The 54,851-nt window shown below is 68.2% G+C and carries 64 protein-coding genes and 4 pseudogenes (1 of these 68 cut by a window edge); 39 read left to right on the top strand and 29 right to left on the bottom strand.

Annotation, left to right across the window (positions count from 1 at the left end):
• From dnaN to QIY60_RS32580, 18 genes are all read right to left on the bottom strand, one after another.
• Positions 1-772, bottom strand: the 5' portion of a protein-coding gene (gene dnaN, locus QIY60_RS32665) for a DNA polymerase III subunit beta (RefSeq protein WP_283145761.1). 350 nt of this gene lie to the left of the window's left edge; 772 of the gene's 1,122 nt are visible here — the first part of the coding sequence; its start codon is at positions 770-772; its stop codon lies off the left edge, out of view.
• 6 nt (positions 773-778) lie between these two features.
• On the bottom strand, positions 779-1,081 hold the full coding sequence (locus tag QIY60_RS32660; RefSeq protein WP_283145760.1) for a hypothetical protein: 303 nt from the start codon (positions 1,079-1,081) through the stop codon (positions 779-781).
• A complete protein-coding gene (locus QIY60_RS32655; protein WP_283145759.1) occupies positions 1,078-1,551 on the bottom strand; it encodes a hypothetical protein in 474 nt (157 codons plus the stop codon). The genes QIY60_RS32660 and QIY60_RS32655 overlap by 4 nt, the downstream gene beginning before the upstream one ends.
• Positions 1,548-1,835, bottom strand: coding sequence for a hypothetical protein (locus QIY60_RS32650; protein WP_283145758.1), 288 nt, complete (start codon positions 1,833-1,835; stop codon positions 1,548-1,550). The genes QIY60_RS32655 and QIY60_RS32650 overlap by 4 nt, the downstream gene beginning before the upstream one ends.
• Positions 1,832-2,047, bottom strand: a complete 216-nt coding sequence (locus QIY60_RS32645) for a hypothetical protein (RefSeq protein ID WP_283145757.1) — start codon at positions 2,045-2,047, stop codon at positions 1,832-1,834. Before QIY60_RS32645 ends, QIY60_RS32650 begins: the two co-directional genes overlap by 4 nt.
• Positions 2,044-2,493 carry a hypothetical protein gene (locus QIY60_RS32640; protein ID WP_283145756.1) on the bottom strand — a complete coding sequence of 150 codons (450 nt, stop codon included), beginning with the start codon at positions 2,491-2,493 and terminating at the stop codon, positions 2,044-2,046. The genes QIY60_RS32645 and QIY60_RS32640 overlap by 4 nt, the downstream gene beginning before the upstream one ends.
• Before the next feature lie 89 nt (positions 2,494-2,582).
• Positions 2,583-3,311 carry a hypothetical protein gene (locus QIY60_RS32635; RefSeq protein WP_283145755.1) on the bottom strand — a complete coding sequence of 243 codons (729 nt, stop codon included), beginning with the start codon at positions 3,309-3,311 and terminating at the stop codon, positions 2,583-2,585.
• Between the two features lie 44 nt (positions 3,312-3,355).
• Positions 3,356-3,877 carry a hypothetical protein gene (locus QIY60_RS32630; RefSeq protein WP_283145754.1) on the bottom strand — a complete coding sequence of 174 codons (522 nt, stop codon included), beginning with the start codon at positions 3,875-3,877 and terminating at the stop codon, positions 3,356-3,358.
• A gap of 35 nt (positions 3,878-3,912) precedes the next feature.
• On the bottom strand, positions 3,913-4,314 hold the full coding sequence (locus tag QIY60_RS32625; protein ID WP_283145753.1) for a hypothetical protein: 402 nt from the start codon (positions 4,312-4,314) through the stop codon (positions 3,913-3,915).
• Between the two features lies 1 nt (position 4,315).
• Entirely contained in the window at positions 4,316-4,699 is a 384-nt protein-coding gene (locus tag QIY60_RS32620; protein WP_283145752.1) for a hypothetical protein, read from the bottom strand.
• The gene (locus QIY60_RS32615; RefSeq protein WP_283145751.1) at positions 4,696-5,352 is read right to left on the bottom strand and encodes a hypothetical protein; all 657 of its coding nucleotides are present in this window, start codon (positions 5,350-5,352) and stop codon (positions 4,696-4,698) included. Before QIY60_RS32615 ends, QIY60_RS32620 begins: the two co-directional genes overlap by 4 nt.
• A gap of 86 nt (positions 5,353-5,438) precedes the next feature.
• Complete coding sequence (locus tag QIY60_RS32610; RefSeq protein ID WP_283145750.1) at positions 5,439-5,984, bottom strand: hypothetical protein; 546 nt, start codon at positions 5,982-5,984, stop codon at positions 5,439-5,441.
• Between the two features lie 59 nt (positions 5,985-6,043).
• Positions 6,044-6,607, bottom strand: a complete 564-nt coding sequence (locus QIY60_RS32605) for a hypothetical protein (RefSeq protein ID WP_283145749.1) — start codon at positions 6,605-6,607, stop codon at positions 6,044-6,046.
• Positions 6,608-6,643: 36 nt separating this feature from the next.
• Positions 6,644-6,910 (bottom strand): hypothetical protein, encoded by a 267-nt coding sequence (locus QIY60_RS32600; protein WP_283145748.1) that lies wholly within the window; start codon positions 6,908-6,910, stop codon positions 6,644-6,646.
• A complete protein-coding gene (locus QIY60_RS32595) occupies positions 6,907-7,287 on the bottom strand; it encodes a hypothetical protein (protein WP_283145747.1) in 381 nt (126 codons plus the stop codon). Before QIY60_RS32595 ends, QIY60_RS32600 begins: the two co-directional genes overlap by 4 nt.
• Before the next feature lie 68 nt (positions 7,288-7,355).
• Positions 7,356-7,547: a hypothetical protein gene (locus tag QIY60_RS32590; protein ID WP_283145746.1), complete on the bottom strand. Its 192-nt coding sequence runs from the start codon at positions 7,545-7,547 to the stop codon at positions 7,356-7,358.
• 28 nt (positions 7,548-7,575) lie between these two features.
• The gene (locus tag QIY60_RS32585; RefSeq protein ID WP_283145745.1) at positions 7,576-9,768 is read right to left on the bottom strand and encodes a hypothetical protein; all 2,193 of its coding nucleotides are present in this window, start codon (positions 9,766-9,768) and stop codon (positions 7,576-7,578) included.
• Between the two features lie 226 nt (positions 9,769-9,994).
• Entirely contained in the window at positions 9,995-10,942 is a 948-nt protein-coding gene (locus tag QIY60_RS32580; RefSeq protein ID WP_283145744.1) for a DUF2637 domain-containing protein, read from the bottom strand.
• 363 nt (positions 10,943-11,305) lie between these two features.
• On the opposite strand from QIY60_RS32580, the gene QIY60_RS32575 reads away from it, so the two are divergent.
• The 6 genes from QIY60_RS32575 to QIY60_RS32555 all read left to right on the top strand — a co-directional run bounded on the left by QIY60_RS32575 (position 11,306) and on the right by QIY60_RS32555 (position 16,917).
• A complete protein-coding gene (locus QIY60_RS32575; protein WP_283145743.1) occupies positions 11,306-12,055 on the top strand; it encodes a GntR family transcriptional regulator in 750 nt (249 codons plus the stop codon).
• A gap of 342 nt (positions 12,056-12,397) precedes the next feature.
• The gene (locus QIY60_RS32570) at positions 12,398-13,834 is read left to right on the top strand and encodes a helix-turn-helix transcriptional regulator (protein WP_349253979.1); all 1,437 of its coding nucleotides are present in this window, start codon (positions 12,398-12,400) and stop codon (positions 13,832-13,834) included.
• The gene (locus tag QIY60_RS32860; protein WP_349253978.1) at positions 13,831-14,562 is read left to right on the top strand and encodes a dihydrofolate reductase family protein; all 732 of its coding nucleotides are present in this window, start codon (positions 13,831-13,833) and stop codon (positions 14,560-14,562) included. The genes QIY60_RS32570 and QIY60_RS32860 overlap by 4 nt, the downstream gene beginning before the upstream one ends.
• On the top strand, positions 14,559-15,029 hold the full coding sequence (locus tag QIY60_RS32855; protein WP_349253977.1) for a deaminase: 471 nt from the start codon (positions 14,559-14,561) through the stop codon (positions 15,027-15,029). The genes QIY60_RS32860 and QIY60_RS32855 overlap by 4 nt, the downstream gene beginning before the upstream one ends.
• Positions 15,030-15,271: 242 nt before the next feature.
• Entirely contained in the window at positions 15,272-16,315 is a 1,044-nt protein-coding gene (locus QIY60_RS32560; RefSeq protein WP_283145742.1) for an AAA family ATPase, read from the top strand.
• Positions 16,312-16,917 (top strand): guanylate kinase, encoded by a 606-nt coding sequence (locus QIY60_RS32555; RefSeq protein WP_283145741.1) that lies wholly within the window; start codon positions 16,312-16,314, stop codon positions 16,915-16,917. The genes QIY60_RS32560 and QIY60_RS32555 overlap by 4 nt, the downstream gene beginning before the upstream one ends.
• Before the next feature lie 22 nt (positions 16,918-16,939).
• Here the strand turns inward: QIY60_RS32555 and QIY60_RS32550 are convergent, their stop codons facing one another.
• From QIY60_RS32550 to QIY60_RS32535, 4 genes are all read right to left on the bottom strand, one after another.
• A complete protein-coding gene (locus QIY60_RS32550) occupies positions 16,940-17,620 on the bottom strand; it encodes a hypothetical protein (protein WP_283145740.1) in 681 nt (226 codons plus the stop codon).
• 557 nt (positions 17,621-18,177) lie between these two features.
• Positions 18,178-19,062, bottom strand: coding sequence for a hypothetical protein (locus tag QIY60_RS32545; protein ID WP_283145739.1), 885 nt, complete (start codon positions 19,060-19,062; stop codon positions 18,178-18,180).
• 193 nt (positions 19,063-19,255) lie between these two features.
• Positions 19,256-20,083 (bottom strand): DUF1932 domain-containing protein, encoded by an 828-nt coding sequence (locus QIY60_RS32540; RefSeq protein ID WP_349253976.1) that lies wholly within the window; start codon positions 20,081-20,083, stop codon positions 19,256-19,258.
• A complete protein-coding gene (locus QIY60_RS32535) occupies positions 20,080-20,727 on the bottom strand; it encodes an HAD family hydrolase (RefSeq protein ID WP_283145738.1) in 648 nt (215 codons plus the stop codon). The genes QIY60_RS32540 and QIY60_RS32535 overlap by 4 nt, the downstream gene beginning before the upstream one ends.
• A gap of 277 nt (positions 20,728-21,004) precedes the next feature.
• Between QIY60_RS32535 and QIY60_RS32530 the strand changes: the two genes are divergently transcribed.
• The 11 genes from QIY60_RS32530 (at position 21,005) to QIY60_RS32480 (ending at position 31,314) form a co-directional block, all read left to right on the top strand.
• Positions 21,005-21,661, top strand: coding sequence for a sigma-70 family RNA polymerase sigma factor (locus tag QIY60_RS32530; protein ID WP_283145737.1), 657 nt, complete (start codon positions 21,005-21,007; stop codon positions 21,659-21,661).
• A gap of 19 nt (positions 21,662-21,680) precedes the next feature.
• Complete coding sequence (locus QIY60_RS32525) at positions 21,681-22,160, top strand: hypothetical protein (RefSeq protein WP_283145736.1); 480 nt, start codon at positions 21,681-21,683, stop codon at positions 22,158-22,160.
• A gap of 1,612 nt (positions 22,161-23,772) precedes the next feature.
• Positions 23,773-24,042 (top strand): hypothetical protein, encoded by a 270-nt coding sequence (locus QIY60_RS32520; RefSeq protein WP_283145735.1) that lies wholly within the window; start codon positions 23,773-23,775, stop codon positions 24,040-24,042.
• A 7-nt stretch (positions 24,043-24,049) separates the two neighbouring features.
• On the top strand, positions 24,050-24,790 hold the full coding sequence (locus QIY60_RS32515) for a helix-turn-helix transcriptional regulator (protein ID WP_283145734.1): 741 nt from the start codon (positions 24,050-24,052) through the stop codon (positions 24,788-24,790).
• 74 nt (positions 24,791-24,864) lie between these two features.
• Positions 24,865-25,476, top strand: a complete 612-nt coding sequence (locus QIY60_RS32510) for an AAA family ATPase (protein WP_283145733.1) — start codon at positions 24,865-24,867, stop codon at positions 25,474-25,476.
• 4 nt (positions 25,477-25,480) lie between these two features.
• Entirely contained in the window at positions 25,481-25,969 is a 489-nt protein-coding gene (locus tag QIY60_RS32505) for a hypothetical protein (RefSeq protein ID WP_283145732.1), read from the top strand.
• A gap of 630 nt (positions 25,970-26,599) precedes the next feature.
• Entirely contained in the window at positions 26,600-26,824 is a 225-nt protein-coding gene (locus QIY60_RS32500) for a hypothetical protein (RefSeq protein ID WP_283145731.1), read from the top strand.
• Positions 26,825-26,833: 9 nt separating this feature from the next.
• On the top strand, positions 26,834-27,607 hold the full coding sequence (locus QIY60_RS32495) for a helix-turn-helix transcriptional regulator (protein ID WP_283145730.1): 774 nt from the start codon (positions 26,834-26,836) through the stop codon (positions 27,605-27,607).
• A 574-nt stretch (positions 27,608-28,181) separates the two neighbouring features.
• Positions 28,182-28,646: a hypothetical protein gene (locus tag QIY60_RS32490; RefSeq protein WP_283145729.1), complete on the top strand. Its 465-nt coding sequence runs from the start codon at positions 28,182-28,184 to the stop codon at positions 28,644-28,646.
• Between the two features lie 72 nt (positions 28,647-28,718).
• On the top strand, positions 28,719-30,683 hold the full coding sequence (locus tag QIY60_RS32485; RefSeq protein WP_283145728.1) for a tetratricopeptide repeat protein: 1,965 nt from the start codon (positions 28,719-28,721) through the stop codon (positions 30,681-30,683).
• A gap of 442 nt (positions 30,684-31,125) precedes the next feature.
• On the top strand, positions 31,126-31,314 hold the full coding sequence (locus tag QIY60_RS32480; protein ID WP_283145727.1) for a hypothetical protein: 189 nt from the start codon (positions 31,126-31,128) through the stop codon (positions 31,312-31,314).
• A 200-nt stretch (positions 31,315-31,514) separates the two neighbouring features.
• Here QIY60_RS32480 and QIY60_RS32475 read toward each other — a convergent pair whose 3' ends face one another.
• Positions 31,515-31,787 (bottom strand): hypothetical protein, encoded by a 273-nt coding sequence (locus tag QIY60_RS32475; RefSeq protein ID WP_283145726.1) that lies wholly within the window; start codon positions 31,785-31,787, stop codon positions 31,515-31,517.
• Positions 31,788-31,928: 141 nt separating this feature from the next.
• On the opposite strand from QIY60_RS32475, the gene QIY60_RS32470 reads away from it, so the two are divergent.
• The 3 genes from QIY60_RS32470 (at position 31,929) to QIY60_RS32460 (ending at position 33,037) form a co-directional block, all read left to right on the top strand.
• Positions 31,929-32,372: a hypothetical protein gene (locus QIY60_RS32470; RefSeq protein WP_283145725.1), complete on the top strand. Its 444-nt coding sequence runs from the start codon at positions 31,929-31,931 to the stop codon at positions 32,370-32,372.
• Positions 32,373-32,534: 162 nt separating this feature from the next.
• Positions 32,535-32,768 carry a hypothetical protein gene (locus tag QIY60_RS32465; RefSeq protein WP_283145724.1) on the top strand — a complete coding sequence of 78 codons (234 nt, stop codon included), beginning with the start codon at positions 32,535-32,537 and terminating at the stop codon, positions 32,766-32,768.
• Positions 32,765-33,037, top strand: a complete 273-nt coding sequence (locus QIY60_RS32460) for a hypothetical protein (RefSeq protein WP_283145723.1) — start codon at positions 32,765-32,767, stop codon at positions 33,035-33,037. Before QIY60_RS32465 ends, QIY60_RS32460 begins: the two co-directional genes overlap by 4 nt.
• Before the next feature lie 33 nt (positions 33,038-33,070).
• On the opposite strand, the gene QIY60_RS32455 is transcribed toward QIY60_RS32460, so the two are convergent.
• The 3 genes from QIY60_RS32455 to QIY60_RS32445 form a co-directional block, all read right to left on the bottom strand.
• Positions 33,071-33,736 carry a helix-turn-helix transcriptional regulator gene (locus QIY60_RS32455; protein ID WP_283145722.1) on the bottom strand — a complete coding sequence of 222 codons (666 nt, stop codon included), beginning with the start codon at positions 33,734-33,736 and terminating at the stop codon, positions 33,071-33,073.
• On the bottom strand, positions 33,727-34,056 hold the full coding sequence (locus tag QIY60_RS32450) for a hypothetical protein (protein WP_283145721.1): 330 nt from the start codon (positions 34,054-34,056) through the stop codon (positions 33,727-33,729). Before QIY60_RS32450 ends, QIY60_RS32455 begins: the two co-directional genes overlap by 10 nt.
• Positions 34,057-34,677: 621 nt before the next feature.
• Entirely contained in the window at positions 34,678-34,857 is a 180-nt protein-coding gene (locus tag QIY60_RS32445; protein ID WP_283145720.1) for a hypothetical protein, read from the bottom strand.
• Positions 34,858-35,310: 453 nt separating this feature from the next.
• On the opposite strand from QIY60_RS32445, the gene QIY60_RS32440 reads away from it, so the two are divergent.
• The 13 genes and pseudogenes from QIY60_RS32440 to QIY60_RS32380 all read left to right on the top strand — a co-directional run bounded on the left by QIY60_RS32440 (position 35,311) and on the right by QIY60_RS32380 (position 44,460).
• Positions 35,311-35,853, top strand: coding sequence for a hypothetical protein (locus tag QIY60_RS32440; protein ID WP_283145719.1), 543 nt, complete (start codon positions 35,311-35,313; stop codon positions 35,851-35,853).
• Positions 35,850-36,827 carry a CopG family transcriptional regulator gene (locus tag QIY60_RS32435; protein WP_283145718.1) on the top strand — a complete coding sequence of 326 codons (978 nt, stop codon included), beginning with the start codon at positions 35,850-35,852 and terminating at the stop codon, positions 36,825-36,827. The genes QIY60_RS32440 and QIY60_RS32435 overlap by 4 nt, the downstream gene beginning before the upstream one ends.
• Positions 36,828-37,038: 211 nt before the next feature.
• On the top strand, positions 37,039-37,500 hold the full coding sequence (locus tag QIY60_RS32430) for a hypothetical protein (RefSeq protein ID WP_283145717.1): 462 nt from the start codon (positions 37,039-37,041) through the stop codon (positions 37,498-37,500).
• A 74-nt stretch (positions 37,501-37,574) separates the two neighbouring features.
• A complete protein-coding gene (locus QIY60_RS32425; RefSeq protein ID WP_283145716.1) occupies positions 37,575-38,216 on the top strand; it encodes a hypothetical protein in 642 nt (213 codons plus the stop codon).
• A 164-nt stretch (positions 38,217-38,380) separates the two neighbouring features.
• Complete coding sequence (locus QIY60_RS32420) at positions 38,381-38,836, top strand: DUF3307 domain-containing protein (protein WP_283145715.1); 456 nt, start codon at positions 38,381-38,383, stop codon at positions 38,834-38,836.
• Positions 38,837-38,864: 28 nt separating this feature from the next.
• Positions 38,865-39,431 carry a hypothetical protein gene (locus QIY60_RS32415; protein ID WP_283145714.1) on the top strand — a complete coding sequence of 189 codons (567 nt, stop codon included), beginning with the start codon at positions 38,865-38,867 and terminating at the stop codon, positions 39,429-39,431.
• Between the two features lie 14 nt (positions 39,432-39,445).
• Positions 39,446-39,724 carry a hypothetical protein gene (locus QIY60_RS32410; protein WP_283145713.1) on the top strand — a complete coding sequence of 93 codons (279 nt, stop codon included), beginning with the start codon at positions 39,446-39,448 and terminating at the stop codon, positions 39,722-39,724.
• 17 nt (positions 39,725-39,741) lie between these two features.
• Positions 39,742-40,050 (top strand): hypothetical protein, encoded by a 309-nt coding sequence (locus QIY60_RS32405; protein ID WP_283145712.1) that lies wholly within the window; start codon positions 39,742-39,744, stop codon positions 40,048-40,050.
• Positions 40,047-40,337 (top strand): hypothetical protein, encoded by a 291-nt coding sequence (locus QIY60_RS32400; protein WP_283145711.1) that lies wholly within the window; start codon positions 40,047-40,049, stop codon positions 40,335-40,337. The genes QIY60_RS32405 and QIY60_RS32400 overlap by 4 nt, the downstream gene beginning before the upstream one ends.
• A 757-nt stretch (positions 40,338-41,094) precedes the next feature.
• A complete protein-coding gene (locus QIY60_RS32395) occupies positions 41,095-41,364 on the top strand; it encodes a ribbon-helix-helix protein, CopG family (RefSeq protein ID WP_283145710.1) in 270 nt (89 codons plus the stop codon).
• Entirely contained in the window at positions 41,361-41,756 is a 396-nt protein-coding gene (locus QIY60_RS32390; protein WP_283145709.1) for a hypothetical protein, read from the top strand. Before QIY60_RS32395 ends, QIY60_RS32390 begins: the two co-directional genes overlap by 4 nt.
• Before the next feature lie 1,452 nt (positions 41,757-43,208).
• On the top strand, positions 43,209-43,601 hold the full coding sequence (locus tag QIY60_RS32385; protein ID WP_283145708.1) for a hypothetical protein: 393 nt from the start codon (positions 43,209-43,211) through the stop codon (positions 43,599-43,601).
• 275 nt (positions 43,602-43,876) lie between these two features.
• A pseudogene (locus QIY60_RS32380) lies at positions 43,877-44,460 on the top strand (TetR/AcrR family transcriptional regulator).
• Between the two features lie 21 nt (positions 44,461-44,481).
• On the opposite strand, the pseudogene QIY60_RS32375 reads toward QIY60_RS32380, so the two are convergent.
• Positions 44,482-44,758 (bottom strand): annotated as a pseudogene (locus tag QIY60_RS32375) (IS5/IS1182 family transposase); the annotation flags it as partial.
• Positions 44,759-45,638: 880 nt separating this feature from the next.
• Between QIY60_RS32375 and QIY60_RS32370 the strand changes: the two are divergent.
• Positions 45,639-46,118 carry a transglycosylase SLT domain-containing protein gene (locus tag QIY60_RS32370; protein WP_283145707.1) on the top strand — a complete coding sequence of 160 codons (480 nt, stop codon included), beginning with the start codon at positions 45,639-45,641 and terminating at the stop codon, positions 46,116-46,118.
• A gap of 83 nt (positions 46,119-46,201) precedes the next feature.
• On the opposite strand, the gene QIY60_RS32365 is transcribed toward QIY60_RS32370, so the two are convergent.
• On the bottom strand, positions 46,202-47,521 hold the full coding sequence (locus QIY60_RS32365) for a PucR family transcriptional regulator (RefSeq protein ID WP_283145706.1): 1,320 nt from the start codon (positions 47,519-47,521) through the stop codon (positions 46,202-46,204).
• 242 nt (positions 47,522-47,763) lie between these two features.
• Between QIY60_RS32365 and QIY60_RS32360 the strand changes: the two genes are divergently transcribed.
• The 5 genes and pseudogenes from QIY60_RS32360 (at position 47,764) to QIY60_RS32340 (ending at position 53,120) form a co-directional block, all read left to right on the top strand.
• A complete protein-coding gene (locus QIY60_RS32360) occupies positions 47,764-49,104 on the top strand; it encodes a lipase family protein (RefSeq protein ID WP_283145705.1) in 1,341 nt (446 codons plus the stop codon).
• A 275-nt stretch (positions 49,105-49,379) separates the two neighbouring features.
• Positions 49,380-49,654 (top strand): annotated as a pseudogene (locus QIY60_RS32355) (polyprenyl synthetase).
• Positions 49,644-50,699: pseudogene (locus QIY60_RS32350) on the top strand (polyprenyl synthetase family protein). The pseudogenes QIY60_RS32355 and QIY60_RS32350 overlap by 11 nt, the downstream one beginning before the upstream one ends.
• Positions 50,700-51,242: 543 nt before the next feature.
• A complete protein-coding gene (locus QIY60_RS32345; RefSeq protein WP_283145704.1) occupies positions 51,243-52,856 on the top strand; it encodes a M48 family metallopeptidase in 1,614 nt (537 codons plus the stop codon).
• A gap of 60 nt (positions 52,857-52,916) precedes the next feature.
• Positions 52,917-53,120, top strand: coding sequence for a hypothetical protein (locus QIY60_RS32340; protein ID WP_283146159.1), 204 nt, complete (start codon positions 52,917-52,919; stop codon positions 53,118-53,120).
• Positions 53,121-53,700: 580 nt separating this feature from the next.
• Here the strand turns inward: QIY60_RS32340 and QIY60_RS32335 are convergent.
• Complete coding sequence (locus tag QIY60_RS32335) at positions 53,701-54,066, bottom strand: PH domain-containing protein (protein ID WP_283145703.1); 366 nt, start codon at positions 54,064-54,066, stop codon at positions 53,701-53,703.
• Positions 54,067-54,851 lie beyond the last annotated feature (785 nt).

Raw genomic sequence — 54,851 nt, 5'->3', positions numbered from 1 at the left:
CGGCCGTGGCCACGGTGGCGAACTCGGTGGGGAACAGGCTCTGGTACTTGGGGAGGTCGCCGTCGATCAGGCCGCCGGTGAGGTGCCGGTCCGAGACGCTGACGGCGAACATGTTCGGGGTGAAGGCGAGGGTGGCCTGCTCGCCCGCTACGAGAACTTTGGCGGCGTCCTTGAGGATTTCGGCCGGCACCAGCACCTTGCCCGGCTTGATTTTCGCCTTCGCGGTCCACGGCAGTTCGGCGACGTTGAACCGGTAGCGGTCCGTGGCCCCCAGGAGCAGGTGTTCGGCGTCGTAGGTGATCTGGACACCGCTCAGGACAGGCACCGCCGGGTCGCGGTCGACCGCAGCGGCGACCCGGGTGGCCAAGTCGGCGAACAGGCCGCCGTCGACGGTGCCGCTCGCGGCGGGCAGCTTCGGCAGGGCCGGGTACTCCTCCAGCGGCAGCGTGGGCAGCGTGAAACGCGCCTTGCCGCAGGTGAGGACCAGGTCCGTGCCGTCCTCGGCCAGCAGGACCGGCCGCTTGGGCAGCGCCTTGACGATGTCGGCGAGCAGCCGTCCGGAGACCAGGACCCGGCCGGGCTCAGCGGTCTCCGCCTGCTCGGCGGCCCGGGTGGAGACGTAGTAGTTGAAGCCGGAGATGCCGAGGGTGTCCTTCTTCTGTGCGTCCAGCAGGATCCCGGCCAGGACCGGGACCGGCGGGTGCGACGGGATCGCACGCAGGGCCCACTGGGTCGCGTCGGCCAGGTCGTCACGTTCGATGGTGAGCTTCATCGGTCCTCAGTTCTCCTCGGTGCAGGTGCACTCGCCGAATGCGGTGAGCAGGTCCGGGTCGCTGTCGTCCGCGAACAGGAGCAGGAACCCGCGGCCGTAGGCGGCCTCCCAGATCGCGGGGTGGGCGCCGCCGACCTCGATGCGGACCTCGGCCCAGCCGGGCAGCCCGTCCAGCTGTGCGCGCAGGTCGTCCACGGTCATCCGGGCGAGGCGGCTGGAGGTGCCGGGGAGCGGGCCGGAGGGCACCGTGGTCTTGGCCGAGGCCGTCGCGGCCGGGGTGGCGGGGAAGTGGATGATGCTCGCGGTCATTGGCTGGGGTCCTTCCGGGTGGTGGGGTACGCGAGCAGCTGCTGGCGAAGGCCGGCGGCTTCGGGCGCCAGGGCGTCGGCGACGCGGGCGCGCAGGTCGTTGGAGGGCACCCAGAGCTTGCGGGCGCCGAGGCAGGCCACCGGGCTGGCCAGCGCGGTGACATCGGTGAGCTTCCAGTGCCACAGGCCCGGCTCAGCCCAGGTGCTGCACGTCCCGTCGCACTGGTGGCAGCCGGTCAGGCAGGCGAGGGCGATGACCGCGCCGCGAATGCCGGGCAGGTCCTTGGGGGCTTCCTTGAGGGCGGCCTGGTCGGCGCGCTGAGCGGAGTGGACGAGCAGGAGACCCGTGTACGGGGTGACCCAGTTCCGGTTCTCGATGTCCTTGCGCAAATGCGCAATTGCGTCTGCCCAGGGCTGGTAGATCGTCAGTGCGCGTACGGCGACCGCCATGGCGGGGGAGGTGTCCATCATCGCCCCTTCCGCTGCGGGCTGGTGCCCTGCGGGGGGATGGAGCGGAGTTCGGCGAGGGCCTGGCCGATGGCGTGGCAGCGGCCGGGGCAGTACCAGCGGGCGGGCTCCGCCGATCCCGGTACGCGGACCTTCACCATGCCCTTGATCGGGGCCGGGCCGGTGGCCTCGGTCCCGCAGACCTCCACCGGGCACCGCTCGATCACGGGCGAGTCGGCGGCGGCTCGCCCCGTCCCGGTCTTGCCCTGGTTCCAGGCCTTGCGGCGACGGCTGGTGGACGCGGTCATGCCGTCACCTCCTGCTGCGCCGACGCGGGGGTGAGGGGGCGGACCACGGTGAACTTGTCGCCGCGCACCACGTAGTGGACGTGGGAGTCGGCGCCGGTCAGGTCGCGGTCGAGCTGGGCGGCGTGGCTGGCGGCGAGGGAGGAGCGGCAGTCGCCGGCGGGGAAGGACTGCACGGGCACGCAGCTGCGCCCGTCGCACTCGGAGCAGGTCATGACCGCTCGCCTCCCGTCGGGGTGGCAAGGGCGGTGCCGGCCGACGCGTCGTCGTCGGACTCGGGCTGGTCGGCCATCCAGTCGAGGAGCCGCTGCTTTCCCCGGGCAACAGCAGCCTCGTCAACGGGGACGACGGACTCCAGCTGCGTGAGGTGGTCGTACGTGAATCCGTCCCAGAGCCGGGCGAGGGCGTCCCGTTCCTCTTCGTCCTTCTCGAAGGCGGCGCGGTCGGCGGTGGTCATCTCGTGCAGCCGCTGGTCGGCGTGCTGCCAGGCGCTGTCCCGTTCCAGCAGGAGGTAGGCGGCGTCGGTCTCCAGTGCGGTGACGTCGGCGACGATCTCGTCCAGCAGGGCGGGGTCGATGACCTGTGCGAGGGCCGCCAGGTGCTGGCGGAGCCGGACGGAGATCGGGGTGCGGGTTGCCGTGACACGGGTGGGTGTGGTCATCTCGGTTCTGCCTCCGTGTGAGGTGTGGGCGCGCGTCCTGGCTTCGCGGTTAAGGGCGCGCGCCCGTTGGGTTGTGTGAGGTGGTTGGGTCAGGCGGTCGTGACGAGGTCGCGGGCGTGCTCGGGGCTCAGGTAGGTGACCTGGATGTCCCGCACCGGCTGGCCGGGCAGCTTCACCACGCCGGCGCCGGGTCCGGTGCGCGGCTGACGGTCCAGGCGCAGCAGCGCGCGTTCGGTGCGGGTGCGCGGGCCGAGCGCGAGCACCGCGCAGGCCTCGCGGGCCGGGGTGAGCTGCGCGAGGGAGTAGCTGCACGTCGCGGCGACCAGGTGATGGCGGACCCCGCGACCGATACGCAGCACCTCGTGCAGGCGCAGCAGCGCGCGGTGCAGGTGCTCGTCCCGGCGGGAGTGCGCGGTCAGCGTCTCTAGGTGCTCGATCAGCAGCAGGGCCCGGTAGGGGAGTTCGGCCCCGTCCTCCTGGTCCTGGTAGAGGACTGTCATGGAGTCGGCGAAGTCGTGCAGGGCCTCGATGGTGGTGCCGGTGTCGCGGTGGATGCGGATGCCGTCCTGGTCTTTCAACGGCTCGTAGCCCGCCAGCTTGGGCACCAGCAGCGTGACCTCCGCGCCGTGCGCGGCGGTGTACGCGGCGATCATCCGCAGGGTGGCGGTGGCGCCCCGGCGGGGTCCGGCCGGGATGATCAGGTGCGGGTGCTGGTCGAGGTCGAGGCGTATCGGGGTGCCGGTCGCGGGGTCGATGCCGAGCGGGATGCTGCCCGCGTTGTCGCCGGGCTGCGGCCGGTAGGTGACGATCTCGCTCACGGTGATCTCCTTCGGGTGGAAGTGAGGTGCGGGTGCGGTCCGGGTCAGAGGCGGGCGAGCAGGCGGTGCTCGATGCGCTGGGCTTCGGCCTCGTCGTGGCGGCGGCGCTGGTGGGCGCGGCGGAGCTGCCAGGCCGACAGGGGGTGGACGCCGTATTCGTGGAGCATGAAGGCGGTCTCGTCGCGGCGGGCGCGGCCGATCTGGAGGGCGTGCACCGGCTCGTGGACCAGGACGCCGTCCAGGACGTCGAGCGCTTCGCGCACCGCGATGAGGATGTCGACGCCGTGCGGGGCGATCACCGTGTACGCGTAGGGCCGGTCGGACGGGCCGTGTTCGCCGTGCAGCGTGTCGTTCTCCCACACGGAGCGGGGCACGCCGACGGCGCGGCCGATCGACTCCGCCCCGACTTCATGGAGGCCGTCCAGGGTGGTCAGCACCCAGCGGGTACGGGGCATCGGGCCGGACTTCGCCTGGCGTACCAGGCGAACGGCCTCCGGCACGGTGTCGCGGATGTAGCGGACCGCATCACGGTGGCCGGACAGCCGGTGGGTGACGATCTCGCGCACGGTGATCTCCTCGGGCCGGTGGGGTGGATGGGTGATCAGGTGGTTGCGAACAGGCCGAGCTGCACGGGGACGGCGCGCTGTTGGGCGTAGAAGGCCTGGAGCAGCGGGCGCCGTTGGTCTCGGCAGCAGGTGCAGTGGTCCCAGATGTCCACCGGCTGGCCGTCCGGGTGGAGGGATCCCCAGTACTCCCACCACTCCTGGCCGGTCAGCGTGATGCCGGTGAGGACGGTGCCTCCCACCGTCGCGACGACCCAGCCGCGGAATCCGGTCCGGGCGAAGCCGGGCAGGTTGCCTGCGTATCCGTGCCGCTGGACGGCGTCGCCGCTCCGGTAGGGGCTGTGCGGCGAGATCGCCCGGCCCCGCGTCGTCGCGAAGGCCTCGGCCAGGTGCCCGGGGATGTGCTCGGGCACGGGATGCCTGGGAGCCTCGGCCCGCATGTCAGCTCACCCCCAGGTCGGCCAGGTCGCGGGTCCAGGCGGTGAGCTCGTACAGGTCGAGGACCTCCAGGAGGAGTTCGTCGATCTCGCCGCCCGGGTCGTCGAGGTCGGAGACCAGGACGCGGGGCGGGGTGGTGAGCCGGGCGTGGACCTGCAACCGCCGGGCGGGGGCGTCGTCGATGTCAACGTCTTCGCGCAGCGTCCAGGTCTGGCCGGGGGCCGCGATCAGCAGCGGGTCGCCGTCCGCGACGCGCTCGCAGGCCAGGCGCAGCGCGGTGCCGGGGGCGAGCTGGTCCTGGTGGGCGAGGTCGTCGGCGCACTGCCGGATGAAGGCGCCGGCGCCTTCGCTGCCGAGGATCTGGTCGATGCGGGGCGGTGTGGTCACCGGACTTCCTCCTTCGCGGGCGTACGGGCGGTGAGCTGCTGGGGCGGGACGGTAGGCGCGAGAGCGGACAGGTCCGGCCAGGGCAGTTGGGCGCGGGTGGTGAGCGCGTCGACCAGGGCGCTGGCCTGGCGGGTGCTCTCCTGGGCCGACTGGAGTTCGAGGTAGCGGGAGTCGACCAGGGCGCGGGCCTGGATGGTGGTGACGGTCTCCACGTGCCGGTGCTGTTCGCGCAGGGTTTCCATGTGGCGGCCGTGCGCGTCCCCGTCGCGGCGGTCTTCGCGCCAGTACCGGAAGGCCAGCACGTATGCGAGGACGGTGGCGACGGCCCACAGCAGGAGCGGCAGGGGGAGTTCGTCGCTGTAGGCGGCGACCCCGGCGACCGCGAGGGTGCCGGCCGCGGTGAACGTGAGTGCCGAGGAGGTCGGGTCGCCGTGGCGGCCGTTGGTGACGACGACCCCGGCCGCGGCGGTGCCCAGTGCCAGGACGCCCATCAAGGTGGCGGCGCTGGCCGAGTGCTCCGCTCCGTTGGCGTTCCACAGCCGGGCCAGGGTCAGCACGGTGGTGGTGGCGATGGCCGGGGCCGCCTTCGGCGCGTACCGCCGGAGCGACGAAGTCGTGGGGGTGGTCTCGAAGTTGGTGACCGGTGGGGTCATGATGGTGCCTCCGGGTCTCTTCAAAAGTCCGGGGTCTCGGGGCGGTCGACGGTTGCGAGCCGGGTTGCGACCGCCCCGAGGCGTATTCAGTGCTCGTTCAGCCGGGCGAGCACGGTGCGGGTGATGCTGTGGCACTCGGATGCGCAGGCCACCGGGCCGGTGTCGGCGGAGCCGACGTACTCGTAGAACGTGGCCAGGAAGTCGGCCTCGTCCTCGATGCCCAGGTCCAGGTAGCCGTTGCCGCAGGCGCACGGGGTGATCAGGGACAGCGCGCCGTACAGGTCGTCGGCGGTGCCGCGGCTGCGGGTCTCGACGTGCAGCCAGACACCCTCGCCCACATGCGCAATTGCGCACGGCCGGTGGTAGCGGCCCTCGTCGTCCTCGAAGCCCGGGTAGCCGGTCCAGTCCGACCAGGTCAGCAGCGGCTTGAGGGTCTCCCAGTACGCGCTGTCGACCAGCTGGTCTGCAGCGTGGACGGCCTGCTCCCGCTGCCGGGCGAGCGCTTCGGCGGCGTCGTAGGCCAGCTCCTGGTGCGCGAGGCCGGCCATGGCACGCAGCCTGCGCACGCGGCCGGCGGGCGTGCCCGGGTCGAGGGGGTCCAGCCGGGCGGGGGTGTGGGTGGTGTGGGTCATGTCGGGTCTTCCCTTCGGATGGGGTGCCGTCGGCCCGGCCGGGCAGGCGGCGCGGGGTGCTACGAGTCGGCGTGGACGGAGCCGCAGTTGTGCGGGCAGTGGTGCTTGAAGATCGAGCGGGGCTCGCTGGTCAGTTCGTGCACGGCCTCCAGGAGGTCGTCCTCGGTGGCGACTCCCCGGGTCCGGTAGCCCTGGCCGCAGGAGCAGGGCGCGATCAGCGTGAGCGTGTGCCGCTCGGAGACCTGCCAGCGGACGCTGCTGCCGTCGTCGAAGCTGCTGGTGGTGACGGCGTGGTGGATCCAGACCCCGTCGCCCAGGTGGGCGACGGCCGAGCCGTTGGCGTCCTCGGCCGCCTCCGGGTCCGGGTAGCCGATCCAGTGCTCGTCCCACAGCAGCGTGCCGAGGGTGGCCGGGAACTCGTTGACCGTGTGGTCGACCGCGACGTACGCGGCCTGCGCCGCCTGCTCCATGGCGCGGTAGTGCGCGGCCACCGTGGTGTGGGCCTGGTGGATGTCGGCCTGCTTGCGGAGGTGGCCGAGCGGGCTGCCGCCCTCGGACAGCAGCACCGTGTCGTATGTGCGGGTGGCGAGTTCAAGGGTCTCGTCGTCCAGGATCTGCTGCATATCGGGCCCTTTCTGGGGAGCCGGTGGCCGGGGAGTTCAGTAGGTGAGGCAGGTCGGGAAGGCGCTGCCACCAACGCAGTGCCGGGCCTGGTCGGCGTCGACGCGCACGATGCGGCGAACACCTTCCGAGGTGCGGACCGTGACGCGGGTGTCGGTCCGGTCGACGACCACACCGCGGGGCAGCGGGGCGCCGGCGCCGTCCGGGAGGCCGATGAACGAGGCGACCAGGATCGGCAGGACGACGAACAACAGCAGGGCGATCCGGGCCCGGCGCGGCAGGGAGAAGAACAGCACCCCCGTCACCACCAGCTGCTTCCGGCCCGCCGGTTGACCTTCGCGGTGGCGGCCTGGGTGGTGTGCTGCTGAAGGAGGCTGCGGGCGGCCTGGAGTTCGGCGCGGAGCCGGTTCTCGGCCTCGCCCCAGATCTGCTCGGCGCGGGAGTCGGCGCGGCCGTGGCTCTTGCCCCGCCCGACCTGTATCGCACCGACCGTGGTGTGGCGCAGGATCGCGCGCCGCTCCGCCCCGGTCAGGTGACCCAGCTCGCGGCGCTGAACGGATGCGAGCTTGTTCTCAGTAGTCCGGATGATCCGGTTGAGCTGTGCCTGCGACGCCATCTTCGATTCCTCCATCGAGTCGTCGATCGGGGCCTGGCCCGGGTGGCCGGGCGCCCTCATCGGCATCCGGGGCGGGTGCCGGTGGGGGCGTCCGGCCGGACACACCGGGGTGTGTCCGGCGGGATGCTCCCGCGCTATTTCTGGCGCTCGTTCACGTTGTTGACGACCTGGTCTCCGCCTCTTTTGGCTTCCTGGCCGAACTGGGTCTGCGCCACGTAGAGGCCGAGGGCGACAGCGACGATGACGATCCATGCCCTGACGGCGCGGAACATGATGCACAGGACAATCACGAGACCGAGAAGAGCCCAGACGGGGAGGTGAATCATGAGGTGCCTTCCCTTGCGTGTGAGAGGGTTAGTTGGCGCCCGCTCGCGGCGCCTGTGCGCGCCATTCGTTGAGAGTCAGTTCCGTCCATGCGGGCTGGATTCCCTTGCGTGTTTCTCCGGGAATCGGGCGACGCTCACGGGCCTTCTTGAAGCCGTCGTAGGTCATTTCCAGGAAGGCCGCGCCCCCCGCCATTCCGACGATCAAGCCCTCTTCGCTGATGTCGCCACCTGCGACACTCCCGGAGGTCTGCTGATCGTTTTCTGCGGATGCCGCAGGAATGATCGACTGAGCGTTTTCGATAATTCGCTGCCCGGCATTTGCGGTCTCACCTGCGGGGTTATTGCCCTTGAGGAAGTAGCCGTTCGGCTCCTCGGGGGCCCCTGTCGCTGTGTCGCGGGACTGTCCCGGGACACTCGAAGCGATCTTGTCAGGTGAAGTGGGTGAGTCGCTGGGTGCGACAGAGCCCGCAGCGCCCTCCGTGAGCGCCTTCAGCCGGTCCGCACGGGCCGCATTTTCGCGCTCTCCTATCGCAATTCCGCCGATCGCGAAGGCGCGTGCCTCCTCGTCCGTGATGCGGGCGAGCTGAATTTCCACGGGGCTGTCGACACCGATTCCGTACATGGCCCGGCCCTTTTTCATCGGAATCGACCTCTTGGAAACTCCGGGGAACAGCATCACCCAGGAGCTGCGGGTCTGCGGACCCGACGCGATACGCGCCATACGCTGGTCGCGGCCGTCCGAGTCGATGAAGACCGGGAGGTTGGCCTGCTGCGCCAGGTCGAGCATGTACATACCGGCGGCACGGGACTGCCACAGGATCTTCTTTTCCTTACGCAGGGTGAGCGGAAGGCCCTTTTCCTCGTCGGCCTTGGCCAGGTCCTTCAGGTCCGAGACGTACGAGCCGCGCTCATCGTTGACCAGGAACCACGGCTCGAAGTAGTCGAGAGGGTTCTCCTTGATTTCCGGGTAGCGCTCGATGAATTCGTAGCGGCGCTCCATCTCCGCCAGAAAAATGTCGTTGGCCTTCTGCCAGCCCCGGGCGGTGGTATGGATGGTGACATTCGGCAGCTGGCCAAAAGCGCTGACGTAGCCGATCCGCTTGGGGTCGTTGATGAAGGCGCGGGCGCCGTTGCCCAGCACGTGCGCCAGGTAGACGTTGGCGAGGGTGGTCTTGCACCAGCCGGTCGTCGCACTCATCACGGTGTGCGGGGTCAGGTCGGCCAGTTTGATGGTGGCCCAGTGCCCGCCGGCCTTCTTGCCGATCGGCACCTCGGTGACCGCGAACTGGCGGCTGGCGTCCTGGTCGTAGACCACGTCGGCCGGGGGCCGCTCGGGGTGCTTGAACTCCAGGACCAGGCCCGCCTCGTGGTGGTGCGCCTTCCAGGGGCCCTCGGGGATCCGGGCGGTGCCCAGACGCCCCAACTCCTGGATCATGGGCTTGTTGATGAGGCCCGCGTCCAGCGAGACCCGGATCCGGGCGTCGTCGTCCTCCAGCGGGATGCGCAGCATCGGGATCGCGAGCCTGCCGAGCTTGTGCTCCAGGCCCTCGGAGACCTTGCGGGCGGCCCGGGTGATCCGCGGGTCCAGGGCGACCGGCAGCCAGGTCAGGCGCACCTTCGGCGCGGCGATCCAGCGGCGCGGGTCGCTGCCGTCGTCGAGCAGCACCGCAGCGCCCTGGGCGAAGACGCCCATCGTGCGGTTGAACACCCGGTCCTGGACCAGGCGCAGCGCCCGGTGCACGGCCACCGACACCACCAGAGCGATGGAGGCCGCAAGCGTCAGCCACGGCGCCGCGTACAGCGCCCAGCCGTACAGGGCCAGGCCCCAGCGGACCGCCATCCGGATGTAGCCGGGGGCCTTCGCCCACCGGGTGCGCGGGACCCGCTCGCCCCGGAACATCGGCTGATTCTCTGGGCGGTGCGGGGCCGGCCGCGACCAGGTCGAGTCCCAGGCGCCCGGTTCGACGAACACCAGGCCGCCGGTGACCAGCCGCCACAGCGGGGCGATCGCCTTGCGGACCCGGGCGTCGAACAAGCAGGCCCCGGCGATCAGCAGGGCGACCGTGAAGCCGAACCCGACCGGGGTGGTGAGCATCCACTGGACGAGGCCGAGGGCCGGGTTGTCGGTGACGCTGCCGTCCGCGAGGGCAGCCGTCGGGTCGGTGCGGGCTTCCAGTGGGGGGATGTGGGCAGGGACTAAGGACAGTGCGAGACTAGGCATGACGAACCTCGCTGTAGTGGGTGAGCGTCGTCTCCTGAGGTGGGCGGGTGGTCAGACCCGCCCATCTCCTTTTGTGCTGGCTGTGCCCTGCGCAGGTGCGCATCTGCGCAACCGGCGGGGGACGTGGCGGGCGGTCAGACCCGCCACTCCCGTACTGCGTTGTGGGTGAGCATTCAGTTCGCCGTCGGGCAGTGGTCAGACCGCCGTGGGCACGTGGGGCCCTAGGTCATCGCGCACCTGCCGCCTTGAGCTCCAGCAGCTTCGGCTCCGGCGCGAAGGTCCGAGCCACTTCGTACCCGTACGATCGATCTACGGTCACGCCGCGGTCTGCGCACCACTCGATGGCGGCAGGGACGTCGGTCTTCCCGAGAGCCTTGAAGGCCATCTCCACCGCGCTCTTCTTCGTGATCCCCTCGGGCAGCCGCTCCAGCTCCTCCAGCTCGCGGATCTCCTCCTCCGCCTCCTTGGCTTCGTAGGTCTCCCAGACCCGTTCCAGCGCCTCGTCCGGCCTGGTCAGGCCGTAGCGGACACTGACGGACCAAGCCGCAAAGGTCTCCCGGGGGTAGCGGATCCAGCGCACCAGGCGGAACTTCGGCAGAGGCCGTTCCACAGCACCGATCGTCTTGAGCATCGAGCGGCGGATCTGGCGCAGCACCACGTCCCACAGGAACCAGGACAGGATCGACATGCCGCCGAAGTAGAGCGCGGCCGCCGTGTGGTCCTCCGTGCCGGGCATGTGCTCGGCCTGGTAGTAGTTCGCCGCTGCGGAGCTCGCCACCAGAAGGAACGTCAGAAAGCGGGGGCCAGCGGCGGAATCGTGGGAGATGACCGACCGCAGGGCCAGGAAGCCGCAGAGCATCGCGGCCACGTCCAGGCTGACCGGGACACCGTACGACCACGGCGCGGCCATGTTCAGCTGCCGCTCGGCAAAGCCCACCAGGCCGTGCCAGGACATCGCTGCGGCAATCGCGACGACGACCACCAAGCCCGCGTACCCCGCGTAGGTCACATTCCTCTGCTGACGCAGCTGCGCCGCCTTCTGCTCCTCGGTCTGCGAGCCAGCCTCGGCTGGCCGCTCGGGTACAGCCGGGGCGACACGGGCCGTGGGCACGTGCCCGTTCACCCCACCCCTCCACGACGAGGAGCCGCCCATGCGCCCACCTGCTGTGCTCATCCGGGTCCGTCCCTTCGAGATCTGGTCCGTCACAACCACATCATCCCCTGTCAGAGGACACGCAGATGCGCATGTGCCCATCTGTGTAAGTGCGTGCTTGCTCATACCCCACGAACAGGGCAGACCGGCAGCCCACACCAACCCCACAGGAGTTGTGGCCCAGCCTTCCGGCCACCCACAACCCTGCCTTACTCCTCTATAGGAGTCAACAACTCCCCTAGGGTTGTAGCCTCCTGAGTCGAATGAGACTGGAGAGCACGCGATACGACCAGCCCCGGAGCACTGCCCTAGGGGTCCTGACTGCTGTCCTAGAGAAGTCGTAGGGTTCGTAAGAGAAGCCGGAACGAAGACAACGAGGTGCCGATGCCGGGCAGAAAGCCCCCCAAGTACATCCAGATCGCCGACGGCCTCCGTGCCTCGATCGACGCGGGCGAGTACGGTCCTGGCGACCAGCTGCCGGGCGAAACCACCCTCGCCAGCGCCTTCAGCGCGTCGCCGATGACCGTTCGCCGCGCGCTGGATGTACTGAAGGCTGACGGCATCATCGAAGCGAAGTGGGGCACTGGCGTCTTCGTCCGCCAGCAGTTCGCCCCCATTCGGCGCCACGGCATTCAACGTCTGGCAAGGGACCGCTGGGGTTCCGGAGCCTCGATCTGGTCGACAGACGAGACTCGCGAGCTTGTCGTCGACCAACTCCGAGTGGAAGAGACCGCCGCTCCCACTCACATCGCGGCCGTGCTTGAGTTGGGAGAAGGACAGACCGCTTGCCTCCGGTCCCGTCGCTTCGTCATTGCTGGCCGCCCGGTGCTGCTCTCGCGCTCGTTCCTGCCGCAGGCCCTGGTACTCGGATCCGCCATCACTCAGCCGGACACGGGTCCCGGCGGTACGTACGCCCGCCTCGCCGAGCTCGATCACGCTCCGGTCCATTTCCGGGAAGAGCTGCGGGTGCGCAAACCCTCCACCAACGAAGTTGAGCTCTTGGAGCTTCCCATCGTTAGTCCGGTCATCCAGCTCGTACGCACCGCGTGGACCGCCGAGCGGCGCGTCATCGAGGTCAACGAGATGGTCCTGGACGCCTCGGTCTACGTGCTGGACTACGAGTTCGACGCCTGACGACATGCTCGCGTTTCCCTCTCCGGATCGGCGGTGATCGGTGGGACAAGCCAACCGGAGGACGGAGTGTGGGTGTATCACGATGCGCATCGGTTCTCGCTCAACGCGGCTTTCACTGGGTGCGTGCTGCTGGTTGAAAACGAGTGAAGGAAGCACTGCTTCGAGCGCCGATGCGATGCCCACCGGAGGCGGGGTCAAGCCGACCGTGGTGGCTGCTGCTGTCGCCATGTCCCGCTCCTTCCGAATCAGTCGTGACCGGCTGCACGACTAGATTTGCCCTTGGGAGACTTGGATTCCAGATCCGCAATGACGCCGTATGACGCCAGCGCTTAGCTCCATTGGATGGAGGGGGGAGGCGGTGTGGGACAGGCTCCGAGCGTCCTGACCCCGTACGAGAGCGACGCCCACTACCTCGGTGCGCAGATGCGTGCGTGGAGGGACAAACATCCTGGGCTTTCGCTTGCAAAGCTCAGCGTGAGAATCAACTACCACGCCAGCTACCTGGGCAGATCCGAGCGCGGGAAGCAGCTGCCGACCCTCGATGTGGTGTTCGCCTACGACCGTGCGGTGGGGGCCGACGGCGCTCTCGTACGGCTGCGCAAGATGATCGACGAGGGCATCGACATCCGGAGCCAGGCTGCCCGTGATGGAGCCAAAACCGGGGCTCATGAAGCCAAAGCCCCGGCGGCTCTGGCAGGCAATCCGGACACGGAGACACCGTGGAGCGGGGAGGAGATTTCTCTCCCCATCCTCCAAGACGGGAAGGTCGTCTTTGTGTCTGTGCCTCGCCGCGCCCTTTTCGGCATCAGCGCCGCGGCTGCTCTTACCGCAGCCGTGCCGACTGCCGCTTTCGCCTCCTCCGACGGCGCCCCGCCCCTACTGCTCCCTGATACAGACCCGATCCAGGACCTCAAGACCATGCGGCGCCTGCTGATCGACATGGACAACCTGATGGGGCCGCGTGCCGTGCTCCAAAAGGCGACCGAGCAGATCCACGTCATCGAGGCCCTGCTTAAGACCCGGAGCGGGGCCGACCAGCGGGAGCTGAAGCAGTTGCGCACCCAGTACGCGGAGTTCTGCGGGTGGGTGCACCAAGACGTAGGGGACTACCGGGCCGCGCAGTACTGGACGGACCGGGCCCTGGAGTGGTCCTACTCCAGCGGCGACCCCGACCTCACCGTGTACGTACTGGCCCGCAAGGCGCAGCTGGCCGGCGACATGGGCGATCCGTTCCTGGCGGTCGACAACGGGGAGGCCGCGCTCGGCATGGCCCGCCCCGACACCAAGCTGCCCGCGGTCGCCGCGGTGTACGCGGCGCACGGGTTCGCGCTGCGCCGGGACGCGGCCGAGATGCACCGCTCGTACGACCAAGCGCTGAATCTGCTGTCGACGCGGGACCTCGATCCGTTGTCGCCGTGGGGGGTGTGGCTGGACGAGCCGTACATCGAGGTGCACCGCGCGCACAGTCTGGCCGCGCTCGGCCAGCACCAAGAGGCCGCGGCCGGGTTCAACCGGGCCATCGCCAACCTGCCCTCCGGCTACACCCGCGACCGGGGCGTCTACCTGGCGCGCGAGGCTACGGCGTACGCGGGGGCCAAGGAGCCGGAGCAGGCCGCCAGGGTCGGCCTCCAGGCCCTCTCGGTCGGCGCGAGCACTCAGTCCGCGCGGATCCTGACCGAGCTGGCCGCGCTCGATGCCAAGCTGGCCAGCTGGCAGACGGTCCAGGGCGTGAAGGACTTCCGCGACACGCTGAGAAGCATGATTCCCCACCAGAAGTGACCCGCCCGGACCCGCTGCCCGCACACCACTACTTGGAGATACCGATGCCCCGCCCGTACGTACTGCTGAGCGTTGCCACCTCAATCGACGGCCACATCGACGACACCAGCCCCAACCGGCTGCTGCTGTCCAACGCCGAAGACTTCGACCGCGTCGACCAAGTCCGCGCCGAATCGGACGCCATCCTGATCGGCGCGGGCACGATGCGCGCCGACAACCCCCGGCTGCTGGTCAACAGCGAAGAGCGCCGCGCCGCACGGGTCGCCGCAGGCAAGCCCGCCTACCCGCTCAAGGTCACCGTGACCGCCTCGGGGGATCTCGATCCCGAGCTGAAGTTCTGGCACCACGGCGAATCAATCGTCGCCTACACCACCGACGCGGGGGAGGAGAAGCTGTACAACCGCCTGGTCGATCTGGCCGAGGTCGTCTCGCTCGGGGAGAGCGTCGACTTCGGCCGGCTCCTGGACGACCTGGGCGAGCGCGGTATCGAGCGGCTGATGGTGGAGGGCGGTGGCTCCATCCACACCGCGTTCCTCTCCCAGGGCCTGGTGGACGAGATCCATCTGGCCATCGCGCCGCTGGTCGTCGGTGAGGCCGACGCGCCCTCGTTCCTCAACCCCGCCACCTACCCGGGCGGCTCCACCCGCCGCATGAAGCTGGCCGAGGCCCGCACGATCGGCGACGTGGTGCTGCTGCGCTACCTCCCCAAGCAGGAGAACGACCAGTGACCCAGACTCCCTGGACGGACACCGACGAGATGTGGATGCGCATGGCGGTCGAGCTCGCGCAGCACTGCCCGCCAGCCGAAGGCGCGTACAGCGTCGGCGCGGTCATCGTTGACTCCGACGGAGACGAGATCGCCCGCGGCTACTCCCGCGAGGGCGGCGACCTCCATGTCCACGCGGAGGCCGCGGCCCTGGCCAAGGTGAGCAACCCCGAGAAGCTGCGCGGCGGCACGATCTACAGCTCGTTGGAACCGTGCAGCCAGCGCCGCCAGCCGGTCGCCACGTGCACTCAACGGATCCTCGACTCGGGCCTGGCCCGGGTCGTGATCGCCTGGCGCGAGCCCTCACTGTTCGTCGACGACTGTCAGGGCTTCGAGATGCTCTCAGGCGCGGGGCTCACCGTCATCGAGATCCCGCACCTTGCGGATGCGGCGCGTGCCGCCAACTCCCACCTGAACCTCGGCTCATAGCCACAGGCAAGAGGCCGCCAGCAGCGCAACCGCTGGCGGCCTCTTGTACAAATGCGCACATGCGCAACCCTGGACAACCTCAATCGGACCCGGACCTTCGGCTTGCCTGCCAAGGCGACGGATTCGGTGGCTATCGTGAACCTCACAGAAGTGCATTCGTGCAGCTCAGAGGGCATTTTCAATTCGCTCTTCAACTCGGCAGTGATACCGGCGTCCCGCGAGGCGGTCCTAGCCTCCGGGACATGGAGACGATCGGCGGGAACGGCGTGGCGGGGAAAGAGCACCCGGGGTGGGAGCCTCGCAAGCTGCGGGCGTGCCGCGAGGCACACGGATTGACCCTGGAGGCCGCAGGCGAGGAGCTTCGGAAGATCGCGGAGACGGTGCGTATCCGTCCTCCGATCCAGGCGAACTTCCAGACTGTCTTCAACCATGAGGCCCGCAAGGCGTATCCGGATCCTCGCTATCAGCGGGCGTACTGCCTGCTGTACAACGCGACACCATGGGAGCTCGGGTTCCGGCACAGGCTGTCACACGAAGAGACTCCGCACCTTCCGAAGATCACCCCGCGGCACGACGCGGTGACAGGCGCGCACGTCCAGGCCGTGGAATCCGCGCTGCTGCAGATCGACGCGGCCGGGGAAGTCGACCAGCACGGCTTGCGGCACCGGATCCTCGATGCCTGGCGACGGCGGCACACTGGCGGTGATCCGCACCGGCCGCACATGGTGCTGGTGGGCGGGTACGCCGGTTCGGGCAAGTCGGAGCTAGCGGAGTTCATCAGCTACCTCACCGGTTGGCCTCGCCTCGACAAGGACTCGCTGACGCGCCCGCTCGTGGAGGCGCTACTGACCGCGCACGGTGGCGATCCGCACGACCGGCATTCGCCGCTCTACCTGGAGAAGGCGCGGGATGCGGAGTACACGTGTCTGATGGAGTCGGCGTACGACAACATCCGGGCCGGCATCTCCACCGTGCTCGATGCGCCGTTCCTCAAAGAGCTCTCGGACCCGGCCTGGATACAGCGGCTGGCCAACAAGTGCCGTTCCTTCGGCGCCGAGCTGGCGGTGATCTGGGTCCGTTGCGACCACGACTCGATGCGGGAGTACATCACCCTGCGCTCGGCCGCCCGGGACGCCTGGAAGCTCGCGAACTGGGATGAGTACATCAAGGGTGTCGACGAGAACTTCGCACCGAAGACCGGCCACTTCGTCGTCGACAACCGTCTCGGCTCCGCTGTCTCCATGACTGACCAGGCCAAGCTCGCTCTCGGAAGGCTGTACGCATGAGCTCGCTGCCGCACGCCGTGGTCCTGTACGGCCCGCCCGCCGCAGGCAAGGACACCGTCACCCAGGCGCTGACCGAACTCGACCCGCGCTACGCGCTCTTCCAGCGGCTCAAGGCAGGCCCGGGACGCACCACGGGCTACCGTCTCACCACGCTTCAGCACATCGAGGATCTCTCTGATGCGGGCGAGTTGCTCTACCGCAATGCGAGGTACAACGCGCACTACGCCATTGACCGTGGCGGGGTATCGGCACTGGTTGAGGCCGACCGCATCCCCGTTCTTCATATGGGACAGGTTGCCGGGGTGAGCGCGGTCTCGGCGTTGCCCCTGGACTGGGTCAAGGTGTTGCTGTGGAGTCCGCGGCACGTCACCGAACAGCGGTCCCGGGACCGCGGGGATCAGGATGTTGAAGCACGGCTCAAGGCCTGGGACGAGACACGCCAGGATCTCTTGTCCCATACCGATGAAGCCTGGTCACTCATCATCGAAACGGATCAAACAACTCCGGCTGAGTCCGCGCTGAGGATCACCGAGGCCGTCTCGGGGGCACTCAAAGAAACGGCGTCTGACATTCGCAGCCTGGTGGCATCAGAACAGCCGTAGCCGTGCGCGTTCCCGCACTTGGCTAACTAGTTTGTGTCAGCCAACCCTGCTCTTGCCCAATCCGAACGAAGTCAACAATGGATTTGTAGTAGTAATCCACGAGAAATTGGTTAGCGCTGTCGCCGTTTGCTTCGAGATAGAGACCTGCCCTCGCCGCGTACGAGCGGGGGGCCAGCAGGTAGGGCTGCACGAAACCGAACGTTCCTGCCGGCGCGTGGTCTTCCGAGTTCCGCGGGACATCAGGAACGGACAGAAAGGCCAGGTAGAAGTGAGGTACCTGACTGCTCAACACCAGCCACCGGTTGCTGTTGGAGGTGCTTGCGTTCCGCAGAAGATGCATACCGGGGCTGTAAGTCACCCCGTCTTCTGGGGCATTGACAACAAGTAGAGGGCGCTGTGAGGCGTACAGTTCCTCGCCATGAAAGACCCAGACGACACTGATGTTTGACCGACTGACCTTGCTGGCGATGGAGCGCAGCTCCGATTCACGCCCTAACCATGTTGCGAAGGCGTGAGGGTCATGCGTGATGAAGTACCACGTGGCGGAGCTTGCCTGGTCGAATCTCTGGCGAAGCCGCTTCCCGTGCTTCCCTGAAAACGTGACAAGGTCAGACCAGCGCTCCTCGACTCCGAACAGTCCGGAATCCTGTTCGCGGAGCCGTTTCCGCGCGTCAGCGAGCAGGACCAGGAGCTGTCTCTTCACGAGCCAGCCTGCCCCTGCGACCAGTGCGGCGGAGGAGAGCGATCCAGCTACGAACGCGAGTATTGAACTGGGTGTCATGGGAGCCCTTCCCAGGTAAGGATGCCCTCCGGCCCGTCCTTCTGTATCCCCCTACGCTCATGTCCGCGTTGCACTGCACTGGCGCACGCCCAGGTGCACACCACCTCTGGGCCCTACAAGATGCCTGCCATGACCACGCGCGTTCCTCGCCTGGGCGGAGAGCAGCGCGGCGGGCCGGGGCACGAGCGAGTTGACGCTGCGGAACCTCAAGGCGATACGGCGGGCCTGATGCCCGGTCCCGCCTCCCTCCCAGATGACGATCGTCATGTCCGTTTCTCTCAGGAAGCTGGGAGGCGGAATCCCTGTTTTCCCAGGTAGAGGCGTTTCGTTGACGTGCTGGGAGCCTGGGAGGTCGGCTATGTGGATGGGCTTCTTCAAGCTCTGCACCGCCCGGTCCGCAGAAGGCGCGCGGGCATGCTCTGCGTGTGGCTGTCAGGGTCTCGGTGCACAGTGGCCACAGCCGGAACTGAAGCGGCAGGTCAGGATTGTGGGATCGGCCTGAGTGCTCGGACGAGAGTCTCAGCGTGGGTTCGGGCCCGGCGCGCTTCAGCAGCGGTGGGGATCTTTCCGGTGTGGGCTGCCGGATTCCTAATCTCGGCGAGTTCCGCTCGGAGTCTGTTCTTGGAGACCTCCAGCTCCGCACCAAGGTTCGTGCACAGACCGTGTAGGGCCACCATGCCGTTAGCGGACTTGATCGCCTCGGTGATGAAGTCCGCTGGCAGCCTCTTCTTACTCAGGTGGTCTGTGATGTAGGCCCCAAGAGCGACCTCGACGGCCGTCCCTGCGTCAATGACCGCCCGGCGTAGGTCGCCGCCTAGTTCTGCGCTCTTCGCGGACAGCAGCATCCGATGCTCAACCGGGAGGTGCTCCTGGCACGAAGCGCGGCGAAGTGCCCCCGCCAGCTGGGATCGATTCAGGGGCTGTGCCCCGATGAAGACAGTTCCCATTAGCGCGCCACTGCCAGTCATGTGCTGATCGCCCGCTGGAATGTGGATGGCCGAGCTGTGGGCGTCGTCGAAGTCCCGGAGAGGCTCTCCGCTCCAGACCGCGGCCCATTCCTGCAAGATCCTGAACCAGCGGGGGAACGCCTCGCTCAGCGCGTTGAAGTCCGCCGCGTCAGACATCTTCTCCTGTGGTTGAAGCAGGCAGACGGCGGACGCCCGGCTCACGTAACAGAGCCGGGACGAACTGCGGTATCCCCACCGTCCCTCGGAGAACGTGGCCATCTGTTGGGGAATCGGCTTGCCATACCCGTCCAGTGCAGCTGTCAGTTCCCCGCCGCTGCCAAGGTCCGGGAACGCCAGGGTGACCTTCTGCCCTCCGATGGTCACATGCTCGACCAGCCCCAGAGCATCGATGCCCACGGGCAGAGCCCAAGGAAATTCCATGACCCCTGAATATCTGCGGCGTCGTTGCATGCGTGGGATTATCCATCCTCCCAGGCTTCCCTGAGCACAGCCCGGAATGTCCGTTCTTCTCAGGAGAGCTGGGAGGTAGGGTCCTCATTTTCCCAGGTAGACGTGTTTCGCGGCGGAGCTGGGAGCCTGGGAGGTCGCTTCAGCCGGCGGGCTTCTTCAGCAGGTCCACGGCCTGGTCCACCGAGAGGTCGCGGTCATCCTTCGTTTCCGTCCAGCGGTCCAGGATGGCGGCCGCCGCGCGCAGCATGTCGTCGGGCAGCCCGGCCTCTTGGAGCATGTCGGCGGCCTCGGTTAGTTCCGGGCTCCATCTCCAGGCCCTTGCCGCCGTCTTCGGGATGTAGCCGGTCTCCGTCAGGTACGAGCCGGGCCGCTTGCCCGCGATGGCGAGCAGCTCCTGGTCGACGCCATGGTCCACCGCAAGGCCATAGGAGACAGCCGCCAGGACGCGGCTGGCCTTCTGGTACGCGCTGTAGGAGAGCTTCAGCGCAGAGGCCTGCCCGATCCTCTCCCCCAGGACGCGGGTCCGTACGTCCGTGTGAGCGAACAGCTCCTCTACCGTCCCGGTCTCTCCCGGGCCGGAGAGGTAGAGGGTGGGCTTCTTGCCGCCGACGGGCGGCGAGCCGACGATGCCGCCGTCGACCACGGTGGACGCGGGGAGGAGGTCGGCGATGCGGCGCACCCGTTCCGGCGTGATCGCGTTCGCTTCGACCCAGGTCCCGGCGTACGCGGTCGCGGTGCGGGCGAGGTCGTCGGCGAAGGCCGACGGGCAGATGCTCAGCACGACGTCGGCTTCGTCCAGGAGCGCCGCGAGGTCGACGACCGGCGTCAGCCCGGCTGCGGCTGCACGGTCCGCGCTCGCCTTCGAGCGGCCGGTGGGGTTCCACAGCACCCGGTACCCGGCGTGGGCCAGCTGGCCGCCGACGGCCGCGCCCATCGCGCCGGGGTGCAGCAGACCGATCGTGGTCACGAGGCGCTCCCTGTCAGCAGCAGGGTGATGGCCTCGGTGGCGGTGTCGACGGTGTGGTGCGGCGCGGGCACGCCGTCGGGCCAGGGCCGTCCGCGCAGCCAGATCGTGCTGAGCCCGGCTTGGTGGGCGCCACCGATGTCCCCGGCCGGGTTGTCGCCGACCATCCAGGCCCGCGCCGACGGGGTGCCGCCGGTCCGGGCGACGGCGACGTGGAACGCGTCGACTTCCGGCTTGCGGATGCCGATCTCCTCCGAGATCACGATGGCGTCGACCGCGTCGGTGAGGCCGGCCGCGGTGATTTTGGCGCGCTGGATGTCGCTGGCGCCGTTGGTGAGGATGCCCAGCCTCCACCCGGCGGTGCGCAGCTGCTCCAGGCCCGCGAGGACGTCCGGGCTGCGGGGTACCCGGGCGGCGATGCCAGCGACGTAGCCGTCCCAGAGCTGCGCGGCCGGCTCTTGGAGGGCGAGCTCCTGGCGCAGCCGTTCGAAGGTCGTCGAGTAGGCCCGTTCTCGAAGAACCTCGGTGATGTGCCGCTGGGCTGCCGTGTCCAGACCATGGTCAGCGCAGAAGGCTCTCGCCCAATCAGCAAGAGCCCACTGCCGGTTGATCAGCGTGTTGTCGAGGTCGAAAAGAGCAAGGCGCACACCGGGGAGCTTACGGCCGGACTTTGCACACAGGCCATCGTCATGCGCATATGCGCACATGTGCGTCCGGTGAGCTTGACTTTGATGGCCCTTCTTGGCCATGGCTCTGACCTGGAGAAGAGCAGTGTGGAAGAAATCTTGGCCGGAGGTGACGGGATTTGGTGGCTGTGCTTCGTCTCCTAGACAGGCCAGGGGTTTCCCATCCTTGGTCCATCGGACTCGGATCCCGCTGGGGAACTGGGGGTCCGAGCCGGTCTTACCGGGAAGGGGGCCGTCGGTGAAGATCGGCGACCACTGGGAAGACCCGCAGGAAGGCGGAACGTCCGAGACGTTCTCAACGACCGGCGAGTCGGCAGGTCCGGCAGCCACTCAACCGGGCCTGACCTCCGGGCATGAGGAAGCCACTCATGCCGCAGGGGAGAAATCCTTCGATCTCAGAGGCGACTTTGGTCAGTACTGCGAAGAGAACACGCCGCGCCTTCTCAGGGTGGCCTTTCGCATCACTCGCGACCCTTGGGCTGCTGAAGATGCTCTCCAGAACGTTCTTGAGAAATTCTGGAAAAGGTGGCCTGAGGCAGGCTTCAGGGATCGAGTCTTGCGTACTCCTGGTTATTCGAACTCGTGTGTTGTCTATTCAGCAATAGACGCAATCCGGAGTGAGGCGAGCCGGGCCTTTCGAGAAGAACAGGATGCCAGTAAAGAAGTTGTCAGAAGCGACGACTACTTGCGCGTCGAGGACGATGACAGCTTTCGTAGGATGCTCGATGTCCTTAATAGCTTGAATCGGACTTGGCGTCTGGTTATCTACCTGCGCTATGCGCGGGAATTCACCATTGTAGAGGTAGCGGCCATTATTCAGATCTCGGAGTCGACCGCCCGCCGATACGAACGGAGGGCCCTCATGGCTCTCCGGGAAGCCTATCAGGGGAACTAAGAAGAGGGAGGAAGCCATAGTGGATGTCGTTGAACGGCTCACCATGGCGCTGAACTCCCAGTCTTCCTCAGGCGACCAACCCGATCCCGAGCAATTCCTTAACAAGTTTTTCTTGAAGATGGGGATTGCTCGGGGTACGGCAGACCGTGGAGCAGTTGGCACTGTGAGCTGCACGCAGTCGGCCGAGGCCGAGGAAGGCATCCAAGAGGGGATCGTTGCCCCGAAAGGGGAAGACCTCCTGGATGAGCTGAGGGGCATCCTGCCCGCAGCCGCAGAGGAGAAGGAACATAGAAAGGGAGGTATCTACAGAAGAATCGCGGAGATCGTTGAGCAGGTGGACGATGAGAAATCAGCTTATGCGTGGTGGCTCCACGCGGCTCAAGCTGGTGACGAAGTGGCCGTCGCCATCGTCGATGACCTTGTGCTCGATCTCTCTGTGGAACGACCCAGCGTTCTACAGATCACCCATCAGCTTGAGAGCTGGATGTCGGCACGGTGACCTCAGTTCAATGGTATATACAGAAGGCAGGGGAAAATGAAAACGGCACCAATCTTGCCATATATCCTCTGACTTCTTGGGGGCACCAGTGTTGCAGTCCTCTCCTGGTTTCTCGATGAAGAGAAAGAGAAATCTGTGTAGCTGACAAATAGCCACGCCTGTCAAGTCCTAAGAGGTCATGCTTCCGCTCTTTGATAAAGTGCGGAGGGGTGGACATACCCAACTCCAGATACGGTACAGGTGTGACATGAGGGCCCGGATCCACGCAGTTGATAGCGTGTGGATCCGGGCCCTTCCGTATTTTTTGCCCTAGGTGAAAGTCTATAGCCCGTGGCTCCGTCCTCATGTTGAGAGGCTGAGGAGGAATCACGTGAACAATCTATTTACTAATGATCTGCGACAGTCGGGGCGGAACCAATGACCCTGTCTTTGATTGTTGCTCTTGCGCTGGCAGGCGTCGGTGTCTACATCGCTTACAAGAATCCGCGGATGGGCGCGGCCATCTTGGTAGGCCTCGGCATAGTCACCGTGCTGTATCTCATCTGGGGGAAGGACCCGACCGTCCCGACCACCGTGCCGGTGCCCTCCATGGCCCCGGCACGGACCTTCCCTGGTTCCCATCCCAGGGCGGCGCTGCCTTCCGAGGCACCGTTGGCCGAGCCTGTGGCTCCCCGCACAGCTCCCTCTCCGTCCGTACGCTGACGGATTGTTTCTCCCGGAGAGCCTGAGAGCCTGTTTCTGAACTTCGAACCCGCAGGTCACGGCGCTTTGGATCGGGACTGCGCGCAGAGAAGCCGTTCGCTCAACCGTCATGGAGACGGTTGAGCGAACGGCTTCTCTGCAACCTGGTTCCGTGGGGCGTCCAGGAGGACCCTGGACATGTGGCGAGGAACCAGTGGAAGATCACCCACCTCGGATTCGACCCGTACCTCTTCTGATCTCCTCGATCCCGGATCCCGCCGCGCTCCTGAAGCAGCGCAGACGTCCATAGCTCAGGTGCCATGGTCGTCTGTGCATGCGCGCATGCTCTGAGCTGGCAGAAAGCCGTGAGGCCGTCATCTCATCTGAGAGATGGCGGCCTCATGGTGACAGGCCGTGCGCCAACACGGTGTCTGCCGATGTCCCTGGTCAGCGTGGTTTGCAGCCAGTAGCCGTCAGGGGTGCAGGGGGACTAGACCCTCTGCTGCCCTCAGCGTCGGCCTAGGCATGCATGCATGCAAGTTCGGGCTGTCCAAAGATGAGCCAATCACAGCCCGCGGGACCTCACTGAGCGCGATGCGCCTCCCTCCGGTCGCCGGTACACCGTGCGGATTCCCCGGTACGCCCGGGGTCAGCCCCGTTCCTCACCCAAGACCAGCCTGTACCGGGTCAGTTCAAAGACGCCGGTGAACGGGAAAATTCTGCGCTCCCGACCGGTACACCAACGGACCAAAACGGCCCGCTGCGCCGATCGCGGGACCGGAGCCCGTTGGAGGGCTGGGAGAATGGTCTGACGCACGAAGCCGTAGGTGGGAACGCCAATTCCCCCTGCGTGTCAGCACTTTGCAGCCAGTAGCCAGTCGTTGCCAGCGCCCCTCGCGGGCGCCGGCCGTCATCGTCAGGGGAGTGTGTCTTGCCCAAGAAGCAGCCCAGCACCCATGTGCTGGTCCCGGCGGAGTCGACACCCGCCAGCTCGAACCGTCTGACCTTCGCCCAGGTGACTGCCGTCATCGCCTTCCCCGTCATGGGCAGCACCCTCGCCCTCGCCGGCATGCCGGTCTCCGACATCTACCCGCTGCTCGCGTACTGCGGGGGTATCGGCGTCGCGGTGCTCATGGCAGCCAGCGGCGGCCGTAAGCTGGCCGCTGGCCTTGCCCAGCTCCTTCTGCACTTGGGCAGGTGAGTAGGCCATGGGTCGCCGCCCGAATCGCCTCGACTACACCCTGCCGGATCGGGGCGCACTCGCCGCGCTGCTGCGCAACCAGCGCAAGGCCACGGGCCTTACCTATCATGAGCTGGCGCCCAAGGCCGGGGTATCTGCCGCGACATTGAAGCGTGCAACCTCCGGGAAGGTGATGCCCACCGAGAGGACCGTCGTGGCCTTCATCGAGGCGTGCGGCGGGGACAGGACCGATGTCGAAAAAGGGCGTCTGTTCTGGCGGCTCGCACGCATGGAGCAACGAGGCACGCGCGGGCAGCGCACACCCCATCCAAGGCTGATCAGCTCTCAGGCGGAGCTGAGTCTCGGGCTCGTGGATCTCTACGAACGCGATGGCCTTCCATCGTTCCGTGAAATGCAGCGCCGGGCTGGCGCAGAGTGGCTCGCCATCAGCAGCATCTCTCGGATCGTCCACCGAGAAGCCCTTCCTGCTTCCCGGGGACAGATGGCTGCCTTCCTCCGCGCCTGCCGTGTTTCCCGCAAGGTGCAGAGTGACTGGCTCGATACCTGGCAACGAGTCGTTAGCCGTCCCTATGCAACAACCATCTACCCGGTTCGCCCCAGGCGGCCAAGCACGGCTCTCCGTTCCCACGAGCGCCTGCACCGTCCGCAGGACACAGTCCTCAAACAGGAATCGCAGAACAACCCGGCCAAGCTGAGTGCTGTCACCAGCAGCGACGTTGACGATGCCCCTCGGCTCATGCGCCGGTAGAACCCACCCCTCAGACGCTCATGGATCTTGTGCCATGGGCGTCTGCGCATGTGCGCATGCTCTAACCTGCCACTATGGCATTCAAAATTGCAGTGGCGATGTTCAAGGGCGGTGCGAGCAAGACCACGGTCAGCCTGGCCCTGGCAGAAGCCGCCGCGGAGGCCGGCCTGGACGTCGAGGCCATCGACACCGACCCCATGGGCGGGCTGACCCGCTGGTCGCTGGGTGCCGAGGAGGAATCACGGCCGCTGCGGATGGCGGTGACGGGCATGCCGTCGGCGAAGCAGCTGTCCGACCGGATCGCCAGCGCCACCAGCCATCGCGACCTGGTCGTCATCGACGGCCCGCCGCCCGGCGCGCTGGCCATCGCCAAGGCCGCCATCGAGGCCGCCGACTACGTGCTGCTGGCCTGCCCCGCCCGGCCCGCCGACCAGGACAGTGTCCCGGCGACGCTCGCCGCGGTTCGGGAGGCGGGCAAGCCGTTCAACGGGGTGCTCACCTGCGCACGCAAGACGCTCCTCACCGACACCGGCCGGATCGCCCTCCACGGCATGGGCGTGCCGCTGCTGAAGACCGAGCTCGACTTGTCCGACTTGGTTGCCGACAACTACCTGCACCGCTCACGCGGCCCGTTGCGCCGCTTCGGAATCGACCTGTTCGACGAGATCAGCACGAAGATTGGGTGACCTCATGGAAGAAGCCACCACCCCCGACGCCGCCCCTGACGAGGACACCCCCGCAGGCCGACGCAAGGCCAAGGCCGCAGCCGCAGCGGAACGCTTCCTGAACCGGGGCGGCAAGAAGGCCCCGGCGAAGAAGACCGCCGCACCGGCCAAGAAGACGACCGCCAGGAAGAGCCCGGCGAAGAAGACCGCTACCCCGGCAGCACCGGCCGACGCGGGCAGCGAGGCACCGGCCGCAGCCCCGGCGCGCCCCCGTAGGACGGCGGCGGCGGGGCCGCTCGCCCGCCGGACCCCGCCGGCCGAGCAGGAGAAGACCACGTTCTACAGCGAGCGCATCAACCTGACGACCACGCCCGCGCAGAAGAAGATGCTGAAGCTGGCCGGGGTCGAGGACGGCATCGACACGACCGCCCGGATCCGCGCGATGATCGCGCTGTACGAGGAAGACGAGCGGCTGCGCAAGCGCATCGACAAGCTCGCGCAGCACTGGCGGTAACGCCGACCGCTGTGCTAGGGCTCTCAAGACAGAAGGCCGGCCCCGCAGAAGCGGGACCGGCCTTTCGGTGCAGATCATGCGCCAACATAGACCTGCAAATGCCCTGGTCAGCTGTGGTTGGAGCCAGTAGCAATCAGGGACACGAAGCGCCCATTCTCAGTGAGGCGGGCTGCTCGTACGAGTGAGCATCGCAACCAGAAGGCGTACGCGCAAACGCAGATGGGATGTGGATGAGCAGCGGCGGCGGCGTCGCGTGCGGCACCCCGCATGGTTGCTTGATCACACGCCTGTGACCAGGGGCTTCGTCCCTGCCCGTCCGCCTACCACACTTCATTGGCCAAGTATCCCTGGGGCGGGTCAGCCCTGGGATGCACGTGCACTAAAACTCCGATGAGCATATGAGCGGGGATGGAGGGGGCGTTCGGCCTGAGATGCTGGTGTGCAGCAGGTCGAGAACCAAGCCCAGGCGCCGCCAACCGCCTTTGGTTCTTGCCGAATTGGAGCCAGTAGCAGCCGCCCGGTGGATACCTTCGGCCCGCCGGGCGGCCACGGAAGGGACACCCTGTGGCAGGCAAGCCTCGTACACCCCACGTCTCACAGGCACCGACGGAGCCTGTACCGAACGACGAAGTGCTCCCCGTCCAGCGTCGCCTGGGCGGCCCCGAAGCGGCCGTCGTCATCGTCCTTGTCGTCACCGCAGCGGTGCTCGCCAAGACCGGCATGCCGATGCTGGCCGTCCTGCAGCTGCTTTCGGGAACCGGCCTGATCGCCGCCGTGACCATCACCGCCCTGCACATCCGCTCCTCCCAGCGTCTGCGCAAGGTGCTGCGGGCCGTCTTCGGCGCGATCCAGTAGGGGTGCGCCATGGGCCGCAAGGAAATACCCGTCGACCGGACCCTGAAGTACAACGCGCAGCTCGCCCTGTTCCTGCGCAGGCGCCGTGCGCTCAGCTCGTGCTCCTACGCCGAGCTCGCCGAGCACTGCGCGTACAGCCGGCACACGCTGCAGCGGGCAGCGGCCGGCGGGGCGACAGTCCCGCCGTGGCCGGTCGTCGCGTCCTTCGTGCGCGGCGTCGCCGAGGCTCTGGCCGACGAAGAGCACCCTGACGAGACACAGAAGGCCATGGAGCGCGCGAAGTCCCTGTGGCGCAAGGCGCGCTACGAATCGCGGCAGAAGACTCAGCGCCCCCGCCCCGAACCGCCTCTCCTGGCATTCGTCCGGGATGAAGCGGACGTGTCGGCCGTGCTGATCGAACTCTACGAACGGGCGGGGGCCCCTTCCATGGAGACCATGGAGAAGCAGGCGGGCGGGATGGGGCGCCTGCCACACAGCACAGCGCACCGCATCATCTCCCGCAAAGCACTGCCCAGCTCCTACGACCAGTTCAGTGCCTTCCTGGACGCGTGCGAAGTCCGGCCAGCCAAGCGCGATCCGTGGTACAGGATGTGGGACCGCGTCTTCGGATCGTCGTCGGTCCTGCAGCAGCCCAGCCTGCCCATCCGGTCAGCCGTACCAGATCCCAAATCACAGCGTGAGACCGGTGTTTTCCGGCTCTCTGGACACGGCGCCTTCCAGATCGTGCGTGAAAGGGGCCGGGTGACCGTGTGGGACATGAGAAACGGCACTCAGGTGGCGTAGACGACACTGGCAGGGCCTGGCCAGCGGGCGGCGAGCTCCTGGGGCAGGGGGGAGTCCGTGAAGGCCCTTATCTCCTTGTCCCAGGGGATGTTGACCGCGAAGCCCACGATGTGGTGTCGGAGCAGACCGGCTGGGGGATACGGCGGTCGGCGGTGTCCCCCTCCATCCGGGCGATGGCCCGCTGCGGCGGGCGGTGGGGCTGCGGCCGACCGCAGCGGCAGCAGGCAAAGACCGCCTCCTCCACGAAGCCGAGGCCACCGGCGGCGACCCCCGCCGCATCTGCGACCTGTTCGGTTTGTCCGTCGGCGCGGCCCTGCGCTACACCGGCACCATCGACCAACCCGGCCTCATCGAGCACAGCCTGCGTAACGCGGGAGGGACAGGGAAGACAGGGGCCGAGTAAGAGTAGGCCACGAGCCCACGCGTCGGCGGCCTCCCGTGCACACGCCCCGTTGAGGCGACCGGTGAGGCGACCGGATTCTCTGGGCGGTGCCTAGATTCCGGGCGAAACGTTCCTGCGGCGGGAGGAAGGCCTACGGTGGTGTGACGACAGGATTTTCCTTGGGGGTGGGCCATGGAGCCGATTTCGGCTGCTCTGTTGCTGGCGTTGGCCACGGGCGCGGCGGGGACCGCGGGCAGCCAGTCCTGGCAGGGCCTGGTTGCTTTGGTACGGCGTTGGCGGGGGCAAGCGGGCCGACCGACGGGGGTGGCGGCGGGTGAGTTGGAGCCTGCCCCGGCCGAGGTGGAGCTGACGTTGCTGGAGCGCGAGCCCGCTGATGAGTGTCGGGCGCAGATGTTGTCGGCGGCGTTGGCTGCACGGGCCGGGCTGGATGCGGGTTTTGCCGCCGCGCTGGATGCCTGGCACCGACAGGCGCAGCAGGTGGTGCCAGCTGCCAGGACGGGCAGCGTCTCCGCCCACATCTCGGGTGGCAGTCAGGGCAACGTGGTCACGACCCGCGACGTCGCTGGCGGGGTGAACCTCGGCACTCCGACGAGCCCGCCTCCACCGCCGCAGCAGTCCGACGAGTCCGGCGACTGAAAGCCGGTCGTGACCGTGGAGCCGTCCGGTAGCGGCGATGTCCACGCCGACGTCCGTGGAGGCCGCCAGGACGTGGTCGTCACCGCGCGAGACATCACAGGGCCGGTGACGATTACCGCTGCCGGGGCGCGAGTGCCCGGTTACCTGCAAGACCCGCAGCGCTGGACGCTGGTGGAGACCTGGGACGCCCTGACAGCAGGGACGCACCGGGCCCGGCCCGATAGTGCCGGTGACGCGGTGCCCCCGTATGTGGCCCGGGATGTCGACGCAGTGCTGCGAGCACGGCTGACCCAAGCGGCGCAGCGGGGCGGACTGGTGCTGGTGCTCGGAGAGTCCACAGCGGGCAAGACCCGCGTCGCCCACCACGCGGTGCGCCGGTGCGAGGTACTGGGCGGCTACCGGGTTCTGGCTCCGGACACCGGGCCGGACCTGGTGGTCGCGGTGGAAGTGGTGGCCGCCACTGCTGTGCGGTGCCTGGTGTGGCTGGACGACCTGGAGCGCTTCCTTACTCCCGACGGCCTGGAAGCAGGGATACTGGCCGAACTGGTGCGCCTGCGAACGCCAGTGCTAGCCACCATGCAGTTGCGCCACTACGACAACTTCTACCCGCGCACCGGCGAGACGCCGCTGGAAGGCCCCATCGGCCCTGATCCATCTGGGACGGGAGCTCGCGTACTCAAGCAAATCGAACCACTTCACCTTCAGCGCCGCTGGAGCCCCGAGGAGCTGGCACGTGCCCAGGAATGCGACGACCCACGCATCATCGACGCCGTCACCCACCACGGCCCATATGGAGTCGCCGAATACCTCGCCGCAGGCCCCGCCCTGCTCACCGAATGGCGACACGCCACCCGACCCGGCGGCCACCCCCGCGGCGCCAGCCTGGTCGCCGCGGCCGTCGACCTCGCCCGCACCGGCCTGCGCCCGCCCTACCCCACCTCCTTGCTTACCACTCTCCACCACCACTACCTGCCAGACGACCCCCTGTTGCGCCCCGAACCTCTCGACGAGGCCCTGGCGTGGACCGGGCGCCTGCGCTACGGGGCCACCAGTCTCCTGCTGCCCACTAGCGACCCCGGCGCCTGGAACGTCTTCGACTACCTCCCCGACCACACCACCAGCCGCGTTGCCGACGAGGTATGGCAGGCCGCCCTGGACCATGCCACTGACGACAACGACCGCTTCACCATCGGTGTGCATGCCTGGGACACAGCCCCTCACATAGCCGACGATGCCTGGCGCCCCCTCGTCCCACATGTACCCGGCGCGGCGTTCCACCTCGCCTACCTGCTCGACCAGGAGGGCCGGAGTGAGGAGGCTGAGCAGATGTACCGCCAGGCCATGGACGCCGGGGAGGCCGGCGCAAAGTTCAACCTCGCTGTCCTGCTCACCAATACCGACCGGAATGAGGAGGCTGAGCAGCTGTATCGCCCGGCCATAGACGCAGGGGACGCCGCCGCGGCCGTCGGGTTCGCTGCCGTGCTCCACAGGGCGGGCCGGAATGAGGAGGCTGAGCACCTGTACCGCCAAGCTATGCACGCCGGACATACCGACGCGGCGTTCCACCTCGGCAACCTGCTCGCCGTTACCGGCCGGAGTGAGGAGGCTGAGCACCTGTACCGCCAGGCCAGTGCGGCCGGGGACACCTACGCGGCGGTCAACCTCGCTTTGCTGCTCGCCGATACCGACCGGAATGAGGAGGCTGAGCACCTGTACCGCCAAGCTATGCACGCCGGACATACCGACGCGGTGTTCAACCTCGCTGTCCTGCTCGCCGATACCGACCGGAATGAGGAGGCTGAGCACCTGTACCGCCAAGCTATGCACGCCGGACATACCGACGCGGTGTTCAACCTCGCTGTCCTGCTCGCCGATACCGACCGGAATGAGGAGGCTGAGCACCTGTACCGCCAGGCCAGTGCGGCCGGGGACTTCCAAGCGGCGGTCAACCTCGCCTACCTTCTCGAAAGGGCGGGCCGGAGCGAAGAGATCGAAGCGGTGTACCGCGAGAACTGGGAGGCGCTCAATCCATACTGACGCCGCCACCAACCACTTGCCCGATAGGGCGGCCGTCTCGCGCTCCCCGAAACAACCATGACAGCAGTACCCCTTCGCCTGCCCGCCCCGCACCCGCCGGCGAGCAGTACGCCGCCGTCGACCGCCGGTCCATACCCGCGTACGAGGTCGCGGTCCGGCCCTCGGTTCGGCGGACCGGGACGAACCCGCGCCCGCTCCGATACCGTTCTGGACGCACCACCCGCGAGTTCGGCTACGAGCCCCCCTTCGGAAAACTCGAACCAACGGCCTTTGCCCGCCGGGCACACCGCCGAGGAGAGCCCGCTGCATGCAGTGGCGCCGCCGGGCTCTCACCCTGTCGTACGGCGACACCGCCACCCCTGCCGACGTGGCCCGTGCCGCACGGATCCACAGCTCGCCAGTTCCCGCCCCGGTCCGGGCACGGGCGGGGAAGAATTGCTGCATGAATCAGCTCACCCGACGCCGTTGGATCTGGTCACCCATCACCTCCTGGCAGGCCAGACGGCTTTCCCGCGTGACGGGCGTGGACCAGGACGCCGCATGGGTCAAGCTCCGCACCGCGACGCACCCCGAGGAAGCCGCGCTCTATAACCGTTCGCCGTCTCCTGCCCCAGACGAACCCGCCGAGTAACCCGCCCCAACCATCGACGAAGTGCACCCGGACCCGGCAAATGGCGACGGCCCGCACTGCCCCGCCTGGGGCGGCATGCGGGCCGTCGCCGTCCTGTGCGCCGCAGAGCGACGCGCGGCCCGACCGCGCTACGCGACCGGGCCCAGGACAGTTTCTGCGGATCGTCTCGCCGCGGCAGGCCTCCGTCCATACCCCGTCACTCACACGGGTGACGGCGGGGCCCAGCCGAGGGACTGACGGGCGGTGTGCAGGCCGAGCAAGGCGTGGGCGAGGAAGCCCTCAGCGGCATCGAGGGCGATGTACGCGGCCTCGGGATCTCCGTCCTCCACGCAGTCCAGGACGGTCAGGAAGCCGACGGCCGCGAACGCGGCCGAGGCGGCCGCGGCCGCCGGGTGCGCGCCCTCGTACTCGTCGCCGTCGTCCTGGTCGTGGGGGACGAACGCCTGGATGTCGTAGCCGGTGTGCTGTCTCACCGGTTCCTTGACCGATCTCAGCGAACCTTGACCGGCTCTGCACCGTCCTGAGGGTGCTACCCGATCGGTGACCGGTTCGTTGAACACCACGTGACCAAGTGCGAAGCGGACGAATGCCAGGACGAAGGGACGCACACCGTAGTGCTGACCTTCACCGGGGAGACCAGCGAGACATGGCACGTGTGCCGCGCCCATGACCGCCTACTCAAGATTGCGGCGGTACGCAGCCGAGTTCAGGCGGCGCCGGCAGTAGACGCGCCGGTGACCTTTAAGTGCCGCGATTGCGATCAGGTCTTGGACGAGGTCAACCAACCCTGCCCGATCTGTGGCTCGGGCGACAGAGTGATCACCGCGGGCGATAGGGGAGTTGCCCATGAGGCCGTGCGGCTTCGCGTCAAGCAGGGGGAGAAGGGCCGCTGGATCGTTCAGATCAATGCAGGAGACAACTACACCCGGGACCTCAGCGCCTGGGGCCATCGCGAGCTGACTATCAACCGCGAGCAGAATCAGTACAGCGAGGTCATCGAACTCTACGAAGGAAGCAGCATCGTGAGTACCGCCAAGCTGACTGACCACCTAGGCTGACCGCAGCTGTCGTCCGAGGCAGCGACGAAGCGCTGACCACCAACGAACCCGGTCAAACTTCAGTGAGATCAGCCAAGCCTCGATGAGACAGGACAGCAGCTGTGACTGAGGGCGCGTGATCGATTCGCCCAAAAAATCGAACGTCTGATCTACTCCCGGTTTGTGAGATACACCTTCCCTGCCGACCTCATCGAGGCTCAGACCGCCTGGTACGCCGCGTACCGGCAGCTCGCGACCCAAGCCACGCGGGCAGCCGGGACCACCACCCAGCGCCGTCGGCTCCAGCAGCTGTCCGTACGCCTCGCCGCCCACCCGTACTGGCGGACGCAGGCCGGAAGGGCACCCTCGGCCCGGATGGCGCTCAAGGAACTCGTGCGCTCCGGGGTTCGGCCGTGAGCGGGCACCTCACCGAGCGGCAGCTCCGGATCATCCGGTCGGCACGCGAGTGGGTGGCCGAGCACGGCGAGGCCCCGTCCGTGCGGGAACTCGCCCAAGCGGCCGGGCTGTCCAGCCCGTCGTCGATCGCCTACCAGCTCAAGCGGATACGCGAGCGCGGGGTGGTCGTCGAGACCCGGGCCGCGCCAGCAGCCTGTGCCCATACTGCGGGAACTGAGCACCAGATGCGTCGAGGGCCCCACCCTGATGGCTTGAGGGTGGGGCCCTGAGCAGGGAACCACAGTCCCCGGAGATGCACAGCGTCAGGCCGAGCGCGGCCCGGGTGTGGGCAGCCATTCGGCCACGGTGGGGTCCTCCAGTGCCTTCAGCCGCCGCCAGGTGAACACCCACGCGGTGACGTCCCGGATGCCGCAGGCCCGCAGGAACTCGGTGAACCGGTCATAATCCGGCAGGGCCTCCCCCCGCAGCATGTCGGAGATGCTGCTGCGCTTGAGGCGCCCCTGGCTGCGCGCCACCAGGGTGCGCAGAGACGGCTTGCCCGCCCACACATGCACGGCGCGCAGCGCCGCGATGAGCTGAACCACGTTCTCAACCCGGAAGGGGTCCGGCTGGCCGAACTGCGGCACATCGTCAGCCACGGTCCTCATCACCGTCGCATGTCCTGAATCGACCGTGATGTGCGGGTATCCGGAGTCCGCCGCTGCGTTGCGCCGGTCCCGCCGCGCCCGCAGTACCTCGACAAGCTGGAAAGCGCGGGTGCGCTCCTCTGCCGTCAAGTTCAAGGTCTTTGCCAAATCGGCGAACGTACTGTCCGACGGAGAACGCCTCGCGTTGATCACGCCATCGACCATCGAAATCGCAAGGCTAAGGTCGTGCGCGACTCCACGCATCGTCAGGCCTTCGCGGCGCATGGCATTGCGCAGCAGCTCGCGCAGAGCGGTGGCGGCGTCGTGCGTGATCACCGCCATGCGGGCCCACCGCCCTCGTCGCGACGCCTCCGCTCTGTGGCACGGCTACGCAGACCCCTCAGCACCTCGTTGCCCAGCGTGGCGCAGGCGGCGATCAGCACAGCGGCGAACACCGCAGCAACCGTCTCGACCACCAAGCCCCTGGCACAGAACACGCCGAGCACAGCGAGGCTCAGGACGAGGCCGAGGCTCCAGAGGGCGGCGCGCTTGAACCCGAACGCGCGCGGGGCACCGCCTGTCACTACACAGCCCGAACCAGAAGAGGCCAGCGCCGCAGGCCGAGGGCCCCAGCCGACTTCTGGCACATTGAACCCATCCATACCAACCACTCCCTGGTGGTCATGCCGCCCAGCCCGGACGGAAGAGGATCAGAGCAGGGGTTCGCGGGCCCCTGGCGCCTCCATGCGGCGACGCGCCACAAGTTTGGGCCTTCGCCGATCGCCCCGTCCAACGCACTCCGGGGTACGACAAGTTCGCACCTCCGGCACTTCAAGATCCTTACGGTGTAGTGCTCCTGACAGGATGAAAGTTTCGTACTGCCTAAATGGCGCAACCAGCCCTTACAGGTGGCCGTCGCAGTGTCCGGTGGATGTCCAGGACTGTCCGGGAAGACCCCGCCACCTGTCCTGCGTGCGGGGAAATCCCGCAGGTCATTCCGGCTCGCTCCCCGCAGACAGCAGCCTCCTGTCCAAGACTGTCCGGAGCCGTCCGCAGGCGTCCGCCAGGACGTCTGTTCAACGGATTTCGCGGGACACTAGCCCCTGAGCCCTTCCAGCCAGCCCGGACGGACTCCCAGGGACTGCGTTTCGCGGCGCACCCCTGTTTGGTGTGATGCACCTCACTCACGCCACGGTGCGGCCCGTGCCTTCCGGCACGGGCTTGCTGCCGTTCTGGAGCTGTAGCGGACAAGCCGCGACGGCGCAGTGTTCCGTACGACTACTTCAGCGGACGGCGCCGACAACGGCAGTGATGCAAGCCGTCATCAGCATCAGGCCGGCCAGCGCGACCTTGAGCGGGCCGGCCAGCGCGGGGCGGGCGTGCGCCAGCCAGAACAGGGCGCTGCCGACGAGCAGGGCCAGCACCACAAGCACCAGAATCAGCAGTGCAGTCGTGGTCGTCATGACGAAGATCCTCAGTCGGTCCGGTGTGCGGAGATCGCACACAGTTGGTGGAGAAGGCCGTCTCAGCACCTGCGCATCGCGCAGTGAATCGGTTCGGCAGACATCTTCAGAGACAAGGCAGTCAGCGAGCGGCGCAAGCCCGCTCGGCTCCCAGGACTCTGCCACCCAACACCCCACCGACGGAGGCGCAGTTGCCCCACTTGTGTGCCAAGTAGCCCTAAAGAGTGAATGGCTTCACTCCTCACCATGAGGGGGAGTGGTCACCATGAGCGGGGAGTGGCCGCGCGTACCCCGGCACCCCGCTCTTCACGCGTCTTCCAGGACAGGTAGCCCGCGCCTCCGGCACGGCATGTCAGTGCGTGCCGCTACCGTCGATGTGCTGCGAGGGCTGTGCACCCGCGCCGTGGGGAAGTGTTCGTTCGTCGCATCATCACATCGCAGGTGGGGGTATGAATGGGCGAAATCGATCACGAGATAGCCGGGGAAGTCGCCTCACTCCAGGCTGACATCGCCTCCGTGCTCCAGGAGCTGGAGGGCCTGCCCGAGGATGACCCGCGCTACGAGCCGTTGTTCGCACAGCTGGAGCGGGCCGGGTCGGTGCTGCTGGCGTACGAGGCCGAGGTGCCGGCGAAGCTGGAGGCGCCGCACCGCGAGGCCAGCGAGAGCGTGCTCACCTGGTCGACGCGGGCGCACATGGCCGGGGGCGTGCTGCTCGGCCTGGCGCCGTTCACCGGCTGGATCGGCTGGGGCTGGGTGGTGCTGGCACTGCTCCAGGTCGTGGTGGGCGCCGTGCTCGCCGGCAACAAGCCGGTGGCGGGCAAGCACCGGCAGCTGCGGTACGCCGCGGCCGTCCTCAGCGTGGTCACCGTGCTGGTGCCGCTGCTCGCCTTCGCCGTCCTGCCGGCCCTGGTGTGGTTCGTGCCGCCGGTCGGCTGGGTTGTCGCTTCCGTCATCTCCTACGACGCGACGCAGGCCGAGGGGCGGGCGACGGCATGAGCATGGACCACTCCCACCACGACCTGGACCGCCGGATCGACAGCGTCAAGCGGAGCCTCGACTACGACGTCTCCTCCCTGGAGTCGAAGGTGTCGGGCATCGAGAGCACCCTCGAAGACATGGAGGGCCTGCCCGGCCGGGTCGACAGCCTCGAACACGAGCTGCGCGAGGCGAAGTCGGACACCCAAGAGGTCCGGGACGATCTCGAAGCGAGCATCGGGGAGACCGACACCGCGGTGAGCCGTCTCACGACGCGGGTGGCGGCACTGGAACGGCACCTGCGCCAGGCCAAGGGTGCGGTCGTCGTCGACCTCGATGAGGACTGCGGGGGCGAGCTGCACGCCCTGGCCCTCACCGCGGACAAGGGCCGGGCCGCGCGGGCCAGGCTGCTCTCCGACTATGACCGCACCCGGCTGAAGCTGCACCAGAGCCATCTCGCCCAGGCCCGCGAGGAGCGGGGCCGGCATCGCGCGACCGTGCTGCGCGCCGCGAAGGTGCTCGCCACCACCCCGGCCGGGGACCCGCACCGCAAGGCGGCCGAACTCGACTTCACGACGTCCGCACCCCGGGCACACCAGGCCCACGGCCGGATCGCCAGCCTGGTGAACGCCGCGGCGCAGGCCGACGCGAAACTGGCGGCTGACGACGCCGCCCGCGCGAAGAACGCCAAGGTGATCAACGCGGGCGAGCGGGCGGAGACGAAGCTGCGCCTGCGGCTGCGCAGCCGCCTCTCGGACGCGGTCGGCGGCGCGCACCTGCTGCCGGTGTGGTTCGCCACCGCGTTCGGGCCGATGCCGCCGGCCCGCAACGCGGACGAGTGGATGGACGCGGCCACCGACGTCCTGGTGTACCGGGCCACCTACCAGGTCACCGATCCCGTGGTCGCGCTCGGCCCGGAGCCCGAGGAGTACGTGGGGCCACGCCGCCGGGTGTGGATCGAGGAGCTGACGCGGGAGCTGAAGCGCTGGGGATAGCCCGCAGCCACGGCCGAAGCCGCAGCCCAACTTTTTTCGGGGCTGCGGCCTCGGTGTTTGCCGATTTCCGTACGGCTAGCGGGAGTTGATGTTCCCGCACCCCTTGCGACCTCTGTGCGCAAACGCGCACACTAAGTGTTGTGCAGATGAGCAAATGCGCATCTGCCCATAGCCTCAACTGGGGATATGGCACACCGGAAAAGGGGGAACCATGGAGCTCTGGGTGGGGATCATCACCGTCGCCGGCACCCTGCTCGGCGCGATCGTCGCGCACATCTTGCAGAGCCGGACCGCCGACCGGCGCGAGACGGAGACCAGCCGCGCCACGACCCGCCGCGACCTGCGCCAGGCCACCACCCGCCTCCTGTCCGAGACCACCGCGCTGCGGCGCCTCCAGTTCGGCCGGTGGTCCCTGCGCGAGGCCACCGGCGCAGAGCGGGCCGCCGCGAAGGACGCAGCCCTTCAGGCCCGCTCCCGCGTGACCGAGGCCCTGGTCGAGGTGCAGCTGCTCACCGACGACACCGAGGTCCGCCGACTGCTCGATGAACTCCTCGACTCTGCCTTCACCCTGCACGACGCCGCCGACCAGGACGACATGGACCTCCGGGCCGACCGGGCCCGCGCCGCCCACAACGACCTGGTCGACACTGTCGGCCGCCTGGTCCGCGCCTGACCCCGCCGTACCCCCGATCCGCAGAAGCAATGCGCAAATGCGCATCCGCTCATGAACTGAACAGGAGAAATGCCATGACAGTACGCGTGACCGAGGTCGGCACCCTGATGGCGAACCTGCGCTGGGAGAAGGACGACGACCCCCGCGGCTGGCTCTTCCAGGCTCTGTCCGGCGACGCGCCCCTTGAGGACGTCCTCCAGGCGATCGCCGACCCGATGGAGTTCGCCGACACCAGCCGTCTCGACGGCGCCGACGACGCCAAGCGCCGCCTGCGCTCCGTGCTGTGGGCCCTCAAGCTGCTCACCGACCGCGCCGACGTCCTCACCGTCGCCCTCAAAGACAGCTACGGCCAGTCCTGGACCGAGATTCAGGAAGTCCTCGACCCCGACAACCCGCAGGCCCGTTCCACCGCCCGTCGGCGCTACGACGCGGGCCGCAAGCGCATCAGCTTCTTCCCCGCGCCCGCCGACCGCCCGCTGCCCGGCGGCTTCACCACCGGCCAGCGCGTCCGCATCACCGCCGTCCCCGAGGGCCTCACCGCCGACTACATCGGCCGCGAGGGCGTCATCGAGGGCTACGACGCCGACGCACGGCTCTACATCGTCACCGGACTGAGCGGCAAGACCCGGCAAAAAATCATGGGCGTCCCCGGCTTCGAGGCCGACCACATCAAGGCCCTCGACGACGACCAGGACGCGGGCGAGCAGAGCAGCTGAAGCACAGATCACGCCCACTGCGCACTCGCGGAGCACAACGCCCCGCCCCGGCGGGCGCTGCACGAACCCTCGGCGCTGACCCGCCGAACCCCGTCCAGCGGACCCGGCTGACCCCGGCCGCCGGACAGCAAGCTCACCCACACACTCCCGAAGGACTACTCGTCATGGTCACCCAGGCACTCGTGTTCCTGACCGGCTTCGTCGTCTTCTACGCCGCCCACCTCGCCACGGACTACCCGCTCCAGACGGACCGCCAGGCCGCGCGGAAGGCGGGCTGGACCGAGAGCGACACGGACCCTCACCCCGGCCGCCACCACCACGGCTGGGGCGCCAACCAGGCGCACGCCGGCACCCACACCACGCTCTCCCTGACCGCACTGCTGCTCATCCCGAACCTGGCCCTCGGCCTGCCGCTCAGCGCCCTCGGCACCGTCGCCGCCCTCGCCTGGATCCACGTCTCGCACGCGGCCATTGACCGTCGCGTCGGCGTCGCCTGGTGGATGCGCCACACCGGCCAGACGGCCTTCCAGGCCCACGGTGGCGCCGCCCACGTCGACCAGGCCGCGCACATCGTCCTCGGCCTCCTGCCGGCCGCCCTGCTGCTCGCCAAGCTCGGCTGACCCAGCCGCGACACGAAGGGAGGACGACATGTCGAACCTGCTCGCCTGGTACGGGTGGATGGCCATCGGCGCGGTACTCGCCATCGCCGGAACGTACTGGCTGACCGGCTCACTCGCCGCAATCAAGCCCAAGCCCGCCGACGTCTGCTCCTGGTGCTCGCGGGCCTCCGGCCACCAGGTCACCGGCCACACCTACGAGACCTGCCGCGGCCCCGCCGACGCCCAACTCGCCGAACAGCGCCGCCTCGCGGACCGGAAGTCCGCCAAGGCCCGCGACGAGGAGTACGCCACGCAGGAGGCCGCCCGCAAGGCCGCCGAACGCGCCCGCCACGCAACCAAGCTGCGGGTGCTCCAGATCGGCACCGTCACCACCCGGACCGGCCCCCAGGGCAACGAGATCCACACCAACGGATGGGCCTTCGACACCCTGGCCAGCCCGCACTCCGGCCCCAGCAACGGCACCACCCAGGCGTACAGCACCACCGGCGGCCCCGAGCGCATCTCCGGCTGGACCATCCAGGAACTGCACACCATCGCCCACGGCGGCGCCTGCCAGTGCGACGTCATCCGCCTCGCCCGCTACGCCCGACGGTGAAGGGAGCACCCATCATGCGCATCGAGCGGTCCACCCTCACCTGGATCACGACCGTCGCCCTGGCCGCCGGGGCCGTCGCCGCCTGGTCGGCGCTGCGCCACAGCGGCGACGCGGCCACCATCGGCGCCCTCGCCTTCGCCGCCACCTCCATGACCCTCGGCAAGCTCACCGGGGCCTCCGCCGTGGCCGTACTGGTCTCCTCCGCCCTCCTGGCCGTGGCCGGCGTCCTCCTCCTGGCGGGCCTGGCCATCGCCCGCGCGGCAGGCTCCGACATCTCCCTCACCACCGACTGACGCGGGAAGGAAACGCCATGGCACCCCGGCTCACCCCCAAGCGGCTCGCCTTCCTTCGCGCGGCCGCCGACCACCCCAAGGGCAGCATCCTGCCCATGCTCACCACGGACGCGGGCGTGAAAGTGTTCCTGCGGGCCGCCGACGAGACCGCCCTCGAAGAGCTCGGCTACGCCGCCTCGATCGACGACTGCGGCCACGTCCAAGGCAGCCCGGACCCCGACCACGAACACCGGTCCCACCCGCACCTGTTCCGGATCACCGACGCAGGCCGCCAGGCCGTCCAAGCCGCCGACCCCGCCACGACCGGCAAGGAGATGCCCCGATGACCCCGAGCCTGGTCCTCAACACCCTGCTGCCCCGCTTCATCACCGACCTGTGCGTCGAACTCCGGGGCAACCACCAGATCACCCGCGGCATCAACGAGGCGATCGCCAACGGCGACGAAGACGCCATCGCGGTCTTCCGCACCGGCACCCTCGCCGCGGCCCTCACCACACGCGGCCTGTTCCGGCGCTCTGACGAGATCGTCGCGTACGCACAGCGCGTCAAGGAACGCGACGGCTCGATGCACCGGTACTACGCGGTGTTCCGGTACTGCACCGACCCGAAGTGACGTCGGCGGGCTGCCGTACGCCATCGTCACCGACGCGCCCGTGGCTCCCCTTCCTGAATGGATCGATCGCCTCCAGGCTGACCAGCCGACAGCACTAACCACGATCCTGGACGACCCTGGCAACACTTCGGCCCCGGACCGCTTCGGCGGTCCGGGGCCGAAGCGGTCCGTCTTCGAGGGGCTGGTTCGCTAGGTGCCCTGCGTCGCAGTGCTTAGGAGCGATCCTACCGGACTGGTCAAGCGGGACCGGTAGCAACAGCCAGAAATAGCGGTCACGGGCAATCCGGCGCCCAACCAAAACGAAGCCAAATGACGATGCGTCAGAAACTGGGTCGATACCCACTCTGACCTGCGGAAAGTAGTGTTCGCCTCGCTTTCAACGTCACCGTACGTCACCGGAAATCAAGCAGAAAATTTCCGCTTGCCCACCAGAACCGTTCCCCAAGCCAAAACAGCCCGAAAATAGGCTCTTACCTGCTGCTTTACATGGTTCCAGGCCGGAATCCGGACCGGTTCGGGACCGCTACGGGACCGCTACGACCGGTCCCAGGACCTCCTACCGGTCCCGTAAAAAACGGCCTCTGAACTGCGGCGGGGACCGGTTGGACCGCTGGGACCGGTAGCAGGGCTAACCCCCCTACGAATAAATCAACCTCTTCGCAGCCGCCGAAGCCGAATCACGCAGCGTGCCCACCCTGCGGAAGCCGGTTCACCGAGGCCCTCCCCCGGGTGGCGCATACGGTCGTACGCTGGTCGTATGCCAAAGGAACGCGTCACCATCACGCTCTCCGAGGAGAGCGCCGCAGCGCTCCGCAAACTGGCGGACGCGGGTCAGATCGAGTCGGTCTCTGCGTACGTCGCCGAGGCTGTCGAGGACCGCCTCGCCCGCCAGGAGCGCGCCGCCCGCGTCATCAGCCGCTGGGCAGCTGAGGCCGAGAAGGACAACCCCACCGAGTGGGCGAAGGCCCTGGAGTGGGCCCGCAGCACGGCGCACAAGGATGAAGCCGCCGCGCAGGGCGCCGCATGATCGGGGGCTACATCCTCGACGCCACCGCCGTACGCCAGCTCGCCCACGGCGGCCCCTACATGGTCGCCAGAGTCTTCTACGCCGTGGAATCCGTCCAGGCCCTTTACGTCCCCACCACCGCCCTCGCCGCCGGCCTGGTCGGCTTCGACCTCAGCGCCGCCCGCCGCGAACAGGTCGAACAGGCCCTGGACGCCCCCGCCTTCGCCATCCACGACCTCGACCGGGCCGCGGCCCTCTCGGTCGCGGAAATCGCCACCATGGCGCAAGTCGACATCGCCACCGCCCACGTCGCCCACATCGCACTCCGCCGACCCGGCCTCCCCGTGCTCACCACCCAGCCCGCAGAGCTCCACAAGATCAACCCCACCATCGAGATCGAGGAACTCCCCTAAATCTCACCCCCCATACTCGCCCCCTCGGAATCGACGAAGGGCACTCGATGGCACAGCGCCTTCCGGCGCCGCTGCTCCCTCGCAGGCAAGGAAACACCGCCCCCAGCACCATGTCCCTCGGACTCATCGGCGGGCCAGGCAAAGAACGGTGCTCCTGGTTCGCTGCCGAACTCCCGCCGAACATCACTCAGCCTGGCCCCACAGCCCCTCGAACCAGGCTGGAGCATGCGCAAATGCGCATCTGCCCACGCACTGAACTGTCTGAATTCTTTTTATGCCGGTTCAATAGAGGTAATCCAGACGAGGAACCAGGGAACTGTCCTGGCGGTTTTAGTACCCTGACAGTTAGGCACTGGACGCCAGTTTCTGTATGCAGACCACAAGAGGCCCGAGTTTCCTCTAGAGTGTGTTTCTGGCGGTGTTCGCTGCATGCATTCTGACGCCTCCTTCGCGCGCGCGGAGGGAGGTGATAAAGGTGCAAGAAAACGAACCGCCGGACTGGCAGTTCTGGGCCTTCGTGGTTGCCTTAGTCCAGGTCGCACTGGACTTAACCACTCAGCTCGTGAACCACTAGCCCGGCGAATCCGTCGCCAGGGGCCGTTCCAACCGGGACGGCCCCTTCCTTTGTCACATTCCAACTCTAGCGCAACGCGTAAGTCTCGGAGACGGGATCGATGGATTAAACAGCTCTGTTCACCTAGAGAGATCTGACCAAGCCCACACGAAAAGCCGTAGGTTAATACTCTGCGATACGGCGAGAGCAATGACCTATCTCTCGCTTTCGAATCCACTTCAGAACAGACTTCTCTTCCTTTCTTCTCCGGCTTCGCCGAAGAAACCTTACCCAGCTTCTGAAGGAATTCACCTCTCTTCTGGAGAGGGAAGACAAGCTGTCTTCTACCGTTCCCCCGGGGAACGAATCGCTTAGCTGGAGCAGCGCACCACGGGATGCGCTGCTTTAAGACCAGCAGAAATCCAGCACCCCTCAATGTTGAGGGCTGCCCATAGCCCTAGGAACGTTCCTAGGTGCGCCGGCCTCCGGTGAAAAGGGCTCTCCTCAGGCCATCACACCACTAGACCAGCGGACGGAGCCAGGACGGCCGAAGGATCTGTGTCCATAGCCTCGAGGCGACAGGGGCTGCCGGTCAGTCAACGCAGCGCAGAGCTCGCGCACGTCCGGAACAGCCACCGGCCCGAATCGGCCGAGAGGAAAACAGATGAACGCCACAAGGAAGACGATCGGGCTGGCTGCGACGGCTCAGGTGCTTTCCCGCCGGGCCTGACCCGACGACGCCCTCATGAATTCTCTGATAGCTCGTCAAGCAATGGGGGACAATGAAATCGAAAATCAGGTCCGCACTGCTGGCGGTGGCTCTATCGGCCGGTTCGACCGTCGGCATGGTGGCGGCACCCAGTGCGCAAGCGGGCACCTGCACGAGGACCGTCGGCGCCGTGATGGAGGTCGTAACCACGGCCAACTACGACCTCGGCACCTTCTACCAGGGCTATGACTTCTGCCAGAAGCGGGCCTACGCGAAGTTCCACTTCAAGGACCTGTGGGTCGCACAGGTAGCCTCGGCCAGCAGCCAGGTCTGGATCGTCAGCGCCGCGTCGGGCGATCCCGGGATGCACCACTACAATCCGGCGGGCGTCGAGTGGTGGGACGCCGGCAGCCAGGGCATCTACAGCACAAGCAGCGAGGTCTACCGGGCCGGCTTTTACCTGACCTGGAACGGCAACGTCTGCCAGGGGTACAGCGACTGGTACTACGGCAGCGGAATCCAGCTCGGCTACGGCGTCGGCGGCCCCAGCTGCAAGACGATCGGCACCGGCGCGACCCCGTGACGCCCCCCTCCGCCTCCACGTCGGCTCCCGGACACTCGCGGACCGGCGCGGAGGCGGGCGGGTATACGCGAACGTTCCCGTGGACCGGGTGTCGGGTGCGGGCGGGCCCGGATGCCGTCCCGGCCGCAGCCGGTAGCCCGTGAACAGAGGTGACCAGCGACTCAAGGGCGCTCGGCCTGCTCGCCGACCAGCTGAACCACAAGGGGGCCACCCATGGTTCCCGCGCCGCCACTGTGCCCCCTGAGGGCGGCGGAGGTAGAACGGAAGAGAGGCCCATGTCACCGCGCGGAGCGGCGACCCCGGACGTACGCGAGCGGCTTTTCGCGGCCGCCGAGCGCGTCGTGGATAGGGATGGGCCCGGCGCGCTCACCAGCCGGTCCGTCACGACCGAGGCAGGCTGCACCAAAGGGCTGCTGCATGCGCACTTCTCGGGTTTGATGAGTTCGTGGCCGAGCTCTGCCTTGACCGGTTCGCGCGCACGGCGGCGAAGGCGCGGGAACTGTCGGGGCTTGTCGGGCAAGGCACGGCGGCGCACAACCTTGAGGCCGTCGCCCTCGCTCTGTTCGACTCCGGCGGTCCCGCCATCTCGGGCCTGGCCATGACACGCCCCGCCGCCGCGCTGCGCATCCGCGAGGCCCTGGAAGAAGGGGCGCCCGGGTTCACGGCGATCCAGGAGGCCATCGCCGGCTATCTGAAGGACGAGCAGGGGCTGGGCCGGGTGGTGAAGACTGTCGACCCGTACTCGGTGAGCCTCGCTATCGTCGGCACCGCCCACCATCTCCTGATGACCAGCCGGCCGGGCACACCTGACCCGCGGCCCCCTATGACGCGTCTGGTGGCCGCCTTGGTGGACGGCTAGGGGCCGTCCGGCGAGTCGGGAGCGGAGCCAGAGACGTATGGCAGCATCGGTCACGGTGCCGTGAAAGACGTACCCCCTCTTTGTCAAAGCGCGTGGCGACGGCCCGGTAGGTCTTCAGTCGGTTGATCAGGCACCCGGCCTCGTTCCTGCGTGGGCATAGCGTGCCGGGTCAAACCGCTGGGCCTGCCACCGCTGCTGCCACGGCGTTGCGATGGGCCTGCTGGTCACGGCGTTCGGGAGCGGTGTGCTTGATCGGCCGACGCCGCAGATATCGGCGGCTGCGGCGTAAGGACTATGCCCACCAGACCCAGCGGCGGCTCATCGATCAGCTCGCCGGGGCTCCGCTCGCGGTCGATATTTTCCTGTTCCTCATCGCTCTCGCGCCGTCCATAGCCTCGGTGCTGCCAACCGTTCACACCTACTTCAACCGCCGCGAGATTGCCAGACCGGCCTGCGGCCTTCCAGCATGGGAACACACCACTGTCCTCATCAGCGTGGCCAGGGCTCCGGCACCTGCCAGTCGTCTCCCGCACCCCGGCCCGCCGGGCTCCCTACTGGGGTGCCGTCCGCGGAGCAGTGCGTACCCGCCCGCCCGAAGAAGAGGAAACGGCCATCTGAACGGTCACTGCGCGCTCAGCCTGTGAAAGCCCGTACGGTACCGCCTGATTGTCCGCCCGACTCCGCATACAGCGACTGCGACCTGCACGCACAGGCGACGGTTTCTCACTGTGGGCGTAGTCGGCCGGCCGCCGAGCTCAGGCCGTCGCAGGTGGCGTGAGCTCCGTGGCACCCGACGGGGCAACAGCCCTCAGCAGGCCTGTCGAGGGTGTTTGTCGGTGGACACAACAACCGCCCACACCCACCAACCCCTTTGTCTCACACTCATGGTGTGATCGTGGCGTACCCCATGAACGCATCGGCCGACGGTATGTGGCACCCCATATGGCGGGGATCGTCTACGGCTCGCGGTTGCAGGACTACACGTATACCTCTCCTGGAACTCCACTGCCCCTGAAGAGGGTTGCCTCGGAGCGCGAGAGTGTGTGCGCCCTTGCCAGCTCCGTGCAGGGTTGTTCACCATGTGCGCACACGGTTTCTCTGGACCAACCTCCGTGCATCAGACGAGGTTTGAGTCGAGGCCGCTGTTCATCCACCTCGTGCTGGAAGGTACCCCCGCCATGTCTGCTTCCACGTCTGTCCTGACCTGTCTGCCTGCCCGCCTGCGTGCCATGTCCGCCGCCGGTACCGTCGCCATCGTCACGACGGCGGCGCTCACTCTGACCGCTACTCCCCATGCCACCGCGGCCCCTCGCCTCGCGAGCACACCGCAGGTGTCCTCCCGCGTCCTGGACCAGTGGATCGGCAGGGCTCTGGCCGTCATGAAGGCCAAGCACATCCCCGGCTCCTACGCCGGCATCCTGCGAAACATCAAACGCGAGTCCGGCGGCAACCCCCGGGCCGTGAACAACTGGGACTCCAACGCCCGCGCCGGCACCCCCTCCAAGGGGCTGCTCCAAGTCATCGACCCCACGTTCCGAAGCTTCCACGTCGCGGGCACGGCATGGGACATCTTCGACCCCGTGGCCAACATCGCCGCCGCCTGCAACTACGCCGCTCACACCTACGGCTCCATCGACAACGTCAATTCCGGATACTGACCCCTTCGATACGGGGCGCCGCCGCGGAGAGCTGTGCCCGACGGCCAAGCACGCCGGACAAGGCTCCAGCGCACCGGAGGAGGCTACGTTTGGGCCGACCTCCAGTTCGGCGGCGTGGGCGTCACGGGCCGGTTTGCTTCCGGTTTGGCCTGGCCTACAGCGTCGTGGGCGGCCAGGGCGGCGCGCAGGGTCAGGGTGTCGGCGCCCCGGGAGGCGTCCAGACCGATGAGTTCGGTGGCCTTGCGCAGCCGGTAGTCGACCGTGTTCGGGTGCACCTGGAGCCGGGCGGCGGCCCGGCGCCGGTCGAGTCCCCGCGCCAGGAAGGCGCGCAGCGTGTCGAGCAGCTCCGGACGATCGTCCAGCGGGTCGAGCAGTGCGGCCAGCCCCGCCCTGGCCGGGCTCGGCCGGCTCAACTGGTACTCCAGCAGCACGTCGTCCAACAGGTACAGCCCAGGTCCCCGCCCGGACGCCTCCGCCACCGCGCGCACCTCCCCGGCGAGCCGGGCGGCCTCCGCGACCCCTTCGGGCGCCGCGATCGTCGCCGCGGCCAGCAGCTCGGCACCGCACATCCGGCCGAGCTGCTCGACCAGATCGGACAGCCGCGCCCGGTCCGCCCGGCCGAAGTCGTCCGGCGAAGTCGCGCACGGGATCAGTACCAACCCACCCCCGCCGGACAGGACGGAGAGCGGAACGCCACTCGTCTGGCGCTGGATTTCGTTGCGCAACCGCCGGAGCTTGCGGCGGGCGGCGACCGCGTGGTTCACACCGGGCACCAGCTCGTCCGGGTGCGGCCCCATCGCGATGCTCAGCACCAGGTAGCGGGCCGGCAGCTGAATGCCGGCCCGGTCCGCCGCGCTCTGGGGGCTGCCGCCCTCCAGCAGCCGCGACAGCAGCGACTGCAGCGCGACCTGCTCGTCACTCAGCGCGGTCTGCCGCTCCTGCACGTACCCGGCGGCCACCTCGCAGCTCACCAACCGCAGATACGCGAGCAGTTGGCGCTGCACCATCAATACGTCGGCCAAGTCGCCCGGTTCGGCCGCCGAGAAGACCTGGGCGGCGCACTCCTCCGCACCGAGGTGGTAGGCACCGACGACAGCCTCCAGCGGTACGCCCTCGTCGGCGCGCCGGGCCGACGACTCGCGGATGGCCGCCGCCTCGGCCTGCCCCGGCATCTCCCCGGTGCGCAGGACCCCCGCGAAAGTCCGTATACCGCGGGTCACCTGCTTGGCGATGTCGCCGCCGAGGTGCTCCGCGGGCAGCGTCCCGTACACGGGGAGCCGCTCGACCAGCCGGATCATCACGGCACGCTCCAGCGCACCAGCTGCGTCCTGGAGCCGCTTGTGCACCGGCACACCGCCGAACCGCGGCACCTTGTTGCGCTCCACAGCGTTGGATCCGGTCACAATTCACCTCGCACATCTCTGTTCCCCGCCCCGGAGACTGGGCCGCTGACCAGCCCCATGATGTTTCCGGGACATCACCTACTGGTAGGTAACACGACTGGCTAGTGGATGGCCAGATGCGGCAGGACCTCGGCCGCATCGTTCACCGCATTCCCCTGCCGGGGACCGCCGCCCCGGCCGACCCGACGTGTCGCACACCGGCCCCCTGCCGGCGCGTCGCTCCCCCAGGAATCGAGGACCGCATGTCCAAGGCAGCTGTTCGCCTGATCTCCGTCGCTGTCGCCGCCGCAGCCATGGCCGCCACGCCCGCCGCCACCGCCGTCGCGGCCACACCGGCCGCCGCGACGGCCTCGGCAAGCGACCCGTTCTACGCCTACACCGGCAGCGAGCCGCTGTCCTCGTTCGCGCCGGGCACCGTACTCAAGACGCGGACCCTGCAGTACCACGTCATCGGCATCCCCACGCCCCTCAAGGCGGTCCAGCTGCTGTACCGCACCACCGACGCCCAGGGCCGCCCGGCCGCCAACGTGACCACAGTGGTGCGCAGTCTGACCGGCGACAGCAGCAAGGCCGTCTCCTACCAGTCGTTCTACGATTCGCTCAACCCGGAGGACAGCCCCTCCCGGGCGATCGCCGGTGACGTCACCCTGGGCGGTGCCATCCCCAACGCGGAGGCCCTCTTCATCACGCCGCTGCTGCTGCAGGGCTACAACCTCGTCATCCCGGACACCGAGGGGCAGCAGGCGAACTTCGCCGCCGGACCGGAGTACGGCACCAACACCCTCGACTCCATCCGCGCCGCAACGAAAGCGACCGAGACGGGGCTCAACTCCACCACGTCGTTCGGCCTCATCGGCTACTCGGGCGGCGCCATCGCGACCAACTGGGCCGCCACGCTCGCGCCGAGCTACGCACCGGACGTCAACCGCCGACTGGTCGGCTACGCCGAGGGCGGCCTGCTCGTGGACCCGGCACACAACCTGAAGTACGTCGACGGCTCACTGGCCTGGTCCGGCGTCATCCCCATGGCCGTCATCGGCGTCTCCCGCTCGTACGGCATCGACCTCAAGAGCTACCTCAACAGCTACGGTCTGAGCGTCTACAAGGACCTCCAGCGCGGCTCGATCATCAACGCCCTCGGCCACTACCCGGGGCTGACCTGGAAGAAGATGGCGAAACCGGAGTACGCCAACCCCAACTCGATCCCCGCCTTCCTGGCGGCGATGAACAAGCTCAACCTCGGCTCCGCCGCCACCCCGGCCGTCCCCGGGTTCATCGGCCAGGGCAACGGAGGCGTCCTGGAGGGGACCTTCAGCAACCGCCCGGGCATCGGCACGGGCGACGGCGTGATGGTCGCCGGCGACGTGCGCTCACTCGCCCGCCAGTACTGCGCCACCGGCAGCTCCGCAGTCAAGTACAGCCAGTACGAACTGCTCAGCCACACAGGCGCCACCCTCGCCTGGGCACCCGTCGCGCTGGGCTGGCTCAACGACCGCTTCGCCGGCCGCACAGCGCCGTCCGACTGCGGCCGGATCTCCAGCGGCAACTCGCTCGCCCCGGAAGAGCCCGTTCCGCTGTCGTGATCCGTGGCCGACCCACCCTCACAGAGCCCGGCATCGCCGCGTCTCCGGCCGCCGAGCGCGCGGAGCTCCTGTCGAACCGCGGCACTCACAGCCGACGCTCGCGCGGGGTGGAGACTCCGGGCCCCGTGAGCGGCGGTGGCGGCCGGTCCGCACGGACGCACGATCTCATCACCCGATCGTGAGTTCCTGCGGCCACGGGCAGGGTGTGCCGCGATTCTGGGAGTGATGGCATATGCCGGTCGCCCGCTCGGCCGTGTCGTAGGTGAGGGAATGCCATGCCTGGGGATACGGGACGGCACAGGGGCTTGGACGAGACGACGGTCCTGTTGGCGGCGGGCCTTGCCGACCTGGCGGTGAGCACACTGGGGTCGGCCCTGGGGACCGTGTGGGCAGCGTTACACCGCTCGGACGCCGCCGAACTCGCGGCGGACGCCGAGCACGATCTGCTGGCGCGCGGCCGCCTGGTGATGGACCGGTACGCAGCCGCCCCACCCACCTGAAGATTCTCGCCCAGCACGCGCTGGCTCGGCGGGCCGGCGATGACGCCTGACCGGTGGGAGGCGGCCGCGTTCAAGACGCGGGTCGACGCCGTACTGCACCCATTCGTGGCCGCGGAGGCCGTACAGCCGGCGGCCATCGATCCTCTTCTCGACCCGGTGGCACGCGAGTTAGAGTCCGCAGTCGCCGACGACAAGCGGCTGCGGTCGGCATTCTGCTACTGGGGCCGGCGCGCGGCAGGGCAGCCGGACAGCGATGCGATGGTGCGAGCGGCGGCCTCGATGAAACTGGTGCACGCCGCCGCGGTCGTACATGACGACCTCATCGACGACAGCCCGCTGCGGCACGGCCGGCCCACACCGCACATCGCACTACGCGGCGCAGTACGCCGTCGGCCGCGTGCCACAGCCGCTGCGAGATCACTCGCGATGCTGGTCGGAGACCTGCTGATGTCGCTCGCCGACCACCTCTTCGCCACCAGCGGCCTGCCTGCCGCGTACCTCGCGCGAGCCCGCCCACTGTGATCGCTGCTCGCCCGGGAGCTGATCGCGGGCGAATGCCTGGAGATCCTGCGCACCGGCAGCCTTCCGGACACCTCGGCATCACTGAAGGTGATCCGGTACAAGACCGCCAAGTACACCGTGGAACAGCCCCTGCTGATCGGCTCCGCCCTCGCCGGGGCCGGCGAGCGACTGCGGCAGGGCTACTCCGCGTACGGGCTGCCGCTGGGAGAGGCCTTCCAGCTCCGGGACGATCTGCTCGGGCTGTTCGGCGACCCGCAGCACACGGGCAAGACCAACGCGGACGATGTGCGCGGCCACCGGCCCACCGCCCTGCTGGCCGAGACGTGGCGCCTGGCCGACGAGGGCGAGCGGGAGCGGCTCGGCTCGCTGCTCGGCCGCCGTGATCTGGACGAGCAGGCACTGGCCGAGGTCCGCGCCGTGATGCGCCGAGTGAAGGCCCCCGACCGCATCGAGGCCATGATCGCCGATCGGGTCGAGGAGGCCCTGGCCGCGCTGCACACCCTGAACGCGCCGGCACCCGCCGCGGCTGCCCTGACCGCACTGGCGCGCTCCGCCGCGATCCGTCTGTCCTGACCCGCCCCACATAGGACCGTGCGTGCCGCCCCGCGGACAGCCGCTGTCCGTCGCCGACCACCCGTCAGCACGGACGCGTGTCCGCTGAGCCAGGTCTCCTGCATCGCACCGAGCCGGGTGTAGGCGGTGCTCAGATAGTCCGTGTCGTCCTTGCACCCCAGATCGGCCCGCGCGAGCGGGTTCTTGGCGAAGTCGGTGTCCGGGGCGAGGCCCAGCCTCAAGGCGGCCGGGTCCTTCTGCTCGTACCCGGCACGGTGCATGTACTGGCGCCCGTGCTCGCTCAGCGCGCGGAACCGCGGGTCCTGCTCCAGTTGTTCGCGCGCTTCCCTCTCCCCGTCGCGCCCGCACCGAAGGTCACCGACGCCGTGGACCCACCGCGAAAAACCGCGCCATCAGCAGCTCCAAGACCCAGTCGCTTCAGCCACTGACCAAACTCACTGGCCATTGAAGTTGCTGTAAGTGACTACCGGGCCGCATGATGCGGCAGGCGGTTCCCGCCACTCACTTCAGCACCGCTTCCATCCCGTGGGGGGATCTGTCCATATGGGCGCTTCACTGCGCGCCTTGCGCGTTCTCGTCCTGCTCGCCGGCTTCTACCTGCTCGGCGTCTTCCTGCTGGCCGCCCTCGCGGGCGCCGACTACGCCGTCTTCACCTACTTGCAGGGCCCGATCGTCTACAAGATAGTCATCCCCTCCCTTGTCCTCGTGATCCCGATCGTGCGCGGCATGTTCATGCTGCGTACCCCCAAGGACGATGCGCCGGCCGGCATCACCGTCACCGTCACCGAGGCCCAGGAGCCCGCGCTGTGGAAGGCCGTGCGCGACGTCGCCCGGCAGGTCGGCACCCGCGCACCGGACGAGATCGTGCTGATCGAGAAGGTGAACGCGGCCGTCAGCGAGGAATCCTCACTGATGGGCCTGCGGCCCGGTACCCGTCGCCTCTACCTCGGCCTGCCGCTGATGATGGGCATGGACGAGATGCAGCTGCGCGCCGTGCTCGCCCACGAGATGGGCCACTACGCCAACTTCGACACCCGCCTTACCCCCCTGATCGCCCGCGGCCGAGCCCAACTGATCCGCACTATCGCCCACTTCCACGAGCGCTCCGCCCAGAAGATCGCCAATGAGCGCGCGAGGCAGGACAAGCACGCCGCCAAGCGGATCGCCAAGGGCAGGAGGGCAACGAAGGTCGACACCCCGGGCCTGGGTGCGGCGTACCGCGGCATGGCCAACATCTACACGGCGTACGGCAACTTCTTCATGCGCACCACCCTCGCCGCCGCCCGCCGCCAAGAACTCGCGGCCGACCTCGCCGCGGTCCGCGTCGCCGGTCGCGACGCCGCCGCATCCGCCCTGCGCGAGCTCAACGCCCTCGACTCGGCACTGGACTTCTACATGAGCTCCTACGCCACCCTCGGCGTCGGCGCCGGCCTGCTGCCCCGCCCCGGCCAGGTGTTCGGCGGACTGCGCAACCTGCTCGACGCCCGCGCACAGGACCTGGAAAAGCTGAGCCGGGAGCCCTCGACCGAGCCCACCTCCCCCTACGACTCCCACCCCCCTCTCGCCGAGCGCGTGGCCCGCATCGAGGCCCTGCCCGACGACGGCCGCGCCGGGCAGGCCGCCCGCCCGGCCTTGGAACTGCTGGCCGACGCGAACGCGGCGCTGACCGCGCTGGAGCAGGCCGTCCTGACCCCGCAGGCCCTCGCCCTCAAGCGGGTGGACTGGGAGGACCTCGTCCACGAGTCGATGACCGTGTACGCCGACCAGGGCGCACAGGAGATCCGCGAGGCCTGCGCAGCCGAGGGCGCCGGCCCCGGCCTCGTCACCCTCCTCGACGCGATCGACGCCGACCCGGCGGTGCGCTGGCGGATCGCCGACCGCTTCCCCAAGTCCGAGCAGGCGGCAGCCGCGACGGGCGACGCGGCCCGCGAGTTCGCCCGCCCCGTCGTGCGGCGCGCCCTGAACCAGCTGGTCACCGTAGAACTGACAGCGGGTGGCGCCGTCCGCTGGCAGCTCTCCTGGTCCCACCCGGCCGCCCCGCGCTACCCGACGGACGGCTTCGAGGACCTGCTTGAGGCGGCCCTAGACGCGACGGTCGCCGACCAGCCCGACACCGAACCCCTGCGAAAGCTGGTACTTGCCCGGGCATCGGTCTGATCACCCTCGGAGTCCCCCAGGGTTCACGACTGTCCTGCTGGAGCGACGGACACACGCCCAATGAGCCGCAGCACACCGCCGGGCAGCTGGAACTGCCCCTGGTACCGCGTCCACACAGAGCAGTTCGAGGCTGCGTTCCTGCCGAATGCCGGCGAGAACGTGGAGGCCGTGGACAACGTCGACGTCTTCGTGGACCTCAAGGACGGCTCCCGGTGGAGCGCGACCGTCATCACCCCAAAAACCAGCTGCGCGTGTCCACGGTGACTGCTGAGGGGTGCCCTGCAGGGTGTGCCATTCGTCGGCGCCGCGGTACGAGATGGCGAGCCGTACCCGCCCGGCCGGGGCATGTCGGCCTTGACGCTCTGGCTGTCCAACAACACCCCCGCACTCGGGGTGGGTTCAGGCCCTGACCTGTGCGTTCGCGAGCCCGCAGGGCCGCGAGAATCTCTCCCCATCGGCCTGCGATCCGCCACATCCGCCAGTAGTGGTACACCGTCTGCCACCGTGGGAAGTCGTGCGGCGGCAAACGTCAGGCGCAGCCGACCCGCAGCCAGTAGGCGAGGGCATCGATGAGCTCAGGCGCGGGTGTGCGGGCGGACGACCACCCGGCTTCGGCGGCGGCACCAACGGCGCGAGCACTACCCACTCAGCAGTCGGACAGTGGTCGGGGCCCGGGCAACCGAACGGACACGAAGGCTCCTGTGCGCGAACGCCGACTGCACCTCAACGGCGGCAGAGGTGCAGCCCGGCACCGCGGGAGGTGACCTTCAAGTCGTTGAAGGTCACGCCGTCCTCATAGGTCCGCAGTCGCCGAGCCGCGCGTTGCTCCTGCCGGACAGGGCCGTCAGCGGGCCACGAACTGCGTGAGGATCGCCTGCACCTCGTAGATGTCGACCCCCTTCGTGAATGTCTTCTGCAGTGGCGTCGGGTTGCTGGAGATCCAGATCTTCAGCTCCGCGTCGAGGTCGAAGTGCCCGGCCGTCTCCACCGCGAAGTGGGTGATGCTGCGGTACGGCACCGAGTGGTACTCGACCTTCTTGCCGGTGATCCCCTGCTTGTCGACCATGATCAGGCGACGGTCGGTGAACAGCATGGTGTCGCGTATCAGCGTGTACGCGGCGTGTACCTGCTCGCCGTGGCCGAGCAGCCGCCCGTACTCGCTCTGCGCCTTCGCCGGGTCGACGGTGTGCGCGTTTCCGAACAGTGCCATGTCAGGCCCCCCACTCGATCGATCTGTAGCCCCCGCAACCCTGGTGAAATGCGGGATCTTGCCCCACTGTATATGGGGGCAGACGAGGGGAGTCGAAGGTCCGTGCGACTTGGAGAGCTCAGGAATCGTACGGGAGCCGCTCCGGGCCCAGCTTGCCGCCCCAACACGAAAGCGTCCGCGAACTCGGTCCCGCCGAGCACCGCCCGCGTCGCCGCCGTGATCCGGTCGACGTCACCGCGTTCGGCGGGCGGCAGCGACGCGCCCACGCTCCCGCGGGCCGCGTCCGCCCACCTGGCCGAAGAATCGCGATGCCGGCGGTAGCGAGCAGTAACAAGCCGAGCAACCGTCCCTCTGCGAGTCTGAAACTGACGGCCATCCAGGACTTCGCGAAGCGGTCCCAGAACCGGGCAAACGTTGATTGCTGTGTGGTGGTCCCGTTGTGCTCCTACCGTGGCGCGCTGGAGGTGGGGCGCCACGGTGTGTCTTTGCCAGAGGAGCTTCACGGGCGGGAGACCGTCGCGCAGGTGCTGGCGGAACCGTCGGCCGCGGAGGTCGAACCGGACGTTTGCTGAGGTGGATGCACCCTTCGACCACAGGAGCGACGAAAATCTCGGCGCGGACCTCGTGAAGATCCCGGCCGACGGGCCGCCCGTCGTCTGGCTGGGCCGCAGGCGGCCGGAGCCATCGCGTCGGTCGTGGCCGATGCGCCTCACTCATACACCCCCGGGCTGTCCCTATAGGTAGCGATGGTTGCAGCGCAGGAGCGCCCCTGCAGGCCCCTTGTG

This window comes from Streptomyces sp. BPTC-684 (assembly GCF_030028635.1).
GTDB classification, from domain to species: Bacteria; Actinomycetota; Actinomycetes; order Streptomycetales; family Streptomycetaceae; genus Streptomyces; species Streptomyces noboritoensis.
Note: the sequence above shows the minus strand (reverse complement) of the source record. Positions and strands in the feature narration are given on the sequence as shown.

Bases quoted from the DNA above. Each gene is read 5' to 3' on its own strand.
- QIY60_RS32420 (WP_283145715.1), top strand. From the start codon at position 38,381: ATGGTCACCCAGGCACTCGTGTTCCTGACCGGCTTCGTCGTCTTCTAC.
- QIY60_RS32615 (WP_283145751.1), bottom strand. From the start codon at position 5,352: ATGACCCCACCGGTCACCAACTTCGAGACCACCCCCACGACTTCGTCG.
- QIY60_RS32650 (WP_283145758.1), bottom strand. From the start codon at position 1,835: ATGACCGCGTCCACCAGCCGTCGCCGCAAGGCCTGGAACCAGGGCAAG.
- QIY60_RS32335 (WP_283145703.1), bottom strand. From the start codon at position 54,066: ATGGCACTGTTCGGAAACGCGCACACCGTCGACCCGGCGAAGGCGCAG.
- QIY60_RS32395 (WP_283145710.1), top strand. From the start codon at position 41,095: ATGCCAAAGGAACGCGTCACCATCACGCTCTCCGAGGAGAGCGCCGCA.
- QIY60_RS32510 (WP_283145733.1), top strand. From the start codon at position 24,865: ATGGCATTCAAAATTGCAGTGGCGATGTTCAAGGGCGGTGCGAGCAAG.
- QIY60_RS32625 (WP_283145753.1), bottom strand. From the start codon at position 4,314: ATGCGGGCCGAGGCTCCCAGGCATCCCGTGCCCGAGCACATCCCCGGG.
- QIY60_RS32580 (WP_283145744.1), bottom strand. From the start codon at position 10,942: ATGAGCACAGCAGGTGGGCGCATGGGCGGCTCCTCGTCGTGGAGGGGT.
- QIY60_RS32440 (WP_283145719.1), top strand. From the start codon at position 35,311: ATGGGCGAAATCGATCACGAGATAGCCGGGGAAGTCGCCTCACTCCAG.
- QIY60_RS32610 (WP_283145750.1), bottom strand. From the start codon at position 5,984: ATGACCCACACCACCCACACCCCCGCCCGGCTGGACCCCCTCGACCCG.
- QIY60_RS32340 (WP_283146159.1), top strand. From the start codon at position 52,917: ATGAGCCGCAGCACACCGCCGGGCAGCTGGAACTGCCCCTGGTACCGC.
- QIY60_RS32555 (WP_283145741.1), top strand. From the start codon at position 16,312: ATGAGCTCGCTGCCGCACGCCGTGGTCCTGTACGGCCCGCCCGCCGCA.
- QIY60_RS32605 (WP_283145749.1), bottom strand. From the start codon at position 6,607: ATGCAGCAGATCCTGGACGACGAGACCCTTGAACTCGCCACCCGCACA.
- QIY60_RS32390 (WP_283145709.1), top strand. From the start codon at position 41,361: ATGATCGGGGGCTACATCCTCGACGCCACCGCCGTACGCCAGCTCGCC.
- QIY60_RS32575 (WP_283145743.1), top strand. From the start codon at position 11,306: ATGCCGGGCAGAAAGCCCCCCAAGTACATCCAGATCGCCGACGGCCTC.
- QIY60_RS32660 (WP_283145760.1), bottom strand. From the start codon at position 1,081: ATGACCGCGAGCATCATCCACTTCCCCGCCACCCCGGCCGCGACGGCC.
- QIY60_RS32345 (WP_283145704.1), top strand. From the start codon at position 51,243: ATGGGCGCTTCACTGCGCGCCTTGCGCGTTCTCGTCCTGCTCGCCGGC.
- QIY60_RS32655 (WP_283145759.1), bottom strand. From the start codon at position 1,551: ATGATGGACACCTCCCCCGCCATGGCGGTCGCCGTACGCGCACTGACG.
- QIY60_RS32570 (WP_349253979.1), top strand. From the start codon at position 12,398: ATGGAGGGGGGAGGCGGTGTGGGACAGGCTCCGAGCGTCCTGACCCCG.
- QIY60_RS32585 (WP_283145745.1), bottom strand. From the start codon at position 9,768: ATGCCTAGTCTCGCACTGTCCTTAGTCCCTGCCCACATCCCCCCACTG.
- QIY60_RS32370 (WP_283145707.1), top strand. From the start codon at position 45,639: ATGTCTGCTTCCACGTCTGTCCTGACCTGTCTGCCTGCCCGCCTGCGT.
- QIY60_RS32595 (WP_283145747.1), bottom strand. From the start codon at position 7,287: ATGCCGATGAGGGCGCCCGGCCACCCGGGCCAGGCCCCGATCGACGAC.
- QIY60_RS32560 (WP_283145742.1), top strand. From the start codon at position 15,272: ATGGAGACGATCGGCGGGAACGGCGTGGCGGGGAAAGAGCACCCGGGG.
- QIY60_RS32405 (WP_283145712.1), top strand. From the start codon at position 39,742: ATGGCACCCCGGCTCACCCCCAAGCGGCTCGCCTTCCTTCGCGCGGCC.
- QIY60_RS32490 (WP_283145729.1), top strand. From the start codon at position 28,182: ATGGAGCCGATTTCGGCTGCTCTGTTGCTGGCGTTGGCCACGGGCGCG.
- QIY60_RS32430 (WP_283145717.1), top strand. From the start codon at position 37,039: ATGGAGCTCTGGGTGGGGATCATCACCGTCGCCGGCACCCTGCTCGGC.
- QIY60_RS32505 (WP_283145732.1), top strand. From the start codon at position 25,481: ATGGAAGAAGCCACCACCCCCGACGCCGCCCCTGACGAGGACACCCCC.
- QIY60_RS32645 (WP_283145757.1), bottom strand. From the start codon at position 2,047: ATGACCTGCTCCGAGTGCGACGGGCGCAGCTGCGTGCCCGTGCAGTCC.
- QIY60_RS32445 (WP_283145720.1), bottom strand. From the start codon at position 34,857: ATGACGACCACGACTGCACTGCTGATTCTGGTGCTTGTGGTGCTGGCC.
- QIY60_RS32480 (WP_283145727.1), top strand. From the start codon at position 31,126: ATGAATCAGCTCACCCGACGCCGTTGGATCTGGTCACCCATCACCTCC.
- QIY60_RS32400 (WP_283145711.1), top strand. From the start codon at position 40,047: ATGACCCCGAGCCTGGTCCTCAACACCCTGCTGCCCCGCTTCATCACC.
- QIY60_RS32450 (WP_283145721.1), bottom strand. From the start codon at position 34,056: ATGGATGGGTTCAATGTGCCAGAAGTCGGCTGGGGCCCTCGGCCTGCG.
- QIY60_RS32410 (WP_283145713.1), top strand. From the start codon at position 39,446: ATGCGCATCGAGCGGTCCACCCTCACCTGGATCACGACCGTCGCCCTG.
- QIY60_RS32455 (WP_283145722.1), bottom strand. From the start codon at position 33,736: ATGGCGGTGATCACGCACGACGCCGCCACCGCTCTGCGCGAGCTGCTG.
- QIY60_RS32425 (WP_283145716.1), top strand. From the start codon at position 37,575: ATGACAGTACGCGTGACCGAGGTCGGCACCCTGATGGCGAACCTGCGC.
- QIY60_RS32415 (WP_283145714.1), top strand. From the start codon at position 38,865: ATGTCGAACCTGCTCGCCTGGTACGGGTGGATGGCCATCGGCGCGGTA.
- QIY60_RS32495 (WP_283145730.1), top strand. From the start codon at position 26,834: ATGGGCCGCAAGGAAATACCCGTCGACCGGACCCTGAAGTACAACGCG.
- QIY60_RS32515 (WP_283145734.1), top strand. From the start codon at position 24,050: ATGGGTCGCCGCCCGAATCGCCTCGACTACACCCTGCCGGATCGGGGC.
- QIY60_RS32590 (WP_283145746.1), bottom strand. From the start codon at position 7,547: ATGATTCACCTCCCCGTCTGGGCTCTTCTCGGTCTCGTGATTGTCCTG.
- QIY60_RS32640 (WP_283145756.1), bottom strand. From the start codon at position 2,493: ATGACCACACCCACCCGTGTCACGGCAACCCGCACCCCGATCTCCGTC.
- QIY60_RS32360 (WP_283145705.1), top strand. From the start codon at position 47,764: ATGTCCAAGGCAGCTGTTCGCCTGATCTCCGTCGCTGTCGCCGCCGCA.
- QIY60_RS32435 (WP_283145718.1), top strand. From the start codon at position 35,850: ATGAGCATGGACCACTCCCACCACGACCTGGACCGCCGGATCGACAGC.